We start from the raw sequence: 54,971 nt of genomic DNA on the forward strand, positions 1-54,971 counted from the left end.
GCCTCGATCAGCGGCAGGCCGTGCTCGCCGATGCGGCGGCAGGTTTCCACGTCGTCGTCGCAGATCGCGGCCGCCTCGGCATAGGCGCTGGCGACACGCTGCGCCGGCGGCAGGTTGTGCAGCGCCGCCCGCATCCGGGCCAGCGCCCAGCGCAGGTTGATGGCGGTGGGGCGTGTCTCGCCGAGTGCCGCCACCACCCGGTCCAGGTTCTCCGTCGAGGCATCCTGCCGCAGCGCCAGCGCCACGCCGTAGGCCGCGACCGCGCCGATCAGCGGCGCGCCGCGCACCTGCATGGACCGGATCGCCTCCGCCACCTGCGAAACCTCCGTCAGCCGCAGGATGTCCAGCGACCAGGGCAGCTTCGTCTGGTCGAAGATGCGGATGGACCAGCCATCCGAGGGCTCGACCCAGACGCTGCGATAGGGGATGCCGTCGATCTTCAAGCCCTCGCTCCCGCCCTGCCAAGCCCGCCATGTAGCGAGGCGAAACCGCTGCCGCCAGACGCATTGCGGTCTTGCCCCGCGGCCGCTTCCGTCGCAAAGTCCGGGTTCGTTACGTATACGAATCCAGGGACAGGAACATGGCCAGCGTCTGGGTCTACAACTGGAACCACAGCCGCGGCGGCACTGGTGTCGCCTGGGGGCACTCCTCGCTCTGGATCGAGGGCGGCGCCTATGTCTCCTGGTGGCCGGAGCAGGATGGGCGGCAATACATGGTGGACCAGGACACCCATCCACGCATGGCGGCGTTCCTCGGCAAGGTCATCGGCACGACGAACGTGTACAAGGTGAAGCATCGCTGCAACCCAAGCTACCAGCACGACGTGATCGACGAGGGCCGCGGCGCCGACCTGGTGGTCCGGATCGCCGATGGCGTCCTGGATACGAAGGCGATGCAGCTCTGGTGGGCCGGCTACGCCTACGAGTCCGCCTCCTACCACGTCATCAAGAAGAACTGCTCCACGACGGTGATCCGCGCGCTGCGGGCCGGCGGCTCGGACCAGCACACCAGCGGCTTCCAGGCGACCGACTTCCTGTCCAAGCGGAAGGGGTGGGAGCCCACGGATATCGTGGCCTATCTGCGCGACATGAACCGGAAGCTGGGCGACAAGAAGGTCGACCTCAGCCCCTCCATGAACACCCTGCCCAAGAACAACAAGCCGTTGGCCAACAATGGCGGCGTCGCGATGTGCGAGTACCACAATCAGCCGTTGCTGACCTGCAGCATGTGCTGAGCTGCCGGCGGTCAGATCCGCTGGTGCAGCGCGCAGACCAGGGTGAAGAGCCGGCGCGCGGTTTCGAAGTTGATCTCGACCTTGCCGGCGAGGCGCGCCGCCAGCAATTCCGCCCCTTCGTTGTGCAGGCCGCGGCGGCCCATGTCGATTGCCTGGATGCGCGCCTCGGACCCGCCTTCCGCCACCGCCTTCTCATGGCTCTCGACCACCATGTGGTAGTCCTTGATGAGCCGCCGGAACGGGCCCAGCGCCAGGACCAGCGCATGCAGCGGCGCGTCATCGGCGTCGCGGATCTCCAGCATCAGCCGGCCGTCGCGCACCGCGATGGCGAGGCCGAAAGGCCCCGGGCCGAGCCCCGCCGGCCGGAAACGGTTGCCGGCGAGCAGGTCCTCCACCGCCTGGCGGCGATCGGCCTCGGCATAGGGGCTGGGCAGCAGCGCGTGGCCGTCCGGCAGCTCGACGCGCACCAGGTCCCGCTCCGCCTTGGGCGCCGCGCTGTCAGGCATCCGGCGCCCGCGGCCTGGCTTCGGGTCTGGGCGGCGCCTCGGGGATGTCGTGCTCGCTGCCATCGAAGCCGAGGCGCACCATCCAGCCCACCGTCGCGCCCTTCACCGGCCGCAACAGCAGGATGCAGGCGATGGTGAACGCAGGAAGCCAGACCACCATGTGCAGCCAGATCGGCGGCATGTACGCCCGTTCGATCCACAGCACCGGCGGGATCAGCAGGTGGCCGGCGATGAAGATGACGAAGTAGGGCGGCGCATCATCCGCCCGCAGCCGGCCGAGCGGCGTGCCACAGGACTCGCAGGCATCCACGATCCGCAGGTAGCCCTGGAAGACCTTGCCCTCGCCGCAGACCGGGCAGCGGTTGCGCGCACCGCGCCAGATCGACGTCCAGGCGGAGGTCGGCGGCGTGGCCTGCGGGGCGGGTGCCGAGCGATCGGGCTCCCAGCGCGTCATGTGGCGTTCCTTCCGGCATGTCACCGGCCGGAGGTGTGTGCCCCTCCGCCGGTCCCGCCGTTGTGCGGTGCAATATGTCCTGCCAGGGGAGGGCGATCAAGGCTTGGATCAGGGCTTGCCCGGCACCGCCCGCCCGCCGATCCTGCCCCAACGCGGATGGCGGCGCGAGGGTTCTGCGCGGCGGGATGAGGGAGGTGGCGATGGTGGACCGGATCCTGGTGGTCAACCCCAACAGCAGCGCCAGCTGCACCAGCGGAATCGACGCGGCCCTGGCCGGCTTCCGCGCCCCCGGGCTGCCGCGCATCGAGGTGATGCAGATGGCAGGCGGCCCGCCCGCCGTCGTCACCTGGCGGGACTGGTTCGGCGTGGCGGAGCCGTTGTGCCGCCTGGTGGAGCGCGAGGCCGCCTCCGCCTACGTCATCGCCTGCGTCTCCGACCCGGGGGTCGATGCGATCCGGACGGTCACCCGCGCGCCCGTGTTCGGCCCGTTGCGCAGCGCCGTGGCCGCCGCCCTGGCGCGGGCGGACCGCTTCGGGCTGATCGCTTTCGGCGACCCGTCCCTGCCGCGCCAGCGCCGCGCCCTGCAGGCGATGGGGGTGGAGAGGCGGCTTGCGGGCCACATCCCCCTGAACCTGCCGATGGAGGTGCTGACCGACCCCGCCGCGCCACGCGCCGCGCTGATCTCGGCAGCGCAGGCCATGGTCGGGCAGGGGGCGGAGGCGGTGATCCTGGGCTGCGCCGGCATGGCATCGCACCGCGCGGCGGTGGAGGCGGCCTGCGGCGTGCCGGTCATCGAGCCCTGCCAGGCCGCGGCGGCGCTGGCGTTGCAGGCGGTGATCGCAGCCCGGCCGGCCCTGGCCCAGGCTGCGGAGTAGCCGACCCTACTTCAGCCTGGGTTACTTCAGCTTGGGGCCGGCCGGCTTGCCGTCCCAGCTTTCCACCATCCAGGTGAAGGCGGTGGTCCAGGCCCGGTCGCCGCCAGGGGGCAGACGGCCAGCGTTCAGCTCGGCCAGGTCGGCATCGGCCAGTTGCAGGTGCGGCGTCTCGCCGGGCTTGGAGACCAGGCCCTCGGCGGCGCCGACCTGGTGCAGCCGGTCCCACATATGCGCCTGGCCTTCCTCCGCATCCCAGGACCAGCGGCCCTCCAGCGCCAGCACGAAATCCGCCGCCAGGCCGTACTGGTGCAGGCTCTCGAAGGCGCGGACCGGGGTCAGGATGCGGCCGGGGCGGCTGCGGCCGGAGCCATACAGGTGATTCTGGCGCCAGGGGCCGCGCATGCCCTCATAGATGCCGAAGGGAATGCCTTCCTCGTTCAGCCGCGCCACGGTGCGCAGCGCGCGCTCGCGGAAGGCCGGGTGCAGCATCTTCGGCTCGCGGTTCACGCGGTCCACGTTGCGCCAGGGGAAGGTCTCGGTGACATGGCTCGGCGCCTTGGCGCCCGCCACCTGGCGGCGCAGCATGGCGGAGGGCGCGAAGCCCTTCTGGCCGGACGGCGCCTCCACCGGCACCCAGCCATCCGCGGCCTCCCCCACCAGCACCAGGACCTGGTCGATCGGCAGGGTGCGGATGGCCTTCTGGTCCTCGCCGGGTCCATCGCGCAGTTCCGTCGTCGCGACGACGCGGTACAGGACCGGGTAGGCGGAGGCTTCACTCATGCGGGGGGCAACCTTGCGAACGGGTGCGGAGATTACCGCGATGCAGCGTGAACCGCCAGACGGGGTACTCAGGCGCCCTTGGGTGTCCAGACCGCCGGCGGCTCGCTGCCGGTCTGCGCCGTGATGCGCGTGTAGTGTTCCGGGCGCCGGTGGCGGGCGAAGTTGAAGATCGTGTTGCGGCCGAGCTCGCACATGCCGAGGTCGCAGTCGGCCACGATCACCTCGTCGTCCCAGGAGGTCGCCTGGGCCATGATCTCGCCCTGCGGGTTGCAGATGATGGAATGGCCGAACAACTCGTGCCCGTCCTCCGTCCCCGCCTTGGCGACGCCGACGCCGAAGGTGGCGTTCTGGTAACAGCCGGCCTGGATCGACAGGTGGCTGTGCGCGACCCGCAGGTGATGCGCCTCGAAGCCCCGGTTCTCCATGTTCAGGCTCGGCGTGTTGTAGCCGAGCATGACCAGTTCCACCTGCTGCAGCCCGAGCACCCGCCAGGCTTCCGGCCAGCGGCGGTCGTTGCAGATCATCATGCCGACATTGACCGGCCCGGCGCCGCCGATCGGCGCGCGCACAACCGGGAAGCCGAGGTCACCCGGCTCGAAATAGCGCTTCTCCAGGTGCTGGACGCGGCGCACCGGGTCGTACTCGACATGCCCGGGCAGATGCACTTTCCGATACTTCAGCACGATCTCGCCGGAGGGATGCACGAAGACGGCGGTGTTGTAGCGGTGCCCGTCCGGCGTCATCTCGGCGTAGCCGAGGTGGAACGCCATCCCCATGCGCCGCGCCGCGTCGAACAGCGGGGCGGTTTCGTTGGAGGGCAGGGCATGCTCGTACCAGTGGTCCGCCTCGGCCAGGTCCTCGTGGTACCAGCGCGGGAAGAAGGTGGTCAGCGCGAGTTCCGGGTAGACCACCACCTCCGCCCCGCGGCGATGCGCCGTCTCCATCAGGCGCACCATGCGGTCAACGGCGACATCGCGGCCCTCCGCCTTCTGGATCGGCCCCATCTGGGCGGCGGCGACGGTGAGGCGGCGTGTCATGAGCGGGCTCTTCTGTTGAAGGAGTCGATAGCGCGATTGAGCCGTCGGATTGCCTCCTCCTGCTCCTCGTCAAGGCACGCGATGTACTGCCGCGTCTGGTCTCGGAAGCTCTCCATTTCGTGGCGGCATCGCTCGAACTCGTAGGTGTCGTCGAACTGGCCATAGCCTTCCTGGCAGTAGGGAGGTCTCGGCTCTTGGCAAAATAGAAGTGTGGATCCTGCCGAATGTGGCAGAGAGAGAACCGCTACGACCGAGAGCACAACCAGCTTCATGGAATAACCTCAGCGCCCACCTGCTCGACGATTCGACCATACCATTGCGGTCGCCGATGTGCGGCGAAGTTGAACATCTTCTCCTTGCCCTGCCGGCAGGCGTCGAAATCCACCTCGGCCACAATCACCTCATCCGCCGTGGTCTTGGCCTGCGCCACCACCACGCCGTTCGGGTCGACGATGCAGGACCCGCCGATCAGCCCGGCGCCGCCCTCCACGCCCGCCTTCGCCACCGCGATCGCCCAGGTGGCGTTCATGTAGGCGTTGGACTGCGCCGCCAGGATCGAGTGGAAGGTCCGCATTTCCGCGCTCTCACCCTCGCCGCCATTCGGGTCGTAGGCGGCGGAGTTGTAGCCGACCATCACCAGCTCCACCCCCTGCAGGCCGAGGCAGCGCCAGCCCTCCGGCCAGCGGCGGTCGTTGCAGACCAGCATGCCGAGCACCGGCCGGCCCCATTCCCCCGGCCCGCGCGCCACGGGAAAGCCCATGTCGCCATACTCGAAATACATCTTCTCGAGCTGCTGGTATGCCTGCCCCTCCTTCACGTGGTCCGAGCCGGGCAGGTGGATCTTGCGGTATTTGAACAGGATGCGGCCATCCGGCCCCACCGTGACGGCGCTGTTGAAGCGCTGCCCGTCCGGCGTCAGCTCCGCATAGCCGATATAGAATCCCACCCCGAGCGCGCGGGCCCGGTCGAACAACGGCTGCACCTGGGGGTTCGGCATCGCTTGCTCGAAGCTGCCGAGCAGTTCCGGCGCATCGCGCTCCATCGGCCAGCGCGGGAAGAAGGTGGTAAAGGCGAGTTCCGGAAACACCACCAGCTTCGCGCCGCGCGCGGCGGCCTGTTCCAGCAGCGCCACCAGCCGCGCCACGGTCTGCGCGCGGCTGTCGGCGCGCTGCGTCGGGCCCATCTGGGCGCCGGCAATGAGGAGGGTTCGGCTCATTTGAACAGGTTCCTGATGTCTTGCCGCGTGCCGCCGAAGCCGCGCCACAGCAGGATGAAGCCGAGGCAGAAGCCGAGCCCCGCGGCGAAGCCCGGCACGCCGGGCCCTGCGCCGGCCACCTGCGCCAGCACCACGCCGACGATGCCGGTGGCAAGCCCGGTGCCGGTCGCCATGAGCGCATGCTGCCAGCCCGGCCCGACCCGTGGCGGTGGGGCCGGCGCTTGACCGCGGGATGGCCGGGGTGGCCGCTTGATCCAGCGCTGGCCCTGCGGCCGGCGCGAGTGGGGTTGCTTCATGCCGGGACCCTGAACGTGCTTTCAGGCCCCGGCATTTAGCCGGATCACGGCGCCACGACCACCGGGCGCAACGTCAGGCATCCAGCTCCGGCCGGATCGCCTCGACGATCGGCCGGTAGCGCGCCTGTTCCGCGGCGATGTAGGTGGCCGCCGACTCGGGCGTGCCTGGTGCCGTAGGCTCGATTCCGGCCGCATTCAGCGCGGTGCGGAAGGTCGCATCCGCCAGTGCCGCATTCGTCGCCTGCGACAGCCGCGCCAGCACCGGCGCCGGCAGGCCGGGCGGGGCGAAGACCGCGTGCCACAGCACCGCGGTGAAGCCCGGCCGGCCGAGCGCCTCCGCCGCCGTCGGCACGTCGGGCGCCTGCGGCGCGCGGGCGGCAGACGCCACCGCCAGCATCCGCGCCCGCCCGCCCTGGTGCAGCGGCAGCCCGGCACCCAGCGTGTTCACCGCCAGCGCCAGCGTGCCCGCCACCAGGTCGTTCATGGCCGGCGCCGCCCCGCGATAGGGGATGTGGCTGAGGGACACGCCCGCCTCCCGCTTCAGGATCTCGGTCGCCAGGTGCATCAGCGTGCCGGTGCCGGGCGAGCCATAGGCCAGCGGCGGGTTCGCGCCACGCGCCGCCGCCAGGAAATCCGCCAGCGTCGCCGGCTGCGAGGGGTTGGCGAGCCAGCACAGCGGCCCGCCGCCCAGCGTCGCCACCGCCAGGAAGTCCTTCGCCGCATCATACTGCGGCTGCCGCGTCACCAAATTGTACAGCGCGTGGGTCGACGCCGTGCCGAACAGCAGCGTGTGCCCATCCGGCCGGGCGCGCGCCACTTCCAGCGCGCCGATCGCACCGCCGGCGCCGCCGCGATTCTCCGTCACCACGGATTGCCCCAACTCCCGCGTCATCCGCTCCGCGTAGAAGCGCGCATAGACGTCCGTGGGCCCGCCGGCCGGAAAGGGAATCACCAGCCGGATCGGCCGGTCCGGGTAGCCCTGCGCCACGGCAGGGGCGGCGAGCATCGCGCCACCGGCCGCCAGCAAGGCGCGTCGCGAAAGATCAAAGTCCGGCATCGCGCCAATTCTCCGCGGGGGTTTCGGGGTGGGGCAGCAATCCCGCGGCCCGCACCCCGGCGATGGCCGCGTATTCATCCCTGTCCGAGGCATCGCCGCTGACGCCCACGGCGCCGATCACGGCACAATCGGCACGGCAGATCAGTACCCCGCCCGGCACCGGAATGAAACGCCCGTCGCTGGCCGCGGCGATCGCGGATTGAAACGCCGGGCGGTCCCGCAGCCGGTCGCGGATCACCCGGCTGCCGATCCCCATGCCAAGCGCCCCGTAGGCCTTGCCGTGCGCGATCCCGGCGCGAAGGATGCCGGAGCCATCCTCCCGCTTCTGCACCACCACGTGACCCCCGCCATCCAGCACCACCACGGTCAGCGGCAGCAGCCCCGCATGGCGGCCGGCCGCGAGAGTCGCATCCGCGATATGCTCCGCCACCGCCAGCGTGAGCTCGACCGCCAGGTGCCGGAGGGAGTGGTCGCCGCCGCTCATCCGTCGAGGGCGCTGCGCGTGTGCTGGCGCGGCACGAACTGCCCGGTGCCGGGCTTCGCCTTCACCTCCGAGCCGTTCCAGATCTCGGACCCGCGCAGGATGGTCGCGGCGACGCGGGCCTTCATGGCGCGGCCGTGATAGGGCGACCAGCGGGCATCCTCCCGGTCGCGGATGATGCGCTCGTCGAAGACGAAGTCGCCGGTCTCCAGGATGCAGAAATCCGCGTCGGCGCCGATGCGGATGCCGCCCTTCTTCGGGTCGAGCCCGTGGAAGCGCGCCGGCTCCTCCGAGCACATGCGGGCCATGGCGGTGGGGGGCAGGCCGCGTTCCACCAGCAGCGTGTACATCAGCGGCGCGAAGGACTGCATGCCGGTCAGCCCGGCGCCGATGGCGAAGATATCGCCATTGTATTCTTTCTTCGCCTTCGGCCAGGGCGCGTGGTCGGTCGAGACATAGGCGACGGTGCCTGCCGCCATCGCGCCCCACATGCGCTCCACCTCCGCCGCGCTGCGGAAGGGCGGGTTGCACTTCCCGAAGCCCTGCAGCCGGACGATGTCGTCCTCCGTCATGCACAGATACTGGATGCAGGCCTCGCCCGAGGTCCGGGCCCCCATGCCGCGATACAGCTTCGCCAGTTCGAAGCCGCGCGCGATGGAGGAATGCGCGATGTGGACATGCGCCCCGGTCTCGAGCGCCATCTCGAAGATCTCGAGGTCCGCCATGCTCTCGGCCAGCGGCGGCCGCGTACGGCAGTGCCAGATCGGGCTGGTGTTGCCGGCGGCCTTGGCGGCCTCCGAAAGCTTGACGACCAGTTCCTGGTCTTCGTTGTGCACCGCGACCATCAGGTTGGTCTTCGCCATCTCCGCGAAGGCGGCCAGCATGGTCGGGTGGTCGATGCGCGGGAAGCGGTGCGCATCGTATTCATAGGTCGAGACCTTGAAGGACGAAGCCCCGGCCTCGGCCAGCGCCGCCACATCCTCGGTCGGCGCATCCTTCCGGATCGTGGCATACAATGCCATGTCGACATGCGCGAGCCGCCCGACCCAGCCCACCTTGTCGGCGAAGATTGCCGCCGAGGTCACCGGGTTCGGCACGTCGTAGGGCATGTCGCAGACGGTGGTGACGCCGCCGGCCGCGGCCGTCATCGTCGCCCCCTCGATCCCCGGCCAGCCGGTGCTGCTCGAGGTGTGCATGTGGCCATCGACCAGGCCCGGCAGGATCAGCTTGCCGCGATGGTCCGCCACGGCCCGCGACGGCGGCGGCACGCCTTCGCCGATGGCGGCGATGCGTTCGCCGCGGATGGCGACATGGCCATCGGCCAGCACGCGGTCGGACAGCACCACGGCGCCGCGCAGGATCAGGTCATAGGGCTCGGCGGTATCGGTCATGCCATGCGCTCACTGCTGTTCGGCCGGAGGCTAGGCCGGCTTGGCGCGCGCGCCAATCCGCCCCGCTGCCTTATCCCGGAGCAGGTCGGGCACGAAATGGCGCAGATCCATCCCCCGACAGCGGCGCAGGGTGGTCTTCGTTGCTGGCACGCGAATTGCTCACCTCCGCCGTGAACAGCGGCGCGCAGAGGCGTCGCCACGAAACCGGGAGACTTGGATGCAGCGTCGCAACATCCTCACCAGTGCCGCCGCCGGCACCGCCGGCGCGCTGGCCGCGCCCGCCGTCGCCACGGCGCAGACCACCTTCAACTGGCGCATGACCAGCTTCTACGGCCCCCAGGCCGCCTTCTATTCCACCGGCCCGGGGTCCGCGAAGGACCTGATCGACCGCATCCAGAAGATGTCGAACAACCGCATCCGCATCCAGTTCTTCGGCGCCGGAGAGCTGATTCCGGCCGGCGAGGGCTTCGATGCCGTCTCCTCCGGCATCGTCGAGATGAACTATGCCAACGCCTATTTCTGGACCGGCAAGACCTTCGCCGCGCAGTATTTCACCGCGGTGCCCTTCGGCCTGAACTACCAGGGCCTGAACGGCTGGATGTACGATGGCGGCGGCCTGGACCTGTGGCGCGAGGTCTATGATCGCTTCAACCTGGTGCCCTTCCTGTGCGGCAACACCGGCGTGCAGATGACCGGCTGGTTCCGCAAGCCGATCGAGACCGTCGAGGATTTTCGGGGCCTGAAGATGCGCATCCCGGGCCTTGCCGGGCGCGTCTACCAGCGCCTCGGCGTCGATGTGCGGCTGCTGCCGGGCGGCGAGATCTTCCCGGCGTTGGAGCGCGGCGTGATCGATGCGGCGGAATTCGTGGGCCCCTACCTCGACCGCCAGCTCGGCCTTCAGCGCGTCGCCAAGCACTACTACACCACCGGCTGGCACGAGACGGCGACGGCCTCGGAGCTCATCATCAACAAGGCCGCCTGGGCCCGCCTGCCGGCCGATTTGAAGGCGATCGTCGAGAACGCCGTCGCCGCCTGCAACGTCATCTCCGAAGCCTGGTGCCAGAAGAACAACGCCGAGGCGATGGAGGATCTGGTCAAGAACCAGGGCGTCGACGCGCGGCAGTTGCCGGATTCCGTCGTCGCCCGCCTGCGCACGGAAACCGACGCCGTGCTGGCCGAGGCCGTGGCGCGCGACGCGACGACGAAGCGCGTGCATGACAGCTACATGGCCTACAAGCAGAAGTTCGACGCCTGGTCGGCCTACAGCGAAGTGCCCTACCACACGAAGATCCGCCCGGCCGGATGACGCGCCTCGCCCGCACGGCCGATACGATCGACACGATCGTCGATCGCATCGGCCAGCTTTCCGCGCTCGCCGTCGCCGCCCTGGTGCTGGTGATGGCGAGCAACGTGCTGCTGCGCTACGGCTTCTCGCTCGGCAGCGTCTGGGCGCAGGAGCTGGAGTGGCACCTGATGTCGCCCATCGCCCTCATCGGTGCTGCCTATGCGCTGCGGCACGGGGAGCATGTGCGGGTCGACGTGCTGTATGCCGGCTTTTCCGAGCGCAACAAGGCGCTGGTGGATGTGCTGGCCGGCGTCGCCGGCATCACCGTCTCGGTGCTGGTGATCCAGCTGTCCTGGCGCTACGTGCTGCAATCCTGGGGCCAGGACGAGGGCTCCGCCAATCCGGGCGGCATTCCCGACCGCTATGTCCTGAAGGCCTTCATCCCGGCCGGCTTCGCCCTGCTGCTGCTGCAATTCACCGCGGAGACGCTGCGCGCGCTCGCGCGGCTGCGCTGAGGACCTGATGCCACTTTCGGAAATCTACGCCATCCTCATGCTGGTGGCGTTCTTCGGGCTGCTCATGCTCGGCATGCCGGTCGCGCTGACGCTTGCCGTCTCCGGCTTCGCCTTCGGCTGGCTCGGCTTCGGGCCGATGCTGTTCAACCTGCTGCCGGCGCGCATCTACGGCGTCGTCACCAGCTATTCGCTGCTGGCGATCCCGCTGTTCGTCTTCATGGGCGTGGCGCTGGAAAAATCCCGCCTGGCCGAGGACCTGATGGAGGTGGTGGGCCGCCTGTCCGGCGCGCTGCGCGGCGGCCTCGGCCTCGGCATCGTCTTCGTCGGCGTGCTGATGGGGGCGACCACGGGCATCGTCGGCGCCACCGTGGTCACGCTCGGGCTGCTGACGCTGCCGGCGCTGTTGCGGCGCGGCTACGACCCCGGCCTGTCCTGCGGCGTCATCTGCGCCTCCGGCACGCTGGGCCAGATCATCCCGCCGAGCCTGATCCTGATCCTGCTGTCGGATATCATGAACCTTTCGGTCGGCACGCTGTTCGCCGCCGCGGTGTTCCCCGGCATGATGCTGGCCGGCATCTACTGCACCTACATCCTGGTGCTCGGCATGGTCCGCCCGCACATGGTCCCTGCGGTGCCGGCGGAGGAACGCGCCTTGACCTCCGTGCGGCAGTTGCTGGTGAAGCTGGTGCGGGTCATCGCCCCGCCGCTCGGCCTGGTCTTCGCCGTGCTCGGCTCCATCGTCGCCGGCGTCGCCGCACCCACGGAAGCCGCGGCGATGGGTGCGCTCGGCGCCCTGATCGTCTGCGCGCTGGGGCGACGGCTGAGCTGGGGGCTGGTGGTGGAGACGCTGCGCTCCACCGCACGCATCACCGCCATGATGATGTTCATCCTGATCTGCGCCCAGGTCTTCGCATTGGCCTTCCGTGGCCTGCGCGGCGAACAACTGGTGGAGGATCTGTTCGCCTTCCTGCCGGGCGGCGTCGGCGCCGACATCTGGTTCATGCTGCTTCTGGTCTTCGTGCTGGGCTTCTTCCTGGAATGGATCGAGATCAGCTACATCGCCGTGCCGCTGTTCCTGCCGATCTTCGCGCAGGCGGGGGTGGACCCGGTGTGGCTGGCGACGCTGATCTGCGTGATGCTGCAGACCAGCTTCCTGACGCCGCCCTTCGGCTGGGCCTTGTTCTTCCTGCGCAGCGTGGCGCCGCCGGAGATCACCACCGGGCACATCTACCGCGGCGTGATCCCCTTCGTCGCCATGCAGTTCGCGGCCGTGGCCATCGTCTATTTCGCGCCGGGGCTGGCCACTTGGCTGCCCCGCGCCATCGGCTGGTGAAAAAGCCCTCTCCCCCCGTTTGGGAGAGAGGGTTGGGTGAGGGGGCCTGCCCCGCGCTACGCCGCCAGCGCCGGATAATCCGTGTAGCCGCGCGCGTCGCCGCCGTAGAACGTCGCCTGGTCCGGCGCGGCCAACGGCGCATCCCGGCGCAGCCGCTCCACCAGGTCCGGGTTCGAGATGTACTTCGACCCAAAGGCCACCAGGTCGCCGCGCCCGCTCGCCAGGTCCGCCTGCGCCCGCGCCCGGTCATAACCGGCATTCAGGATGATCTTGCCGTCGAAATGCTGCCGCGCCAGGCCGATCACGTCGAAGGCCGGCTTGGCATCCAGGAAGTGCAGGTAGGCCAGCCCCTTGCCGGACAGCCCGTGGATCACCGGCGTGTAGGTGCCCTCCACATCCGGATCGGCGATGTCGTTGAACGGGTTGCCGGGGCTCAGCCGCACGCCGACCCGCGCCGGCCCGATCGCCTTGGCGGCGGCATCCGTGATCGCCAACAGGAAGCGCGCGCGGTTCTCGGCCGACCCACCCCAGCGATCGATGCGCTGGTTGCTGTTCGGCGCCAGGAACTGCCCAGGCAGGTAGCCGTTGGCGGCGTGGATCTCGACCCCGTCCAGACCGGCCGCGATGGCGTTGCGAGCAGCCTGGCCATAGGCCTCGACCAGCGCCTCGATCTCCGCCTCCTCCAGCGCGCGCGGCTGGCCGAGCGGCTTCATGCCGGAGGGCGTGTACATCTGCCCGGGCGGCGTCACGGCGGAGGGTGCCACCGGCTCCGCACCGTCCTGGAATTCCGGCAGCGAGATGCGGCCGACATGCATCACCTGGGCAAAGATCCTGCCGCCCTTGGCATGCACGGCATCGGCCACGGCGCGCCAGCCGGCCACCTGGGCTTCGCTGTAGATGCCGGGAATGTCGATGTAGCCGCGGCCATTGGCGGCGGGGGCGGTGCCCTCCGTGATGATCAGGCCGGCGGAGGCGCGCTGCGCGTAGTATTCCGCCATCAGCGCGTTGGGCAGGTTGCCCGGCGCGCGGCTGCGGGTCATCGGCGCCATGACGATGCGGTTGGCAAGGGCGATGTCACCAAGCTGGACGGGGCCGAAAAGGTCGGGTGTTGCGGTCATCGAGGCATCCTCAAGGCTGGGCGCGGCACGGATGGCGCCGCTGCGTTGAGGCGTAAGGTGGGGGTCCTGGTTGCAATGCGCCATGCGCCGGGGGCGATGCCGAACATCAGCCCTGGTGATGGAACGTAGCGCAGGCTGGTCCATTCTCGGCCACTCAGCCGGAGGAGGCGCCCCATGCCCCAACAGATTTCGGTCGTCACCCACGGCGTCGCCGACCTCGCCGCCTCCCGCCGCATCTGTGCCGGGGGCCTCGGATGGGCGCCGGTCTTCGTGACTTCGGAGATCGTCTTCTACCAGATGAACGGTCTGATGCCGGGCACCTGGCTCCGCCGCCCGATGCAGGAGGACATGCAGCGGCGCGACGCCCCGGCTTCCCCTGGGGCCGTGGCCCTCGGCCACGATGTCGGCTCGCCGAGGAGGTGGAGGCGGTGACCCCTATGACCACGCCTGGGACATCGCCTGGAACCCGGCCTGGTCGATCGACGCCGAGGGTCGCGTCACCTTCGGCGTCTAACCGCCGCGGATCACCGTGCGGATGGCGAAGCTGGACTGGATGCGCGCCACCCCCGGCATGCGGGACAGCGCCTCCTTGTGCAGGCGCTCGTAATCCGCCGCGTCGCGCGCCTCCACCCGCAGCAGGTAGTCGGCGATGCCGGTCATCAGGTAGCACTCCCGCACTTCCGGGCAGCGGCGCACGGCGTCCTCGAATCTGCGCAGATGGTCGTCCGTCTGGCGTTCCAGGGTGATCTGCACGATCACTACCACCACGCCCTGCTGCGCCGTCTCCTCCACCAGCACGGTGTAGCCGCGGATGGTGCCGCGGCTTTCCAGCAACCGCAGCCGGCGCAGGCAGGCGGAGGGCGAAAGCCCCACCGCCTCGGCCAGCGCCGCATTCGGCATGCGGCCATCGGCGCGCAGGTGGCGGATGATGGCGCGGTCCGTCTCGTCCATGCGCAACTTTCTGCGAATCAGCTGAAGATTAGTGCATTTACTGGCCCACCGCGACCGATCCTGCGTGAATCGGGCAGGAAATTCGCCGCTTCCACCGGCTATCCTGCCGCTTCGGTGCGCATGGGGGATGATGATGCGGGTGGTCGTGCTCGGCAGCGGCGTGGTGGGCGTCGCCAGCGCCTGGTACCTGGCCCAGGCCGGGCATGAGGTGACGGTCCTCGACCGCCAGCCCGCCGCCGGCATGGAGACCAGCTTCGCCAATGCCGGCCAGGTCTCGCCGGGGTATTCCGCGCCCTGGGCCGGGCCGGGCATCCCGGTGAAGGCGCTGAAGTGGCTGATGATGCACCACCGCCCGCTGGTGGTCTGGCCACTGATGGACACCCGCCTGTATGGCTGGATGGCCCGCCTGCTCGCGAACTGCACCGAGGCCGCGTACAACATCAACAAGTCCCGCATGGTGCGCCTGGCCGAATACTCCCGGGATGCGCTGCGCGACCTGCGCGGCGCCACCGGCATCCAGTACGACCAGCGCACGCAGGGCACCTTGCAGCTGTTCCGCACCCAGAAGCAGCTCGACGCCGTGGGCGCCGATACCGCCGTTCTGCGCGAAACCGGCGTGCCGCACGAGGTTCTGGACGCCGCCGGCTGCGCCGTGGCCGAGCCGGCCCTGGCCCTGGTGCCCGGCAAGTATGTCGGCGGCCTGCGCCTGCCCGGCGACGAGACCGGCGACGCCTTCCTGTTCACCCAGCGCCTGGCCGCCCTGGCCGCGGCCGCCGGCGTCACTTTCCGCCACGGCATGACCATCCAGGCGATCGAGGCCGAGGGCGGCCAGGTCACGGGCATCGCCACCGACCAGGGCCGCATCACGGCGGACCGCTACGTGGTGGCACTCGGCAGCTATGCGCCGAAGCTGCTGCGTCCCTTGGGCGTGAACGTCCCAGTATATCCCGTAAAAGGCTATTCGCTGACGCTGAAGGTGACGGACCCGGAAGCCGCGCCGGTCTCCACCGTGATGGACGAGACCTTCAAGGTCGCCATCACCCGGCTCGGCGACCGCATCCGGGTCGGCGGCACGGCGGAGATCGCCGGCTTCTCCACCACCCTGCGCGGCCCGCGCCGGCGCACGCTGGAACACTCGGTGTCCGACCTGTTCCCGCGCGGCGGCGACCCCGCCACCGCCAGCTTCTGGACCGGCCTGCGCCCGATGACGCCGGATGGCACGCCGGTGGTGGGGCCGACACGCTACCCGAACCTGTTCCTCAACACCGGCCACGGCACGCTGGGCTGGACCATGGCCTGTGGCTCCGGCCGCGTGCTGGCGGACCTCATCAGCGGCAAGGCGCCGGAGATCGACGCCGCCGACCTGGCGCTGACCCGCTACGCCGCCTGAGCCAGCCGCCCGGCCACGAACTCCAGCCGGTCCTGGCCCCAGAAGATGTCCTCGCCGATCACGTAGGTCGGCGCGCCGAAGACGCCGCGGGCCAGCGCGGCCTCGCTGTCCGCCTGCCGCATCGCGGCCCAGCGCGGGTCCTCCGCCAGCGCCGTGACGGCGGCGGCGTCGAGCCCGGCCTCGCCGACCAGGCGCTCCAGCGTGGCGCGATCCGCCGGGTTCGCCTCCTCCTCCCACAGCGCCTTCAGGATGCGGTGCGCCAGGCGCAGGGCCGGGGCGTCGCCCTGGGTTTCGCGCACCGCGATGACGCAGGCGGCCGAGAACGCCTCGTCGCAGGGAAAGTGCTTCGGCTGCAGGTGGATCGGGATGCCCAGCGCCTCCCGCCACCGCCGCAATTCCTGCATGCGGTAGGCTTGGCGTTGCGGGCTGCGCTTGTGCAGCGGAAGCCCGCCGGAGGCGGGAAATACGGCCCCGCCGAAATCGCAGGGGATCGGGCGGATGGTGGCCCCGTGCCGGGCCGCCAGCGCCTCAATCCGCGCCGCGCCCAGATGAGTCCAGGGGCTGCCGAGGGACAGGTAGTAGTCGATGTGCATCGCCATCATCCTTTCACGTCGCGCAGCGGTATCACCCGGCCCATGGCGCAGGACACCGCATCGCCGATGCCGAAGGCGGGGCTGGCCGCCGGCGTCACCACGAACAGCATGCCCGCCGCCGTCTCCACCTCATACTCCCGCGTCTGGCCGAGGAAGGCGGCGCGCTGGATGCGGCCCGGCAGGCCGGGCGTGCCCTCCGGCTGCGGCAGGATGGATTCCGGCCGCACCGCGATCTGCGCCGGCCCGGCCGGATGCGCCCGCATCGCCACGTCCAGCGCGACGCCACCGAGCGCGATGCGCCCCGGCCCCAGCACCTCCCCGGCCACCACATTCGCCTCGCCCATGAAGTCGGCGATGAAGGCGTCCGCCGGGTCGTCGTACAGCTCGGTCGGCGTGCCCATCTGCGCGATGCGCCCGGCGCGCATGACGCAGACCAGGTCGGAGACGGCCAGCGCCTCCTGCTGGTCATGCGTCACATAGACGACCGAGAGGCCGAGCTTGCGTTGCAGGTCGCGGATATCCTCCCGCACCCGCCGCCGCAGCCGCGCATCGAGGTTGGACAACGGCTCGTCGAACAGCAGCACCTTCGGCCGCAGCACCAGCGCGCGTGCCACCGCGACGCGCTGCTGCTGGCCGCCCGAAAGCTCGGAGGGCAGGCGCTGGCCCAGCCCCTCCAGCCCCAGCGTCGTCAGCATCGCATTCGCCTCCGCCTCGGCGGAGGGCTTGCGGGCGCCGTTGACGAGCAGGCCGTAGGACACGTTCTCCAGCACGTTCATGTGCGGGAACAGCGCGTAGGACTGGAACACCATCGCGATGCGTCGTTCCGCGGCGGCAAGGCCGGTGACGTCGCGCCCCTCGATCTCGATCCGCCCGCCGGTCGGCAGCTCCAGCCCCGCGACCAGGCGCAGCGTCGTCGTCTTGCCGCAGCCCGAAGGCCCCAGCAGCGTCACCAGCGCGCCGCGCGGCAGTTGGAACGAAACCTCATCCACCGCGCGCACCAGGCCGAAGGCCTTGGTCACCCGATCGAAGTTGATGGAGATGTCGGACATCGGCTCAGGCTCCGGCGCGGATGGGTGGCGCCACCACGGCGACGGCGCGCCGCCCGGTCTGAACCCGCCCGACGAGTTTCTCGATGCCCAGCACCATCACCAGCATGATGAGGATCAGCACCGTGGAATAGGCGATGGCCAGCGCCATCTCCCCGGCCTCCACGCGCCCGACGATGTAGACGGTGGCGAGGTTGTGCCGCGCCGAGACCAGGAAGATCACGGCCGAGACCGCCGTCATCGCGGTGACGAAGGAATAGGCCAGTGCGGTGACGATGGCCGGCCGCAGCAGCGGCAGCACCACGCGGCGCAGCGTGTCGAAGGCGCCGCCGCCCATGGTGGCGGAAGCCTCGTCCAGCGACTTGTCGATCTGCGCCAGCGCCGCGATGCCGCCGCGCACGCCGACCGGCAGGTTGCGGAAGACGAAGCAGAGGATGAGGATCAGCGCCGTGCCGGTGAGTTCGACCGGCGGCACGTTGAAGGCCATGATGTAGGACACGCCGACCACGGTGCCGGGAATGGCGAAGGACAGCATGGTCATGAACTCCAGCCCGCGCCGGCCGGGGAACACCTGCCGCGCGATCAGCCAGGCGAGCAGGATGCCGAGCCCCGCCGTCAGCGGCGCGGCGATGGCCGCGACCTGGATGGTGGTGAACAGGCTGTCCCAGGCGCTGCCGATGAAGGCGGGCCCGTCGAACCAGCCGATCTCGAAGCCGGTGCCGAGGTGTCGCCAGGTGAAGGACAGATCGCCGCGGCCGATGTCGTGCACGAAGCCGCCGACCAGGATGATGCCGTAGACGGCGGCGGTGAAGATCATCCACGGCCACACCACCACGGAACACGCCAGCTTCAGCCCCTTCGGCAGCGGCGCCGGCAGCCCGCTGTCGCCCTTGCCCGTCACCGTGGTGTAGCGACGTTTGCCGAGCCACAGCGCCTGCAGCGCGAAGACGCCAAGGGTGATCGCCAGCAGCAGCAGCGCCAGCGCCGCAGCCCGCCCCGGATCATGCCGCGCGCCGGCGATGGCGAAGAAGATGCGCGTCGACAGGACGTCGAAATCGCCGCCGAGCACCAGCGGGTTGCCGAAATCCGCCAGGCTTTCGACAAACCCGAGCAGGAAGGCCGCCGCCAGCGCCGGCTTCAGCAGCGGCCAGGTGACCGTGCGGAACACCACCCGCCGCTTCGCGCCCATGGTGGAGGCGGCTTCCTCCAGGCTCGGCGCGATGGCGCGCAGCGCGCCGTCCAGCAGCAGGAAGGCGATCGGCGCCTGCGCCAGGATCTGCGCCAGCAGCACGCCGGGCAGGCCGTAGATCCAGCGCGAGCGCGGGATGTCGAACCAGTCCCACATCAGGCCGGTGACGATGCCGGTGCGGCCGAACAGCACGATCAGCGCCAGCGACACCACGAATGGCGGCGTGATCAGCGGCAGGATGGTCATGGCGCGGAAGGCGCCGGAGCCGAGCGGCCCGCGCCGCACCCCGCCGCGCACCGCCAGCAGCGCGAAGGCGAGGCCGAGCAGGGTGGAGATCACCGCCGTCAGCGTCGCCAGCAGCAGCGTGTTCCACACCACGCCGCAGCCCTGGGAGGTGGACAGGCAGGCGAGGCTCCAGGCCTCCGGGGCGGCCAGTCGCGCACCGAAGGCGGCGGGGGCGAAGCGGCCGTCCTCGTACAGCGCGGCGGACAGCATGGTGACCAGCGGCAGGAACACGAACAGCACCAGCAGGAAGCCGCAGCCGCAGACCAGGAAGGCCACGAAGGCATCCGCGCCGAAATTTCCACGCGCGGCCAGTCCCGCGGCAACCAGCCCGATGCCGCCCCCCAGCACCAGCAGCGCGCCCCAGCCCAACGAGGGTTGCGGCGGCGGCGCACCCAGCAGCGGCGCCAGCCAGGACCATTCCAGTCCGTTCAGCCCGATGGCGTAGCCGGTGCCGAGCACGGCCAGCACCAGCCCGGCACCGACCGCCAGCAGCAGCCCGCCGGACGCGCTTCGGCGCAGCGCGCCGGGCGCTGCCACCGCCAGCAGCAGCGCCACTGGCCACAGCCACCAGCGCGCGCCCGTCGCCAGCAGCACCGCGAGCGGCGCCGCCGTGCCGCCGGGCCAGGCGGGAAGTTCGGAAAACCCGTCCTGCAGGCCATGCCAGGGGGCGATGAAAAGCCCGAAGGCGGCGCAGGCCAGCGCCGCCCGGGCCAGGGTCGAAGCCCCCATGGCGTCAGAGCCTATCCAGGATGGTCATGCGCGGGCCGGGCCGGGTGTCAGCCCCGGCCCCATCCCACAAGGATCAGCGCGCGCCGGCGCGAACTTCGCGTTCCCAGCGGCTGATCACGCGCGTGCGCTCCGCCGCCGAACCCCATTTCGCAAAGTCGTAGTCGATCAGGCGGATATTCTCGAAGCGCGGCGCCTGCGGCGGGATCGGCGCGTTGCGGTTGGAGGGAAGCTGGAAGGAATTGGCCTGGCCGGCGATGGCCTGCGCCTCCGCGCTCAGCGCCCAGTCATAGAAGCGCTGCGCGTTTTCCATGTTCCGCGCGCCGCGGATGATGGACATGGAGCCGATCTCGTAGCCGGTGCCTTCGCAGGGGGCGACGATCTCGACCGGCGCGCCGTTGATCTTCTGGCTGACCGCATCGTGCAGGAAGGTGATGCCGACCAGCGTCTCGCCGGTTGCCGCCGCGCGCGCCGGGGCGGCGCCGCTGCGGGTGTACTGGTTCACGTTGCGATGCATCGCCTTGAGGAAGGTGAAGGCCGGCTCCTCTCCCATCACCTGCAGCAGCGTCGCCAGCATGGTGTAGGCGGTGCCGCTGGTGTTGGGGTCCGCCACCTGGATCTCGCCGCGGAATTCCGGGCGGGCCAGGTCCGCCCAGCAGGTCGGCGCGGCGATGCGGCGGCGCGCCAGTTCCGGCGCGTTGTAGGAATAGCCGAGCGCGCCGGCATAGATGCCGATGGTGCGGTGCCGCGCCTGTTCCGCCTGGCGCGTCGCCCAGGGGTGCAGTTCCGACATGCGGGGGGAGCGATATTCGGCGGTCAGGTTCTCCTCCGCCGCCTGCATGTGCGGGTCGCCGGTGCCGCCCCACCACACGTCGCCGCGCGGGTTCGCCGCCTCGGCGCGGATCTGCGTCATGGTCTCGCCGGAGGATTTGCGGGTCATGGCGACGCGCACGCCGGTGGCACGCTCGAAGGCCTGCATCATCGGCCGGCACCATTCCTCCTGCACCGAGCAATAGACGGTCAGGTTGCCTTGGGCACTGGCGGCGGCAGGCAGCAGGGTGGAGAAGGCGGCGGCAAGGCCGGTCGCCAGCAGATGGCGGGTCGTAATGGGCATGGACGGAGACCTCCGGGGTGGCGACCGGCCTTATCGGGCCGGTTCGCGATCTTGTTTGTGACGGTCAGGTTAAGCTGTTGCGACGGCGGCCCTCAAGCCTCCATCAACGCGGAAAGCTGTGCTGCGAGGCCCGGCGCGCCGATGCCGATGGGATTGCCCTCCCCGATCCAGTCGCCCTGGTCGAAGCCGTTGATCCAGCAGCCGGCCTCCCGCGCGATGGCGACCGCAGCGCAGGCGTCCCAGGAGTTGATGTGCCGCTCGATATAGCCATCGAGCCGCCCCACCGCAGATTCCACCAGGCCGAGCGTGCCGGAGCCACCGACGCGCAGGCCGGCGCCCGCAGCCATGGCGCGCTGCGACAGGTCGTGGAAGGCGGCCAGCGGCCGGCGCATGGACCAGCCGACCTCGATGATGGCGCGGCGCATGTCCGTGGTGGTGGCGGGGCGGATCGGCTGGCCGTTCAGCGTCGCGCCGCAACCTTCGGCGCCGACGAAGACCTCGGCCGGTGCATAGCGGGCGATGGCGCCCAGCACGGCGCGGCCACCCCGTGCCATGCCGATGGAGACGCACCACCGGTCGCTGCCGCGGGAGAAGTTGGAGGTGCCGTCGATCGGGTCGAGGATCCACACCGGCCCGTCGCCCACCGCGACGCCGCCCTGTTCCTCGCCGATGATCGCATCATCCGGAAAGTGCTGCGCCAGCCTGGCGCGGATGAAGGTCTCCGTCGCGCCATCGGCTTCGGTGAGGAAATCCTGCGCGCCCTTGAAGGTGGTCTCCGCCAGGCCGTTGGCGCGCATCTGCCAGGCCAGCGCGGCGGCGGCCTCCGCGATGGCGGCGGCAACCTGCATGCGGTGCTGCAACTCGGATTTCGTCACGTATAGGCTCCCATCACGTTCTGGTCGAAGTCGATCAGGGCGCCGGTCATCATCTCCGCAGCGTCCGACAGCAGGTAGGTGGCGAGGCCCGCGACGTCCGAGGGCCGGATCAGCCGGCCGAAGGGCTGCGCCGGTTCCGACGTCTCCAGCCAGTCCGGCGGCCGACCGTCGCGCGCCTGGATGGCGTGCTCGCCGGGCGTGTCGGCCCAGCCGATGTTCAGGCCGTTCACCCGGATGCGGTGCTCCCGCAGGCCGAGGGCGGTGTTCTTGGTCAGCGTCGCCAGCGCGCCCTTGGAGGCGGAATAGGCCGTCAGGAAGGGCTGCCCGCCATGGCTTGACATGGTGATGATGTTGACCACCGAACCCGGCCGCTTCGCCGCCACCAGGCGCCTGGCGAAGTCCTGCGTCAGCTGGAACGGCGCGCGGGCGTTCACCGCGAACAGCCGGTCCCACAGCGCCACATCGGTGTCGAGGATGGTGCCGCGGTCGGTCAGCCCTGCCGCATTCACCAGCCCATCCATCAGCCCCAGGGCCGCTTCGGCCTGTTCGACAATGCGGGCCGTGGCCGCGACATCCGCCAGGTCCGCCCGCACGAAATGTGCTGCCGTGCCCAGGCCGCGCAGCGCCTCCGCCACCTTCGCGCCACGGGTCGCGTCGCGCCCGGTGATGCAGATGGCCGCGGCGCCGGCCTTCGCGGCAGCTCGGGCGATGCCCTCTCCGATGCCCTGCGTGCCGCCGGTGACCAGGATGCGGCGGCCGGCCAGTGAAATCCTCATCCGAGCCGCACCGGCCGGCCGTCCTGCATCGACCGCAGCGCGGCATCCGCCAGCACCAGCGCCTGCCGCCCGTCCTCCGCGCCCACCGGCATCGGCGTGCCGTCCCGAATTGCGTCGAGAAACGCGGAAAGCTCGATCCGGTAGGCCTCGGCATAGCGTTCCAGGAAGAAGTGCAGCGGCTTGTCGTGGGTCACGGCCGTGGCATCCGCCTGTTCGACCGTGGTGCCGATTCGATTGCCGGCGATCAGCCGCCCGCCGCTGCCATGCACCTCCACCCGCTGGTCGTAGCCATAGGCGGCGCGGCGGCTGTTGTTGATATGCGCCATGCGGCCGGAGCCGGTCTTCATCACGATCATCGCGCTGTCGATATCGCCGGCCTCGGCGATGGCCGGGTCGACCAGGCAGGCGCCGGTGGCGAAGATCTCCACCGGCTCCTCGCCAAGCATCCAGCGCGCCATGTCGAAATCATGGATCGTCATGTCGCGGAACAGCCCGCCGGAGACCTTGATATAGGCGAGCGGCGGTAGGCCGGGATCGCGGCTCGTGATCACCACCTGCTCGACCCCCCCGATGGCGCCGGCCTGGATTCGCCGGTGCAACTCGGCAAAGTTCGGGTCGAAGCGGCGGTTGAAGCCGACCAGCATCGGCACGCCGGCCCTGGCCACCGCCTCCAGGCAGGCATCGACCCGCGCGAGCGACAGGTCGATCGGCTTCTCGCAGAAGATCGCCTTGCCGGCGCGGGCGGCGGCGATGACGAGGTCCGCATGGGTGTCGGTCGAACTGGCGATGATCACCGCGCCGACCTCGGGGTCCGCCAGCGCCGTGGCCGTGTCGCTGACCCGGGCACCATGCCGCGCCGCCAGGGCCTCCGCCGCCGGGGCGTGGACGTCGACCACATGGCGCAGGCTGGCCCGCCCGCTGGCCGCCAGGTTGGCCGCGTGGATGGCGCCGATGCGGCCGGCGCCGAACTGTGCGAAATGCAGCATGCTTGTTCCCGAGTGGCCGCTTGTGGGGCCTGTCATCAAACCGTAACACTGGCCCTTCCGTCGTTCCGGCGGAAGACCGCCGAGGACGTCCAGGACCGAAATCATGGGCACCATACGCCTGACTGCCGCCGAGGCCACCTGGCGCTTCCTCGCCGCCCAGATGACGGAGGTGGAGGGCCGCACCGTGCCGCTGTTCGGCGGGGTCTGGGCGATTTTCGGCCACGGCAACGTGGCGGGATTGGGCCCGGCGCTGCACGCCATGGGCAAGGCCTTGCCGGCCTTCCGGGCGCACAATGAACAGGCCATGGCGCATGCCGCCATCGCCTATGCCCGCACCCAGGCGCGGCGCCGGATGATGGCCTGCACCACCTCCATCGGGCCGGGCGCGACCAACATGGTCACGGCGGCGGCGCTGGCGCATGTGAACCGGCTGCCGGTGCTGCTGCTGCCCGGCGACGTCTTCGCCGGCCGCGGCCCCGACCCGGTGCTGCAGCAGGTGGAAAGCCTCAGTGACGGCACCGTCTCCGCCAATGACTGCTTCCGCCCGGTCTCCCGCTACTTCGACCGCATCATGCGGCCAGAGCAGCTTCTGGCGGCGCTGCCCGCAGCGCTGCGGGTGCTGACGGACCCGGCGGAGTGCGGCCCCGCCACCATCGCCTTCCCGCAGGACGTCCAGACCGAGGCCTTCGACTGGCCCACCGAGTTCTTCCGCAAGCGCCTGCACCGCCCCCGCGCGCCGGAACCGGACCAGCACGAACTGCGCGAGGCCGTGGCCCTGCTGCGGGAGGCAAAGCGGCCGCTGATCCTGGCGGGCGGCGGCGTGAAATATGCGGGCGCGGAGGCCGCGCTGGCCGATTTCGCGCATCGCCACGGCGTGCCGGTGGCGGAAACCCAGGCCGGCAAGGGCAGCCTGCCCTGGGATCATCCCCGCAATGCCGGCGCCATCGGCGTCACCGGCAGCACCGCCGCCAATGCGCTGGCGGAGAAGGCGGATGTGGTGCTGGCCATCGGCACCCGCCTCGCCGACTTCACCACCGGATCGCGCGCGCTGTTCCCGGCGGCGAGGCTGATCGGCCTGAACGTCGCGGGCTTCGATGCCGGCAAGCACGGCGCGCTGCCACTGGTGGCGGATGCCGCGCGCGGATTGGCGGCGCTGGATGCTGGCCTTGGTCGCTGGGACGCGCCGCGGCCCTGGCAGGAAAAGGCCGTGACGGCGACCGGCCGCTGGCACCGCAGCGTGGAGCGCATCACCGCCGCGCCGAAGCCACGCGATCCCGCGCTGCCCTCCGATGCGCAGGTGCTGGGCGCGGTGAACCGCGCGATGCCGGACGACGGCATCATGGTCTGCGCCGCCGGCGGCCTGCCGGGCGAGTTGCACAAGCTGTGGCGGGCGACGCATCCGGCCTCCTACCACGTCGAATACGGCTTCTCCTGCATGGGCTACGAGATCGCCGGCGGGCTGGGCGTGAAGCTGGCGGCGCCGAAGCGGGAGGTGGTGGTGCTGGTCGGCGATGGCAGCTACCTGATGATGAACAGCGAGATCGCGACAAGCGTCATGCTCGGCGCGAAGCTGACCATCGTGGTGCTGGACAATCGCGGCTTCGGCTGCATCAGTCGTCTGCAGCGCGCCTCGGGCGGCGAGCCGTTCCTGAACCTGCTGCCGGATGCCGCGCCGCGCGTGGATTTCGCTGCGCATGCGAAGGCGCTGGGCGCGCATTCTGTGAAGGTCGATGGCATCGCCGGGCTGGAGATCGCACTGCCGAAGGCGCTGTCCAGCAAGCGCACCAGCGTCGTGGTGATCGACACCGACCCGGCCGCCAGCACGGCGGAAGGCGGCGCCTGGTGGGACGTGCCGGTCAGCGCGGCGCCGCGTGGGCCGGCGCAGGTGGCGGCGCGGCAGGGCTATGAGGCGGCGCGGCGCAAGCAGGGGGTTCAGTGACGATGAAGGTGCGGCTCGGGATCAACCCGCTGACCTGGACGAATGACGACATGCCGGAACTCGGCGCGGAGACTCCGCTGGAGACCTGCCTGGCGGAGGCGAAGCTGGCGGGCTTCGCCGGTGTCGAACTCGGCAACAAGTTCCCCCGCATCGCCGCGCAGTTGCGCCCGATTCTGGACCAGCATGGCCTGGCGCTGGTCTCCGGCTGGTACGGCTCGCGCCTGCTGGAGCGCGACGTGGAGGCCGAGATGGCCGAGGCCGAGCCGCACATCGCATTGCTCTCGGCGCTGGGCTGCACCGCGATGGTGCATTGCGAGGTCACCGGCAGCGTGCACGGCGAAAAGCAGACCCCGCTGCACCACCGCCCGGTGCTGACGGCCGCGCAGTGGGATGTGCTGCTGCCGCGCCTGGACGAGATGGCGCGCCGCCTGCGCGACCGTGGCCTCGCCATGGCCTACCACCACCACATGGGCACGGTGATCGAGGCGGAGTCGGAGGTGGACCGGCTGATGGAGGGCACGCGCGACGTCGGCCTGCTGCTCGACACCGGCCACCTGACCTTCGCCGGCGGCGACCCGGTGCGCGCCGCGCAGCGCCATGCGGCGCGGGTGGTGCATGTGCATTGCAAGGACATCCGCGCCACCGTGATGCAGGACGTGCTGCGCAGGAACCTGTCCTTCCTGGACTCCGTGCTGGAAGGCGTCTTCACCGTCCCCGGCGATGGCTGCGTCGACTACCCCGCGGTCCTGCGGCACCTGCCGGACTACGAGGGCTGGCTGGTGGTGGAGGCCGAGCAGGACCCGGCGCGCGCGCATCCGCTGACCTACGCGCGGATGGGCCACGACTACCTGGCGCAATTCACCTGATGCCCGCCCGCATGAAGGACTGCACGAACTGACGCTGAAACAGCAGGAAGCCGAGCAATAGCGGTGCCGAAGTCATCAGCGTCGCCGCGCTGATGATCGCCCAGTCGATGCCCTGGTCCGTCGAGGCGAAGACCGAAAGCCCCACCGTCAGCGGCCGCGTCTCGACGCTGTTGGTGATGACCAGCGGCCAGAGGAAGTTGTTCCAGTGGTAGGACACGCTGGTCAGCCCGTAGGCCAGGTAGGTCGGCTTCGCCAGCGGCACATAGACCCGCAGCAGGATGCCAAGCGTGCCGCAGCCCTCCACCCGCGCGGCTTCCTCCAATTCCTTCGGCACCTGCTTGAAGGTCTGCCGCAGCAGGAAGATGCCGAAGGCGCTGGCCATGTAGGGCAGGCCGATCGCCAGGATGGTGTCCACCAGGCCTAGCGTCCGCATGCTGCGGTAGTTCTCGACCAGCAGGATGTCCGGCATGATCATCAACTGCACCAGCACCAGCGCGAACAGGATGCCGCTGCCGGGAAAGCTGCCGCGCGCGAAGGCGAAGGCGGCCAGCGTGCACAGCACGAACTGCGCCACCAGCACCATCGTCACCAGCGCGAAGGTATTGAGGAAGTAGCGCGCGAAGGGCGCCGCATCCCAGGCGGCCCTGAAGTTCTCCAGCGTCAGCGGCGCGAACAGCTCGAACCGCGTCGAATAGCCGGTGGGGTGGATCGCGGCCCAGATCGCGTAGAGCAGCGGCGCGACCCAGACCAGCGCCAGCAGCCAGGCCGCGGCGGTCTCCAGCAGGCGGGTCGCCTTCATCGGTAGTGCACCCGCTTCTCCGCGAAGATGAACTGCAGCGCCGCCGTCGCCGCCAGGATCACCAGCAGGATGACGGTGAGCGCGGAGGCCGTCGCCGTATCCCAGAAGCGGAAGCCGACCTCGTAGATGTAGGTCAGCAGCAGCGCCGTGGCGTTGTCCGGCCCGCCGCGCGTCATGACGATGATGTGGTCCACCAGCCGGAAGCCGTTGATCACGGCGTTCACCGCGATGAACAGCGTGGTCGGCCCGAGCAGCGGCAGCGTGACGCGGAAGAACACTCGGGCGCGGGAGGCACCCTCGATGGCGGCAGCCTCGTACAAATTGGGCGGAATGGCCTGCAACGCGGCGAGGTAGAAGATCATGAAGAAGCCGGCCTCCTTCCAGACCGCCACCACGATCATCGCGCCCAGCGCCGTCTCCCGCTGCCCGATCCAGTTGGTCGGCCCCCAGCCGAACAGGAAGCGCGTGACCTGGTCGAGCAGCCCATAATCCGGCGTGTAGAAGAACAGCCAGAGGTTCGCCACCGCGATCATCGGCAGCACGGTCGGCGTGAAGAAGGCGATGCGCAGCGCGGTGCGCCCCCGCATCTTGCCGTTCACCCACAGCGCCATCGCCAGCGCGATGCCGATCGACAGCGGAATCGTGGCGCCGGCGTAGATCAAATTGTTCCACAGCGCCTGCCAGAACACCGGGTCATCGGCGAGTGCCGTGTAGTTCTCCACGCCGATGAAGCGCGCGGGCCGGTTGGCCCGCGGCGTGGTGAACAGCGAATGCCAGAAGGTGGCGATCGCCGGGTAGTGCGTGAAGCCGACCAGCAGCACCAGCGCCGGGCTCAGCAGCAGCCAGGCGTGCAGCGTGGTGCGGGACGGCATCCGCCTCAGGCCCGCCGGAACGGTCGCAGCACGCGGGTCGCCTCGGCCTGCGTGTCCGCCATGGCCTGCTGCGCCGTCTTGGAGCCGGCCAGCAATGCCTGGAGGTTGTCGTTCAGCGCCTTGTAGACGCGCTGGTTCTCATAGGTCGAAAGCTCCCCGGTCGCGACCGGGATCTGGTCCTTGGCGACCAGCGCGGCCGGCACCTGCTCGGTATGCTTGCGCAGCGCCTCGGTCGCCCAGGCATCCTCGCGCACCGCCAGGTAGCCGGTGCGGATGCACCAATCCGCCGCCATCTCCGGCGCCGTCACATGGCGGATGAAGCGCAGCGCCGCCGCGCGTTCGGCCGGGCTGGCGTTCTTGAAGATGTAGAGGTTGCCGCCGCCGACCACGGTGCGCGGGCCTTCCTTGCCGGGCAGGCCGGCGACGCCGAAGTTGAAGCGCGCGTTGGTGCGCATGTTGGTCAGGTTGCCGGTGGTCGAATAGATCATCGCCGCCGTCTGGTTCAGGAAGTCCGGCGCCAGCACCGCCCAATCCGTCTGGCCCTGCGGCGTGATGCGGTGCGTGAAGGCCAGGTCGCGCCAGAAATTCGCGGCTTCCACGGCGCGCGGATCCGTGAAGTACACCTCCGTTCCCGCATCGTTCATCAGCTTGTGGCCGACCTGGTTCGCCAGCGCGCCAAAGGTCCACTGCCCGTTGCCGCTGCTGTTGGACAGCTTGACGCCCCAACGCCCGTCCTTCGTCAGCGCGCGGCCGGCCTCGACAAGCTGCGCCCAGGTGCGCGGCGGCGCCTCCGGGTTCAGCCCGGCCGCCTGGAACAGGTCCTTGTTGTAGAAATACACGCTGGTGGAGCGTTGGAACGGCACCGACCAGGTCTTCTGCTCGGCGCGGCTGTTCGCCATGAAGGCGGGGAAGAAGCCGCCGAGCCAGTCCTGCACGCCGGCGCTTGCATCCACCTCCTCGACCGGGGCCAGGATGTCCATGTCCCGCAGGCTGTGCAGTTCGGCGGCCAGCAGGACCGAGAAATGCGGGCCGCTGCCGCCGCGGATGGCGGTGACGGCCTTGGTCAGCGTCTCGCCATAGGACCCGGCATAGACCGGGTTCACCTTGATGCCGCTCTCGCGCTGGAAGCTCTCGCAGTAGCCGTCGATGATGCGCGGGATCGGCCCGCCCACCGCGATCGGGAAGTAGAAGGTCAGCTCGCGCACATTCTGCGCCGCGCCGATGCGCGGCGCCGCGAGCAGGCCGGCGCCGGCGACCAGCGCGGCGCGACGTGTGATGCGTGTCATGGCGATGTCTCCTTCGGGTTCAGCGGTAGCTGCGAAGAATGCGCTCGGCCTCGGCCTGCGCATCGGCCATGGCGGGGCCTGCCTGCTTGCGGCCGGTCAGCGCGGCCTGGAGGTTGTCGTTCAGCGCCTTCGTCACGCGCTGGTTCTCCTGCGTCGAAAGCTCCGCCACCGCGTGCGGCAGCTGGTCGCGCGCCACGGCGGCGGGCGGGAACTCCGCGACATAGGCGCGCATCGCCGGCGTCTCGAAGGCCGCGGGCGTCACGGCGACATAGCCGGTGTCGATGCCCCATTGCGCGGCGCGTTCCGGCGTCGTCAGGAAGCGCGCGAACTTCACCGCGCCTTCGCGCTGCGCCGCATTGGCCGATTTGAACAGGTACAAATTGCCGCCGCCGGTCGGGCTGCCGCGGCGCTTGCCGGCGGGCAGCATGCCGACGCCGAAGGGGAAGGGGGCGTTGCGGCGGACATTGGTCAGGTTGCCGGTGGTGGTCCACATCATCGCCACCTTGCGCTCGAAGAAGTCGCGCGGCGTGGTGCCCCACTCGACGATGCCGGGCGGATGCACGCGGTGCTTCATCGCCAGGTCCATCCAGTATTGCAGCGCCTCCGCCACCTTCGGGTCGGCGAAGTTGGTGCGCGTGCCCTCGGCGTTCATCAGCCGCACGTCGTTCTGCGTCGTCAGCCCCTGGAACAGCCAGTAGGGGAAGCCGGAGGACGGGATCTGCATGCCCCACTGGCTGGCGGCGTCACCCTGGCGCTTGGTCAGCTTCTGCGCGAAGTCCACCTGCTGCGCCCAGTCGGCCGGCGGCGTCTCCGGGTCGAGCCCGGCCTCCCGGAACGCCTCCTTGTTCCAGTACATCACCACGGTCGAGCGCTGGAACGGGACGCCCCAGGTCTTGCCCGCGGTGCGGCTGTTCTCCAGGAAGCTCGGATAGAAGCCGTCGAGCCAGGCGCGATCGACACCCGGCAGGTCGTCCCAGGCCAGCACCGCATCCTCGCCGATCAGCGTGAAGATATCGACGGCCAGCAGGCACGCCATCTGCGGCGCATCGCCACCACGCATCGCCGTCAGCGTCTTCGTCAGCGTGTCCTGGTAGGACCCCGCATAGATCGGCTTCACCCGGAAGCCCGGGTTCTCGCGGGCGAAATCCTCGCAATAGCCGTCGATGATGCGGGTGATCGGGCCACCGACCGCGATCGGGTAGTTGAACACGATCTCCACCGGCGCCTGCGCCCGCAATGCGGGTGCGGAGAGCAGCGGGGCGGCGGCAAGGCCGCCAAGGGCGAGGCGTCGCGTGATGGTCATGGCAAGATGTCTCCCAGGATCAGGCGAGGGCGGATTGGCGCACCGGTTCCGGCATCCGCCGTCCGGTCGCCGTGTCGAACAGGTGCAGCGCCGGCGGCAGGCGCAGCCGCAGCGTGGTGTTGGCGGGCATGGCGTGGTGGCCGGGGATGCGCGCCTGCATCACCTCCGCGCCGTCCCCCACGGCGCAGGCCAGCACCGTCTCCGCGCCGAGGAACTCGGCCGCCAGCACGCGCACCGGCAGGCCGGCGCCCTCGGTCGGCACCACTTCCTCCGGCCGGATGCCGAGCGTGGCCCCGGCCGCGTCCCGCGATGCCACCGCCACGCCCGGCGCGCCCGCCACCTCCGCGCCCTGCGCGCCGGGCACCAGCCGCAGCAGGGACATCGGCGGGGTGCCGATGAAGCTTGCGGCGAAGGTGGTGGCGGGGCGGGCGTAGAGTTCGGCCGGCGTCGCATCCTGCTCGACATGGCCGTCGCGCATCAGCACCACCTGGTCGGCCATGCTCATCGCCTCGGCCTGGTCGTGGGTGACGTAGACCATCGTGATGCCGAGGCGCTGTTGCAGCGCGCGGATCTCGCGCCGCATCTCGGCACGCAGCTTGGCGTCGAGGTTCGACAGCGGTTCGTCCATCAGGCAGATCGGCGCCTGCGCCACCACGGCGCGGGCCAGCGCCACGCGCTGCTGCTGGCCGCCGGAAAGCTGGCTCGGCCGGCGGTCGAGCAGCGACGCCAGCCCCATCATCTCGGCAGTCCGCTTCAAACGGGCCTGGCGTTCGGCGCTCGGGACGCTGCGCGCGCGCAGGCCGAAGACGATGTTCTCCGCCACCGACAGGTGCGGGAACAGCGCGTAGGACTGGAACACCATGGCGATGCCGCGCGCGGCCGGCGGCAGGGCGGAGGCCTCGCGGCCATTGATGAAAAGCTGCCCCGCCGTCGGCGCCTCCAGCCCCGCCACCACCCGCAGCAGGGTGGACTTGCCGCAGCCGGACGGCCCCAGCAGCACCACGAAAGTCCCGGGCCGGGCCGCCAGCGTCACCTGCTGCAAAGCCTGGGTCGCGCCGAAGGACTTGGCGATGCCCTGGAGGCGAATCTCGCCAGGCGAGGCGGGTGTATCTGGCATGCCGGGCGTTTAGCCTCTTGTCGTGACAGTGCGATGACAGTCCGAGGTTAGGCCGATGACAGCGCCGGAGGCGAGGGGGTTTCCATTGGCATCGCCGCGACTTCATCCAACAGCCAGTCCCAGAAGGCGTCGCCGCGGTCCCGGGCCGCACCGGGCGGCAGCAGCAACCAGTAGTGGTCGCCGGTCGCCGCCAGCACCGGCGACAGCCGCCTGAGGCGCCGCCGCCGCACATCCTCCTCGACGAAGCCCGGCGGGCTGATGACGGCGCCGAGACCCTCCAGCGCCGCCTGGATCGCCAGCGAGCTGCTCTCGAACAGCAGCGGCGGTGCGGCCGGGATGGGCAAGCCGGCGGCGGCGAACCAGCAGGCCCAGTCGCGCGGCCGCACCCGGCTGCCGAGCAGCGTCAACTGCCCGAGGCCCAGCCGCGCCGCGCCGGGGGCCGCATAGGGCGCGACATCGACTTGTTGCAGCCGCACCGCCCCGCGCGCCGGCGGCGCCCCGGCCGGGCCGCTGCGGATCGCCGCATCCAGCCCCTCCCGCGCGAAATCCACCACGGGCGTGGTGGAGGTGACCACCTCGACCTCGACCCCCGGATGCCGCGTCCGGAAGCGCGGCAGGCGCGGGATCAGCCAGCGCATTGCCCAGGTGGTGTAGGCCCGCACCCGCAGCGGCGGCGCGGCGGCGCCCTGCAGGGCCAGGGTCGCGGCGGCGATGGCGCCGAAGGCTTGTTGCAGCGCCGCGGCATAGCGCAGGCCGTCATCGGTCAGCCGCAGCGCATTGGCGCCGCGATGCACCAGCGTCACGCCGAGCGCCGCCTCCAATTCCCGGATCCGCCGGCTGACCGCGGGCTGGGTCAGGTTCAGCCGCGCGCCGGCCGCGGTCAGGCTGCCGGTCTCCGCCACCAGGGCGAAGGTACGCAGCGCGATCAGCGGCGGCAGGGCGTCCGGCATGGGGCGAGCATAAGCCACACTTGGGGTAGGGCAAGCATCCCGGGCTGGCCTTCGCCGTGGCGACGGGCGAAACACCACCCTGCGCGGACCCGCCTGAAGGCCCGCCACCAAACGGAGGAAATTCGCATGATGAACCGGCGCACAGCCCTGCTGGCCCTGGCCGCTCCCGCCCTCATCCCCCGCACCGCCGGCGCACAAAGCTTCCCGACGCGCCCGGTGCGCATGGTCATTCCCTTCACCGCCGGCGGCAGCAACGACGTGGTCGGGCGCATGCTCGGCGACGCCATGGCGCAGCGGCTCGGCCAGCCCGTGGTGGTGGAGAATCGCGGCGGCGCCGGCGGCGTTCTCGGCAATGACATGGTCGCCAAGGCCGAGCCGGATGGCCACACCATGCTGCTGGCCGGGTCCGGCAGCTTCGTCATCTCATCGCTCGTGCAGACGCGGCTGCCCTACGACCCCGTCAAGGATTTCGCCGCCATCTGCTGGCTCGGCGCCTCGCCCAATGTCATCACCGTGCATCCGAGCGTGCAGGCGACGAACCTTCGCGAACTCCAGGCCCTCGGCAAGGCGCGGCGGGAGCCGCTGCGCTTCGGCACGCCGGGCGTCGGCACCAATGGCCATGCGCTGGGCGCGATGATCGGCGTGGTGCTGGGCATCGAGATGGAGCCGATCCACTATCGCGGCACCGCCCCGGCCTTGAACGACCTGATCGCCGGGCGGCTGGACCTGCTGACCAATGCCTCCGCCCCGCTGCAGCCGCATATCGAGGCGGAGAAGATCCGCGCCATCGCCATCGCCGGCCAGTCGCGCAGCGTCGCCCTGCCGAACCTGTCCACCAGCGTGGAACAGGGCTTTCCCGAGCTGGACAGCTCCACCTGGTACGGCCTGCTGGCCCCCGCCGGCACCCCTGCGGACCGCATCGCGGTGCTGCACGCCGCCGCCGTCGCCGCGATGAACCAGGAGGATGTGAAGCGCCGCCTGATCGCCTCCGGCGTCGACGAGATCGCGCCGAGCCCGGAGCCGGCGCATTTCACCCGCCTGCTGGCCTCCGACCGCGAGCGTTGGGCCCGGGTGGTCGAGCGCGCCAACCTGCGCGTGCAGTAAAGGACCGCCCCCATGTCCGACGCCATCCTGCTGACCGTTCAATCCGGCATCGCCACGCTCACCCTGAACCGGCCGGAGGTGCGCAACGCCATCGACGACGCCATGCGCGGCGAGATGATCGAGGCGCTGGAGGCGGTGGCGGCGGATGCGGCCATCAAGGCGCTGGTGGTCACCGGCGCCGGGTCCGCCTTCTGCGCCGGCGGCGATGTCCGCGGCATGCAGGGCCGGCTCGCCGCGCCGCCGGAGGATGTGGCGATCAATGGCTGGCGGCGGCAGTCCCGCACGCACCGCGCCGTGACGCTGCTGCACCACATGCCGAAGCCGGTGATCGCCGCGGTCAACGGCGCTGCCGCCGGCCTCGGTGCCGATGTCGCGCTGGCCTGCGATTTCATCCTGTGTGGCGAGCGCGCCCAATTCACCATGAGCTTCCTGGCTCGCGGCCTGATCCCGGATGGCGGCGGCATGTACTTCCTGCCGCGCCGTGTCGGCCTGGCGCGCGCGAAGGAACTGGTCTTCAGCGCGCGTCGCGTCGGCGCGGCGGAGGCGCTGTCGATTGGCCTCGCCGACCGCGTGGTGCCGGACGCCGAACTGGCGGCCGCCGCGCAGGACTGGGCGGCGCAGATGGGCACGCATTCCGCCGCCGCCCTGTCGCTCGCCAAGGCGACGCTGGATCGCAGCCTGGAGAGCAGCTTCGAGCAAGTGCTCGCCATCGGCAGCCAGTCGCAGGCCATCTGCTACACCACCGCCGAACACCGTGCCTCCGTCGCCGCCTTCCTCGGGAAGTCGAAATCATGAGCGCCCTCGGCACGCTGCTGCGGCCGCGCAGCGTCGCGGTGGTCGGCGCTTCCGCCGATGCCACCAAGACCGGCGGCCGCCCGGTCGGCTACCTGCTGAAGCACGGCTTCGCCGGCGACGTCTGGCCGGTGAACCCGCGCGTGGCCGAGATCGCCGGCCTGCGCTGCTACCCCGATGTCGCCAGCCTGCCCCGCGCGCCGGATGTCGGCATCGTGCTGGTCGGGCCGGAACGCGCGGAGGCCGCGGTGCGCGACCTGGCCGCGCGCGGCTGCCAGGCCGCGATCGTCCTTGCCGGCGGCTATGGCGAGACCGGCGAGGCCGGCGCCGCAAGGCAATCCGCCCTGAAGCGCGCCGCCGGTGCCATGCGCCTGCTCGGCCCGAACACCATCGGCGTGGTCAACCTGACCGACCACATCGTGCTTAGCGCCTCCGGTGCGCTGGAAGTCGCAAATCTTCCGCCGGGAGGGCTTTCCGTCGTCTCGCAATCCGGCGGCATCCTGGGCGCGCTGCTGTCGCGCGGCGCGGCGGCCGGCATCGGCTTCGCCAAGCTGGTCGCCACCGGCAACGAGGGCGATATCGAGGTCGCCGAGATGCTCGACGCGCTGGTGGACGACCCCGCCACCACCGCCATCGCCCTGTACCTGGAGGGCCTGCGCAACCCGGAGGCGTTCCGCCGCGCCGCCCGCCGCGCCGCTGCCGCCGGCAAGCCCGTGGTCGCCTTCAAGGTCGGGCGGTCGGAGGCCGGGGCGCTCGCCGCCATCTCCCACACCGGCGCCATGGCCGGCGCGGACCGGATGTACGACGCCTTCTTCCAGAGCCTCGGCGTGCTCCGCGCCGAGCGGTTTTTCGATCTGCTGGAAGTCCCCTCCGCGCTGTCCCAGGGCCGCCGCGCCGCCGGCTTCCGCGTTGCGGTGCTGACCTCGACCGGTGGCGCGGGTGCGTTGGTGGCGGATGCGGTCGGTCTCGCCGGCGGCACCCTGCCGCCGCCCGATGCCGAGGCCACCGCGCGGATTGCGGCGCTGATCGGGGAGGCCGGCATCGGCAACCCGGTGGACGTGACGCTGGCCGGGCTGCGCCCGGACCTGTTCCGGGGCGCCATCGGCGCGCTGCTGGACAGCCCGGGCTATGACAGCCTGGTGGTCGTGGTCGGCAGTTCCGCCCTGGCGCAACCGGACCTCGTCGCCGATTCGATCCTGGAGGCACGCGGAACCTCGGCCAAGCCGGTCATCGCCTATGTCAGCCCGCACGCGCCGCACATCGCCGCCGGGTTGAACGCGCGCGGCGTGCCCGCCAGCACGACGCCGGAGGGAATCGCCGCCATCCTCGCCGCGCTGGCTCGCCCGTCCCCCGCGCCCGCCAAGGAAAGTCGGGCCGCTGCGCTGCCGGAGCTTCCCACGGGCCGGCTGAACGAGTCCGAAAGCAAGGCGCTGTTCGCCCATTTCGGCATTCCCGCCACCCGCGAGGCCACCGCCCGCACCCCCGCCGAGGCTGAGGCCGCCGCCGCCGGGCTTGGTGCCAGGCTGGTTGTGAAGCTGCTGGCGCGCGACCTGGCCCATAAATCCGACATCGGCGGCGTGGTGCTCAACGTGGCGCCCGACCAGGTCGCCGAGGTCGGCGCCCGGCTGCTGGCGAAGCTGCCGGAGGCGGAGGGCCTGCTGGTGCAGGAACAGGTCTCCGGCGGCATCGAGATGATCCTCGGCCTCGTCCGCGACCCGCATCTCGGGAGTGCGGTCTTGCTCGGCGCCGGTGGCACCGCGGCCGAGATCTTCGGCGACACCGTGCTGCGCATGCTGCCGCTGACCGGGCGGGACGCGCTGGACATGGTCGCAGGCCTGAAGGTCTCCCGCATCCTGGCCGGCTACCGCGGCGCGCCCGCCGCCGATGTGCCGGCCCTGGTCGCCGCCATCCTCGCCTTCTCCAGCATGGGGGAGGCGTTCGGCGAGCGACTGCTGGAAGCCGAGATCAACCCGCTTTTCGTGCTTCCGGCGGGGCAGGGGGTGCGGGCGGCGGATGGGCTGGCGGTGCTGGGGTAGGCCGGCGCCGCATCTGCTAGAAGAGCGGGATGGCCTCCCGCCCGATTCGCATCCTCGGCCTTGACCCCGGCCTCCAGCACACCGGCTGGGGGCTGGTGGAACATGACGGCTACCGCCTGCGCTTCTGCGCGGAGGGCGTGGTCTCCACCCATGCCGGCGACGACCTGCATCACCGCCTGCTGGTGCTCCACCAGGGGCTGGCGCGGATCATCGCGGAACAATCCCCGGACGAGGCCGCGGTGGAGCACACCTATGTCGCCCGCAACCCCGAATCCGCGCTGAAGCTCGGCCAGGCGCGCGGCGTGGTGCTGCTGGCGCCGGCCCTCGCCGGGTTGGTGGTGCGCGAATACGGCGCCATGGAGGTGAAGCGCGCCGTGGTCGGCAACGGCCACGCCGCCAAGGAACAGGTGCAGGCCATGGTCCGCCACCTGCTGCCCGGCGTCACCTTCAAGCGCGCCGATGCGGCCGATGCGCTCGCCATCGCGATCTGCCACGCCCACCACCGCAGCACCCGCAACGCCTTCTCCGCGGCGGTGGCGAGGGCGGCAGTATGAGCGGGCGGACCGTTCTCCCTCTCCCCCTTGGGGGAGAGAGTCGGGGTGAGGGGGTGCGGGTTGAATCGGCATTCCCATGCCCCCCTCACCCAACCCTCTCCCCCCTCGGGGGGGAGAGGGCTTTCGGCCCGCTTCCATGATCGGTTCCTTGCGCGGCCTGGTCGAATCGGTCGAGGAAGGCGCCTGCGTCCTCGAGGTGAACGGCGTCGGCTACCTGGTGCACTGCTCCCGCAAGACGCTGGACCGGCTGACGGCGCGGGAGGGTGTGCAGAAGCTGCTGGTGGAAACCCGCGTCAGCCAGGACGCCATCACCCTGTTCGGCTTCTTCGACGCCGCCGAGCGTGACGCCTTCCTCGCCCTGATCGAGGTGAAGACGGTCGGCCCGCAGAAGGCCCTGCTGGTGCTGTCCGGTCTCGCCCCCGGCGAACTCGCCCGCGCGATCGCGGCGAAGGAGAGGAAGCGGCTGGCCGATGTGAAGGGCCTCGGCGCCGCCACCGCCACCCGCATCGTCGATGAGCCGGCGATGCAGAAATGGGCGGTCGGCCGCGCCATGCCGGATGCCGATGGCGTCGGCGCCGCCGGGCCCGGCCTGGCGCTGGAGCCCGCCGGCCCACAGGCGGATGCCATCTCCGCCCTGGTCAACCTCGGCTGGAAGCGGCCGGAGGCGGCGGCGGCCGTCGCCCGCGGCGCCCGCCGCCTGGGTGACGACGCCACGCTGACCGCGTTGATCACCGAGGCGCTGAAGGATATGGCTCCCCGATGAGCGCGCCTGGGAGCGACGACCGCCTCACCGCCGGCCGCCGGCAGGAGGAGGACACGGCGGAGGGCAGCCTGCGCCCCCAGAACCTGTCCGAGTTCATCGGCCAGCGGCCGCTGCGCGAGAACCTCCAGGTCTTCATCGGCGCCGCCCGGCAGCGGGCGGAGGCGATGGACCATGTCCTGCTGTTCGGCCCGCCCGGCCTCGGCAAGACCACGCTGGCGCAGATCGTCTCCCGCGAGCTCGGCGTCGGTTTCCGCGCCACCTCCGGGCCGATCCTGCAACGGGCCGGGGACCTCGCCGCGATCCTGACCAACCTGCAACCGCGCGACGTGCTGTTCGTGGACGAGATCCACCGCCTGCAACCGGCGATCGAGGAGACCCTCTACCCCGCGATGGAGGATTTCTGCCTCGACCTCATCATCGGGGAGGGGCCGGCGGCGCGCACGGTGCGGATCGACCTGCCGCCCTTCACCCTGGTCGGCGCCACCACCCGCGCCGGGCTGCTGACCCAGCCGCTGCGCGACCGCTTCGGCATCCCGCTGCGGCTGCAATTCTACGAGGTGGACGAGTTGCTGCTGATCGTCCGCCGCGGCGCCGAGAAGCTCGGCTTTTCGCTGACCGAGGATGGCGCGCTGGAGATCGCGAAGCGCTCCCGCGGCACCCCCCGCGTCGCCGGCCGCCTGTTGCGCCGGATCCGGGACTTCGCGCTGGTCTCCGGCCGGGCCGCGGATCGCCCGATGGTGGACAACGCCCTGCTGCGGCTGGAGGTCGATGCGCTCGGCCTCGACGCCCAGGACCGCCGCTACCTCCGCCGCATCGCGGAGCATCACAATGGCGGCCCGGTGGGGGTCGAGACGCTGGCCGCCGCGCTGGCCGAAAGCCGCGACACGCTGGAGGAGGTGGTGGAGCCCTTCCTGATCCAGGAAGGCCTCGTGCTGCGCACCCCGCGCGGCCGGATGCTGGGCGAGCCGGGCTGGCGCCACCTCGGCCTGATGCCGCCCGCCACGCTTTCGGCCCAGCTCGACCTTCTGGCCGCCCTGCCGCCGGCGCCGGAAGTATCAGAGTGAACCATCTAGATGATGTGAACGACCTGCGGCCGCCTGAGGCGGCCGAGGCGCCAGCGGCGCCCGCCGCTTATGCGGCGAGCCAAGGGCGCGAAGCGCCCGCCCGGCGATTGAGGGTCTGATGACGCAAGATGGCTTCCCCATCCGGGTGTACTTCGACGACACCGATGCGGGCGGCGTGGCCTACCATGCCAACTACCTGAAATGGGCGGAACGGGCGCGCACCGAATCCTTGCGGGCCATGGGCTTGCCGCATTCGCTTATGATGGAAAGTTACAACGCGATGCTCGTGGTGCGGCGCATCGAAGTGGAGTATGTGGCGCCCGCGCGACTCGATGAGGCGCTGCTGGTCACGACTCGCCTGCGCGACCTTCGCGCCGCTTCCCTGGACCTGGCGCAGACGGTTCTGCGGGGGGAGGCGGTGCTGGCGCGGATGCGGGTCGGGCTGGTCTGCGTCGCCGCCGACAGCCTGCGCCCCACCCGCCTGCCGCAGCCGTGGCGGGCGGCGCTGGGGGATCTGGCCACCTGATGCGACGCCACCGGGCCGCTGCCCGGCGGCGGGGATGATGAGGAGTTACGCCCTTGGGCAATGTCACCACGCAGGCCCTGGCCCCCATGGCGCACGACCTTTCGCTGTGGGCGCTGTTCCTGCAGGCCGACTGGGTGGTGAAGGCCGTGATGGTCTCGCTGCTGCTCGCCTCCGTCTGGGTCTGGGCCGTGGTGTTCGAGAAGCTGACGCAGCTGCGCAAGGTCAACCGCGCCGCCGATGGCTTCGAGGACCGCTTCTGGTCCGGCGGCAGCCTGGAAGACCTGTTCACCGCCGAGGGCGAGGCGCCGACCCACCCCATCGCCGCCGTCTTCGGCGCCGCGATGCGCGAATGGCGCCGCTCCTCCGGCCGCGCCATGACCAGCGACCTGGCGGTGACCGGCCTCAAGGAACGTGTCGAGCGCGCCATGATGGTGTCGATCCAGCGGGAGATGGACCGGCTGGAGCGCTGGATGGTGTTCCTGGCCACCGTCGGCTCGGCGGCGCCCTTCATCGGCCTGTTCGGCACCGTCTGGGGCATCATGAACAGTTTTTCCGCGATTGCCGGCATGCAGAGCACGAACCTTGCCGTGGTGGCACCCGGCATCGCGGAGGCGCTGTTCGCCACCGCCATCGGCCTGATCGCGGCCATCCCCGCCACCATCGCCTACAACAAGTTGGCGACGGATCTCGCCCGCTTCGCCGGCCGGCTGGATGCGTTCTCGGCCGAATTCGGCGCCATCCTGTCGCGCCAGTCCGAGACCGCCGCGGCCGGCCCGGCGCGCGCGACGCCGGCGCGCCAGCCGGTGGAGGGCTGAGCCATGGCGGGCGGTGGCTTCGGAGGCCGTAAATCCGTGCGCGGCGGCCGCGCCAGCTACCGGCCGATGAGTGAGATCAACGTCACGCCGCTGGTCGACGTGATGCTGGTGCTGCTCATCATCTTCATGGTCGCCGCCCCGCTGATGACGGTGGGCGTGCCGGTGGACCTGCCGCAGACGCAGGCCGCCAACCTGAACCAGGAACAGGAACCGCTCACCATCTCCGTTACCGCCGATGGCCGGGTCTTCCTGCAGGAATCCGAAGTGGCGCTGGACGCGCTGGTGCCGCAGCTGCGCGCCATCCTGACCAGCCAGCAGCAGGCGCCGGGCACGCCGGAGCGCCGCATCTTCGTCCGCGGCGACCGCGCCATCAGCTACGGCCGCGTCATGGAGGTGATGGGCACCGTCAGCTCCGCCGGCTTCTCCCGCGTTGCCTTGCTGGCCGAAGCCCCCCAGGGCCGGGCGCCGAGGTAGCCACTTGGTCGCCCTCCTCCTCCAGCCCGAGCCCGAGGACCGCGCCCTGCGGCGCTGGGCCGCGGTATCGCTCGGCCTGCATGTGCTGCTGGGCGTCGCCGGGCTGCTCTACGGCTATGTCCGCCCGCTGCCGCCGCCGGTCGAGATGGCGATGACGGTGGAGTTCACGAACCAGGAGCCTCCGGCCGTGGCGCAGGGCGAACAGCCCGGCCCGGCCGCGCCGCAGGACCCCGTGCCGGCCCCGCCGGAGCCCTCGCCCTCGCCACCTTCGCCGGCGCCGCCGACCACGGCGCCGCCGCAACCCACTCCGCCGCCCCCGCCGCCACCCCCGGCGCCGGCCGCACCCGCCGTGCCTGGGCCCACCGCGCCGTCGCCGGTGCCGCCGCCGCCGGCACCCCCCGCCGCGCCGCGCGTCGTCGCGCCGGCTCCGGCCGCACCCGCGCCGGCCCCGCCGACGCCCGCAGCAGTGGCACCCGCACCGCGACCGGCTGCCGCGCCACCGCCGCCGCCGACCGAATCGCTGCCCGCCCCGCCGCCGCCACCGCCCGCGCCGGCACCCCCGGCCCCGACGCCGGCCGCCCCGGCACCGCCGCGTCCCGCGACACCGGCGCCGGCCGCGCCCGCCACGCCCGCACCGCCGGCAGATCGCCCGGTTCCGCTGCCGCCGCCAGCCGCGCCGCCCTCGACGCCGCAAGCCGCCGGCACCGGTACCACGCCCCCCGTGGCGCGGCCGGAGGAACGTTCGAACAGCGTGCTCAACACGCTGGAGCGCCTGCGCCAGCAGCAGGCCGCGAACCGCCCGCCGACCGCGCGCCCGACGCCGCAGCCCGGCCGTCCCGCGCCCGCAGGCGGCGCCCCCACCGGCACGGACCTGCTGAATGCCGGCGAACGGGCCGCGGTGGGCGAGCGCATCGCGGAATGCTGGCGCGTCGACCAGGGCATGCTCGGCCTGTCCGAGATGCGGGTCAGCCTGGTCGCCATCGTCGATCGCGCAGGCGTCATCCGGAATGTCGAGCCGGGGCCCGACGGGGTGCCAGGCGAACCGCGTGCGCGTGCGCTATATGAGCAGGCGCGCCGTGCGCTGCGTGACCCGGCCTGCAGCCCCCTGCCGGTGCCGCCGGGCCGCCTCCAGGCCGGTGAGAACCGGTTCCAGTTCAATTTCACTCCGAGGGGATTCCTCCGATGACACTGCCAGGCTTCGGCTTCACGCGCCGCACGGTGCTGACGGGTCTTGGCGGGGCCGTGGTGGCGAGCCTGCTGCCCGATTCGCTGATGGCCCAAGGCACGGCCCAGACCACGGTCATCGACGTCACCCGCGCCCGCACCGACCCGGTGCCGATCGCGGTGCCGGACATGGCCGGCGCAAGCCCCGACGCGCAGCGCACCGGGCGCGACATCGCCCGCGTCATCCAGGCCAACCTGCGCAATTCCGGGCTGTTCCGCCCGGTGGACCGGCAGGCCTACATCCAGACGCCGGAGACCGCCGCCGCCAATCCGCGCTTCCAGGATTGGCGCGTGATCGGCGCGCACGCCCTGACCACCGGCCGCGTCCAGGTCACCGGCGGCCAGGTGCGAGTGGAATTCCGGCTGTGGGATGTCCTCGCCGATACGCAGCTGCAGGGCACCGCCTTCACCGCCCCCGCCGCGCAGTGGCGCCGCATCGCGCATCTGATCAGCGACGTGATCTATGAGCGGCTGCTGGGCGAGAAGGGCTATTTCGACACGCAGATCGTCTACATCGCCGAATCCGGCCCGCGCGACCGCCGCACCCGCCGCATGGCGCTGATGGACCAGGACGGCGAGAACCATCGCTTCCTGACCGATGGCAGCTTCCAGGCGCTGACGCCGCGCTTCCACCCGACGGCGCGCCAGGTCGCCTTCATGTCCTATTTCCGCAACCAGCCGCGGGTGTATCTGTTCAACCTGGACAGCGGCCAGCAGCAGGTGCTGGGCAGCTTCGGCGGCATGACCTTCAGCCCGCGCTTCCATCCGGATGGCCGCAGCGTGATCCTCTCGGCCAGCCGCGGCGGCGATGCCAACATCTATGTCGTCGACATCGCCTCCCGCCGCGAACGCGCGCTGACCTCGGGCGGGTCGCTGGACGTCTCGCCCTGCTATTCGCCGGATGGCACGCAGATCGTCTTCAATTCGGACCGCGGCGGCGACCAGCAGTTGTATGTCATGTCGGCGGATGGCGGCGGGGCCCGGCGCATTTCCTTCGGCAATGGCCGCTACGCCACGCCGGTCTGGTCGCCGCGCGGCGACCTCATCGCCTTCACGCGCATCTCCGGCGGCCAGTTCGGCATCGGCGTGATGCGCCCGGATGGCTCTGGTGAGCGGATCCTCAGCGAGGGCTGGTCCATGGAAGGACCGAGCTTCGCGCCCAATGGCCGCGTGCTGGCCTTCTACCGGGAGACCCCCTCGCGCGATGCGCGCGGCGGCGGCTATTCCTCCCGCCTCGCGCAGATCGACATCGCCGGCTTCAACGAGCGGCAGATGGTGACGCCGACGGATGCCTCCGATCCCGCCTGGGGCCCTCTGCTTTCGTGATGACCCGATTGCCTTGTTGCCGCCACACGCAGTGTTGATAATGAGGCGTTGGGGCGTGTTCCGCATGGGCGCGCCCCAGACCCGACCTGAAGGATCCTGATCGCGATGAACACCAAGCTCCTCGGCGCGCTGGGCGCCGTGGCCCTGCTGGCTGCCTGCGGCAGCGGCACCGAGCAATCCTCCGCCGCAACCGGCGGCGGCGCCGAGACCACGGCCAGCGGCCCGCGCCCGGGCAGCCAGGAAGACCTGGTCGCCAATATCGGCGACCGCGTCTTCTTCGACACGGACCGCAGCAGCATCCGCGCCGACCAGCGCGTGGTGCTGGATCGCCAGGCCGGCTGGCTCCAGCGCTACCCGCAGGTCCAGGTCTCCGTCGAGGGCCATGCCGACGAGCGCGGCACCCGCGAATACAACCTGGCGCTCGGCCAGCGCCGCGCCAATTCGGCGCGCGACGTGCTGGTCGCCGGCGGCGTCGCACCGGCCCGCATCGAAGTGATCTCCTACGGCAAGGACCGGCCGGCCGCGCTCGGCTCGAACGACCAGGCCTGGGCGCAGAACCGCCGCGCCGTCACCGTCACCCGCTGACGCCACGAAGCCCTCTCCCCTTTTGGGGGAGAGGGTTGGGTGAGGGGGCCAGGCGCGCTACGAAGCCCGGGTCGGTTTGCCAGCCTCGGCACGACGCCCCAGGGACGACGACGAAGGAACCCATCATGCACCTGACCCGAGCCGTCCTGCTGTGGGCGCTGCTCCTGGCCGGCGCGCTGGCGCTGCCGGGGGCGGCCCACGCGCAGATGGAGACGCGGGAAGGCATCGCCCTGCAGAACCAGATCCTGCAACTGCGACAGGAAGTCGAAATCCTGCGCCGCGGCGGCGCCAACACCCTGCCGCCGCCCAGCCCCGGCGGCTCCTCGCTCGGTGGCCGCCCGCCGGCGGCGGGCGCGGCGCCGCAGGGCGAGTTGGTCGGCGCGCTGCTCGACCGCGTGGCGCGGCTCGAGGAAGACCTCCGCATCCTGCGCGGGCGGTCGGAGGAAGCCGAGTTCCGCCAGCGCAGCCTGCAGGAAAGGCTGGAGAAGCTGGAAGGCGACATCGACTTCCGCCTGCGCCAGATCGAGGGCCAGCGCCAGGGCAGCGCGGCACCCGCCGGCCCGGCCACGGCCGCCGCACCGGCCGCGCCCCCGGCCGCGGCCCGGCCTGCCACGCCGCCCGCCGCGACGCCCGCACCCGCCGCCGTCGCGCGTCCGCCGCAGCGCGCGCTGGCCGAGGGCCAGGCGGCGCTGGACCGCCGCAACTTCACCGCGGCCGAGGCGGCGGCGCGCGAAGTGCTCGCCAGCCGCGAAACGGCACGCCATGGCGATGCGCAGATCCTGCTCGGAGGCGCCCTGGCCGGTCGGCGCGATTTCGCCGGCGCCGCGGTGGCCTATGACGACGCCTTCCGCCGCGCCCCGCGCGGCAGCCGTGCGCCGGAGGCGATGCTCGGCGTCGCCAACGCGCTGATCGGCCTGAACAACAACCGCGACGCCTGTGCCCAGCTGGCCGACCTCCGCGGCCGGTTCCCGGACCTGCGCGGCCCCGTGGCCGAACGCGTGGCCGATGCCCGCCGCCGCGCCCAGTGCCGCTGAGGCCTGCTTTCAACCTCTGATCTCCGGCGCCCCGGCCGCCGCCTTCGTGGAGGCGATGTCGCGCCTCGGCCCCTTCGGCCCCACCCCCGCCCTGGTCGCCGGCGTCTCCGGTGGACCGCACAGCCTGGCGCTGGCGCTTCTGCTCGCCGACTGGGTTGCATCCTGCGGTGGCCGCCTGCTGGCCGGCATCGTCGACCATGGCCTGCGCCCGGACAGCGGTGCGGAGGCGGCTCAGGTGGCAGGATGGCTCGCGGCGCGGGGGATCCCGGCCAGGATCATGGCCCTCAACCTCCCCCCCGGCCTGGCCGTGCAGGCGCGGGCGCGGGAGGGACGGCTGCAGGCGCTGCTGCACCTGGCCCGTGATCACGGCGCCGGATGGGTCGCGCTGGGCCAGCATCGCGGCGACCAAGCGGAAACCGTGCTGCTCCGCGCCCTGGCCGGCAGCGGCAGGGACGGCCTGGCCGGCATGGCCCGCGGCCGCAGTGCCGGGGATGCTCTGCTGATCCGCCCGGTGCTCGACTGCAGCCCGGCGGCGCTGGAGGCGGTGGTGGCGGCAGCCGGCCTCGCGCCCGTCCGCGACCCGTCCAACAGTAATCCTCGCTTCACCCGCGCCCGGCTGCGCGTGGCATTGGCCGATCCGGATGGGGAGGGGCCGGCAACCGAGGCGCTGGCCGCCGCCGCCGCCGCCTTCGCACGGCGCCGCCTGCATCTGCGCCGGGCCGTCGCGGCACGGATCGCCGAGGCCGCCTGGGTTTCCGAGGCTGGCTTCGCGCGGCTCGACCTGCCGCGGTTCGGGCAGGATGTGGTGGCGCGCGCGGCGCTGGCTGCGCTGGTCCGCGCCATCGGCGGCGCGACCTATGCGCCTGCGCCAGCCGGCGTGGCGGGGCTGCTGGGACGCGGCGCCGGCAGCCTCGGCGGCGCGATCCTGGGGCGCGACGGCCTGCTGATGCGGGAGGAAGCGGCGCTGGCGCCGGCGTGCAGGGCGCGGGATGGCGTGACCTGGGACGGTCGCTTCCGCCTGTCCGGCCAGCCGCCGCCCGGCCTGCTGGTGGGCGCGCTCGGTTCCGCGGCCGCCGGCCTGCCGCGCCCGGGCTGGCTGCCGGCCGCCGTGGCGCCGACCCTGCCGGCTTTCTTCGCGGCGGATGACGGCGCGCTGGTCGCGGTGCCTTCCCTGTCCTATCCTTCGGCGGAATCCTGCCCCGGCGTCCGGCTGCGCTTCGCGCCGCGGGGCGGCGCGGTAGGGTAGCTGCCAGGAATCTGCCAATCCCTGCCGTCACGGCGGCCGAATGGGATGGAAGCATGGCGCCGGGCACCTATGTTCGAAGTCGGAGCGGCCCTCCGTTGCGGGCTGGGTAGTGGCTCAGTCCAGCGGGGAAGCCCCAAAGGGATGCAAACGTGAACAATTTTGGCCGGAACCTGGCGCTCTGGGTCATCGTCGCGCTGCTGCTGGTAGCGCTCTTCAACCTGTTCCAACCGTCCGGCACCGCCACCCGTACGGCGCAGCAGGTCGCCTACTCGGACTTCCTGAACGAGGTCAACGCCGGTCATGTCCGGGACGTGACCATCCAGGGCCGCACCGTCACCGGGCAGCTCAACGATGGCCGCAGCTTCTCCACCTTCACGCCGGAAGACCCGCAGCTGGTCAGCCGCCTGACGGAACGGGGCGTGCGCGTCGTCGCGCGGCCGGAGGAGAGCGACGTCAACCCGCTGTTCCAGATCCTGATTTCCTGGTTCCCGATGCTGCTGCTGATCGGCGTCTGGATCTTCTTCATGCGCCAGATGCAGGGTGGCGGTGGCCGCGCCATGGGCTTCGGCAAGTCCAAGGCCAAGCTGCTGACGGAAAAGCAGGGCCGCGTCACCTTCGACGACGTGGCGGGCATCGAGGAGGCCAAGTCGGAACTCGAGGAGATCGTGGAATTCCTGCGTGACCCGCAGAAGTTCCAGCGCCTCGGCGGCAAGATCCCGAAGGGCGTGCTGCTGGTGGGCCCGCCGGGTACCGGCAAGACGCTGCTGGCGCGGTCCATCGCCGGCGAGGCGAACGTGCCCTTCTTCACCATCTCCGGCTCCGACTTCGTCGAGATGTTCGTGGGCGTCGGCGCGTCCCGCGTGCGCGACATGTTCGAGCAGGGCAAGAAGAACGCCCCCTGCATCATCTTCATCGACGAAATCGATGCCGTGGGTCGCCATCGCGGCGCCGGCCTCGGCGGCGGCAATGATGAGCGTGAGCAGACGCTGAACCAGATGCTGGTGGAGATGGACGGCTTCGAATCCAACGAAGGCGTCATCATCATCGCGGCCACCAACCGGCCGGACGTGCTGGACCCGGCGCTGCTGCGCCCGGGCCGGTTCGACCGCCAGGTGGTGGTGCCGAACCCGGACGTGAACGGGCGGGAGAAGATCCTGCGGGTCCATATGCGGAAGGTGCCGCTGGCATCCGACGTGGAGCCGAAGGTGATCGCGCGTGGCACGCCGGGCTTCTCCGGCGCCGACCTCGCCAACCTGGTGAACGAGGCGGCGCTGCTGGCGGCCCGCACCGGCCGCCGCACGGTCGGCATGGCGGAGTTCGAGGCGGCCAAGGACAAGGTGATGATGGGTGCGGAGCGCCGCAGCCTGGTCATGTCCGAGGATGAGAAGCGCATGACCGCCTATCACGAGGCGGGCCACGCGCTGGTGGCGATGCACGAGCCGGAATGCGACCCCGTCCACAAGGCCACCATCATCCCGCGCGGCCGCGCGCTGGGCCTGGTGATGTCCCTGCCGGCCGGCGACCGGTACTCGAAGCACAAGTCCAAGATGAAGGCCGAACTCGCCATGGCGATGGGCGGCCGTGTCGCGGAGGAACTGATCTTCGGCCCGGACAAGGTCTCCAACGGCGCCTCCGGCGACATCAAGATGGCGACCGACCAGGCGCGCCGGATGGTGACGGAATGGGGCATGTCCGAGAACCTCGGCATGATCGCCTATGGCTCGAACGACCAGGAGGTGTTCCTGGGCCACAGCGTGACTCAGTCGAAGAACCTGTCGGAGGAAACCGCCCGGAAGATCGACGGCGAAATCCGCAGCATCATCGACGCCGCCTATGCCCGCGCCACCAAGGTGCTGTCCGAGAACGTCGACGAACTGCACCTGCTGGCCAAGGGCCTGCTGGAGCACGAGACGATCTCGGGCGACGAGATCAAGCTGATCATCAAGGGCGAGCCCATCGTCCGGGTCCGCCCGGATGAGCCGGTGAACCAGGGCCGTGGCAGCGTGCCGACCAGCGGCCGCCCGAACCCGCGGCCGAGCGCCGGCCCCGGCCCGGGTCTGGCACCCGCCCCCGGAACCTGAACTTCCGCCTGGAAAATGGGTCGGCCCGCGCTGCAAGGCGCGGGCCGTTCCTGTTTTTGCGGCTTTGCCCTCGGGCGTGGGCAGGGCATCGTCGCGGGCCATCGCAGCCGGGGGCCGCCGAGTCGTGACCGAAACCTGGGTCGAACCGCTCGGCCTGATGGGGGGCCAGGCCGCTGCCGCGGCGCTCGCCGCCGATCTCGCCCTGCCGCTGGCCGGCGGGCCGCTCGCCTTCTCCCTGGTCCGGCTGATCGGTCGCGACGCGCCGATCAGCCCCATTCCGCTGACCGAGGTGCCGGAGGCCTGGCAGTCCCAGGTGCTGGCCCTGACCCGCGCGCTGCCACGCTTCGCCGGGCTGGAGATGCCCTGCGAATCTGGTCGGCCATTGGTGATGGGCGTGGTCAACGTCACCCCCGACAGCTTCTCCGATGGCGGCCGCGGCATTGCGGACAGCATCGCCGCCGGCCATGCGATGCTGGAGGCCGGGGCCGACCTGCTCGACATCGGCGGCGAGAGCACCCGCCCCGGCGCCACGCCGGTGGCGCCGGAGGAGGAATGCCGGCGCGTGCTGCCGGTGATCCGCGAACTCGCCAAGGCGGCGACCATCAGCGTCGATACCCGCAATGCCGCGACCATGCTGGCGGCGCTGGAAGCCGGGGCCGAGATCGTCAACGACATCACCGCGCTGCGCCACGACCCCGCCGCCGCCCGCGTGCTGGCGCGGTCGGAGGCCAGCGTCATCCTGATGCACATGCTGGGCGAGGACCCCCGCACCATGCAGCAGGACCCGCGCTACGCCGATGTGGCGCTGGAGGTGGCGCAGTTCCTGGCCGACCGGGTGCAGGCGGCGGAGCGCATGGGCCTGAAGCGGGATCGCCTGGCGGTGGACCCCGGCATCGGCTTCGGCAAGCGCCTGCCGCACAACCTGGCGCTGATGGACCGGCTGCCGCTGCTGGCCGGCATCGGCTGCCCCATCGTCTTCGGCGCCAGCCGCAAGCGCTTCCTTGGCACGCTGGCGGGAATCGAGCAGGCATCGGCGCGAGTCCTGCCTTCCGTCGCGGCCGCGCTGGCGGCGGCGGGGCAGGGGGCGGCGATCATCCGCGTGCATGATGTTGCGGAGACCGTGCAGGCTCTCGCGATCTGGAACGCGCTGGCCTCGGGCTTCGAGGCATCCGACGAATCCTGAGGTCATCCTGGCGTGTGGAACCCATCTGACGCTTGACCTTGGCGCGCGCGGCGGCGGAGGCTTCGTGCAACCGCGGCCGTTCGTGCCGCCCGTCAGGGGAGAGAAACATGCACAACATGCTGTCGCGCCGGCTGCTTCTCGGCTCGGTCCTGGCCGCGCCCGCGCTGTCCGCCCGCGCCCAGGGGACTGCACCAGGCCGCGGCCCCGTCGTCGGCGTCTCCTGGTCCAACTTCCAGGAGGAACGCTGGAAGACGGATGAGGCGGCGATCCAGGCGGCGCTGCGGGCCGGCGGCGGCACGTATCTCTCGGCCGATGCGCAATCCTCCCCGGCCAAGCAGTTGACGGATGTGGAAAGCCTGCTGGCGCGCGGCGCCAAGGCGCTGATCATCCTGGCGCAGGACGCCGCCGCCATCCGCCCCGCGGTGCAGAAGGCGATCGACGAGGGCGTGCCGGTGCTGGCCTATGACCGCCTGATCGAGATGCCGGAGGTGTTCTACCTGACCTTCGACAATGTCGAGGTCGGCCGCATGATGGCGCGCAGCGTGCTGGCCCAGAAGGCCGAGGGCAACTACGCCTTCATCAAGGGCAGTTCTTCCGACCCCAACGCGGATTTCCTGTTCCGCGGCTCGATGGAAATCCTCAAGCCGCACATCGATGCCGGCCGCATCCGCAACGTCGGCGAGGCCTATACCGACGGCTGGCTGCCCGCCAACGCGCAGCGGAACATGGAGCAGATGCTGACCCGCAACAACAACCGCATCGATGCCGTGGTCTGCGCCAATGACGGCACGGCGGGCGGCGCGATCGCGGCGCTGGCGGCGCAGGGGCTGGCGGGCAGCGTGCCGGTCTCCGGCCAGGACGCCGACCGTGCCGCGCTGAACCGCATCGCGCTCGGCACGCAGACCGTGACGATCTGGAAGGATTCGCGGGACCTGGGGAAGAACGCGGCCGAGATCGCGCTGCGCCTGGCCGGCGGCGCGCGTCTGGCGGATGTGCCGGGCGCGACCCAGTGGAACGAGGGCCCGCAGAAGCGCGCCATGACCGCGCGGTTCCTGACGCCGGTGCCGATCACGCGCGACAACCTCGGCACCATCATCGAGGCGGGCTGGGCGCCGAAGGATGCGGTGTGCCAGGGCGTCGCCGCGGGGCGCGTTCCGGCCTGCACCTGAACGTCGTGAAGAGCCCTCTCCCCCAAGGGGGGAGAGGGTGGGGTGAGGGGGAATCGCAGGACCTTGAACACGCTCGTCATCTGGCGCGGCCCCCCTCACCCCACCCTCTCCCCCCTGCGGGTGGAGAGGGCTTTCCCGGTCGGCTGCTAGGGGATGCGGCATCTCGAGGTCGACCCCAGGCTGGTCGGCATGCTGGCGGCGCTGGCCGTCATCTGGGTGGGGTTCGACGTGCTGTCGGGCGGCGCCTTCCTGACACCGCGGAACCTGTGGAACCTGTCGGTGCAGACCGCCTCCATCGGCATCATGGCCTGCGGCATGGTGCTGGTGATCGTGACACGGAACATCGACCTCTCGGTCGGCGCCATCCTCGGCTTCGTCGGCATGGTGGTGGGCGTGGTGCAGGCGCGGCTGCTGCCGGAGTTGCTCGGGCTGGAACATCCGGCGACGGCCTTCATCGCGGTCGCCGTCGGCATCGGCCTCGGCGGCCTCATCGGGCTGCTGCAGGGCGGGCTGATCGCCTATCTCGGCATCCCCTCCTTCATCGTCACGCTGGGCGGGCTGCTGGTCTGGCGCGGCGGCGCCTGGTGGGTGACGCAGGGCCAGACGGTGGCGCCGATGGATGGCCGCTTCCGGATGCTCGGCGGCGGCATCGATGGCGCGATCGGCGCCACGGCCTCCTGGGTCCTGGCGGCGCTGGCCTGCACCGCCATCATCCTGGGCATGGTGATGCTGCGCCGCCGGCGCCTCGCCTTCGGCTTCCCGGTCCGTGCCGCCTGGGCGGAGGGCACGCTGATGGGCCTGTTCTGCCTGGCCGTCATCGGCGCCGTCGCGGTCGCCAACGCCTATCCCATCCCGGTCGGCGTGGCGCGCCGCATGGCGGAGGCGCAGGGCATCCCCTGGCCGGAGGGCGGGCTGTTCATCCCGCATGGCCTGGCGCTGCCGGTGATCGTGGCGCTGGCCGTGGGTATCGCCATGACGGTGCTGGCGACCCGCACCCGCTTCGGCCGCTATGTCTTCGCCATCGGTGGCAATCCGGAAGCGGCGGAACTGTCCGGCGTGAATACCAAGCGCACGCTGGCGATGGTGTTCGGCCTGATGGGCGCGCTCGCGGGCCTGTCCGCCTGCATCGCCACCGCCCGGCTGAACGCCGCGACCAATGCCGCGGGCACGCTGGATGAGCTGTATGTCATTGCCGCCGCCGTCATCGGTGGCACGTCCCTGGCCGGGGGCCTCGGTTCCATCGCCGGCGCGATGCTGGGCGCGCTGGTGATGCAGTCGCTGCAATCCGGCATGGTCCTGCTCGGCGTCGATACGCCGTTGCAGAACATCGTGGTCGGCCTGGTCCTGGTCTTCGCCGTCTGGCTCGACGGTGCCTGGCGGAGGCGGCTGAAGTGAACCAACCCCTCGTCGAGATGCGCGACATCTCCATCGCCTTCGGCGGCATCAAGGCGGTCGATGGCGTCTCCATCGACCTGATGCCGGGAGAGGTCGTGGCGCTGCTCGGCCACAACGGCGCCGGCAAGTCGACGTTGATCAAAATCCTGTCGGGGGCCTATCGGGCCGATGCCGGAGAGATCCTGGTGGATGGCAAGCCGGCCGAGATCCACACGCCGCGCGACGCCAAGACCTACGGCATCGAGACCATCTACCAGACCCTCGCCCTGGCCGACAACGTCGATGCCGCGGCCAACATCTTCCTGGGGCGGGAGATCACGACGCGCTGGGGCATGCTGGACGATGCGGCGATGGAGGCCGAGACGCGCAAGGTGATGGCGCGCCTCAACCCGCATTTCCGGCGCTTCAAGGAACCGGTGCGGGCGCTGTCCGGCGGCCAGCGGCAATCCGTCGCCATCGCGCGGGCCATCCACTTCAACGCCCGCATCCTGATCATGGATGAACCCACCGCGGCGCTCGGCCCGGCGGAGACGGCGCAGGTGGGCGAGTTGGTGAAGCAGTTGAAGGCCCAGGGGATCGGGATTTTCCTCATCAGCCACGACATCCACGACGTCTTCGACCTGGCGGACCGCGTCAGCGTCATGAAGAACGGCCGCCTGGTCGGCACGGCGGAAACCGGCGCGGTGACGAAGGACGAGGTGCTGGGCATGATCATCCTGGGCAAATGCCCGGCCGCCGCGGTGCGCGGCCCCGGCGCCATGGCGGATCAGGTCCCCGGGACGGACGCCGACACGGCCTGAGGCGTCCGGCCACGCTCCACCCAGGATCGAGGGCGCTTTCGCAAAACCTTGTTCGTGCAACGGGCGTCGCTGACGCAGGGTTGAGCGGCGCGACCGTGGACCCGATCGTTGCGCTGCGGTAGATCACGCCAACCGGCATCGGATTTGCCCGCCATGAGCACCTCTTCCCGCAAACTCTTCGGCACCGACGGCATCCGGGGCACGGCCAACAAGCCACCGATGGATGCCGGCACGGCGCTGCGCCTCGGCCAGGCCGCCGGCAAGTTCTTCAACCGCGGCAGCCATCGGCATCGTGTCGTCATCGGCAAGGACACCCGCATCTCCGGCTACATGCTGGAACCGGCGATGACGGCGGGCTTCGTCGGCGCCGGGATGGATGTGATGCTGGTCGGCCCGCTGCCGACCCCGGCCATCGCGATGCTGACCCGCAGCCTGCGCTGCGACCTCGGCGTGATGATCTCGGCCAGCCACAACCCGTTCGAGGACAACGGCATCAAGCTGTTCGGCCCGGATGGCCTGAAGCTGTCCGATGCGCAGGAGGCCGAGATCGAGGCGCTGATGGAAGCGCCGAACTTCGCGGCCTCCCTAGCCGCGCCGAAGAAGCTCGGCCGCGCCAGCCGGCTGGATGACGCGCCCGGCCGCTACATCGAGGCCGCGAAGGCCGCCTTCCCGAAGGGCCGCAGCCTGGAAGGCCTCCGCATCGGCATCGATTGCGCGCATGGCGCCGCCTACAAGGTGGCACCGACCGTGCTGTGGGAGCTGGGGGCGGAGGTGGTCTCCACCGGCGTTTCCCCCGATGGATTCAACATCAACCATGATTGCGGCGCGACGGCGCCGGGTCGCCTGGCGGAGCTGGTGCGGGAACGCCGCGCCGATCTTGGCATCGCCCTCGATGGCGATGCGGACCGGGTGGTGCTGTGCGACGAGCGCGGCCGGATCATCGACGGCGACCAGATCCTGGCCGCCATCGCCGGGGCCTGGAACCGCGAGGGGCGGCTGACCGGCGGCGGCGTGGTGGCCACGGTGATGTCGAACCTCGGGCTGGAGCGGCATCTGTCCGGCCTCGGCCTGGCGCTGCACCGCACCAAGGTCGGCGACCGCTATGTCGGCGAGAAGATGCGCGAGGCCGGCTGCAACCTCGGCGGCGAGCAGTCCGGCCACGTCATCCTCTCGGATTTCGCCACCACGGGCGATGGGCTGGTGGCGGCGTTGCAGGTGCTGGCGCTGCTGGTCGAGGAACGCCGCCCGGCCAGCGAGGTCTGCCGCCGCTTCGCGCCGCTGCCGCAGCTGCTGGAGAATATCCGCTTCACCGGCAGCTCGCCGCTCGCGGATGCCGAGGTGACCTGCGCCATCGACGCCGCCGGCACCCGGCTCGGCACCCGTGGCCGCGTGCTGGTCCGCGCCTCGGGCACGGAGCCGCTGATCCGCGTCATGGCGGAAGCCGAGGACGAGGCGGAGATGCGGGCGACGGTCGCGGACCTCTCCGCGCTGATCCGGGCGCGCGCCGCGGCGGGCGCGGTGAAGAAGGCGACCGCCGCCGAATGAGGCCGCAGGGCCGGGTCCTGGTCTGCGCCGGCTCCGATTCCGGGGGCGGCGCCGGCATCCAGGCGGATATCAAGACGATCACAGCGCTCGGCGGCTATGCCGCCACGGCCGTCACGGCGCTGACGGCGCAGGACACGCAGGGGGTCCAGGCGGTGATCGGCGTGCCGGCGGACTTCATCCGGCTGCAGATCCGCATGGTGCTGGCCGATATCGGCGCCGATGCGATCAAGACCGGCATGCTGGCCGATGTCGCCACCATCACGGCCGTCTGCGACGCGCTGGCGGAACATGGCGCCGGCATTCCCCTGGTCGCGGACCCGGTGATGGTCGCCAAGGGCGGCCACCGGCTGCTGGCGGAGGAGGCCGTCGCGACGCTGTCCGAACGCCTGCTGCCCATGGCCGCGCTCATCACCCCGAACCTGCCGGAGGCCGAGGCGCTGGTCGGGTTCCCGGTGACGGACATCGCCACGATGCACCGCGCGGCGGAAGCCCTGCTGCGCCGCGGCGTGCGCGCCGTGCTGCTGAAGGGCGGGCATCTGGATGGCATCGTCCTGACGGATATCCTGGCGACGCCGGAGGGCACGGAGGTCTTCGAGAGCCAGCGCATCGCCAGC

55 protein-coding genes (2 of these 55 only partly in view) are annotated in these 54,971 nt (G+C 71.0%); 30 read left to right on the forward strand and 25 right to left on the reverse strand.

Features of this window, described 5'->3' with window-relative positions; genetic code table 11:
* Window positions 1–443: the beginning of an S-methyl-5-thioribose-1-phosphate isomerase gene (gene mtnA / locus ACFHPP_RS01880; RefSeq protein WP_437161560.1), read on the reverse strand. 646 nt of this gene lie to the left of the window's left edge; only the first 443 of its 1,089 coding nucleotides appear in the window; the start codon lies at window positions 441–443; the stop codon falls past the left edge of the window.
* Window positions 444–580: 137 nt separating this feature from the next.
* Here mtnA and ACFHPP_RS01885 point away from each other — a divergent pair, with 137 nt between their 5' ends.
* A complete protein-coding gene (locus ACFHPP_RS01885; protein WP_437161561.1) occupies window positions 581–1,234 on the forward strand; it encodes a hypothetical protein in 654 nt (217 codons plus the stop codon).
* Between the two features lie 11 nt (window positions 1,235–1,245).
* Here the strand turns inward: ACFHPP_RS01885 and ACFHPP_RS01890 are convergent, their stop codons facing one another.
* Window positions 1,246–1,740: a UPF0262 family protein gene (locus ACFHPP_RS01890; protein WP_437161562.1), complete on the reverse strand. Its 495-nt coding sequence runs from the start codon at window positions 1,738–1,740 to the stop codon at window positions 1,246–1,248.
* A complete protein-coding gene (locus ACFHPP_RS01895) occupies window positions 1,733–2,194 on the reverse strand; it encodes a DUF983 domain-containing protein (RefSeq protein WP_437161563.1) in 462 nt (153 codons plus the stop codon). Before ACFHPP_RS01895 ends, ACFHPP_RS01890 begins: the two co-directional genes overlap by 8 nt.
* A 200-nt stretch (window positions 2,195–2,394) precedes the next feature.
* Here ACFHPP_RS01895 and ACFHPP_RS01900 point away from each other — a divergent pair, with 200 nt between their 5' ends.
* On the forward strand, window positions 2,395–3,069 hold the full coding sequence (locus ACFHPP_RS01900) for an aspartate/glutamate racemase family protein (protein ID WP_437161564.1): 675 nt from the start codon (window positions 2,395–2,397) through the stop codon (window positions 3,067–3,069).
* Between the two features lie 21 nt (window positions 3,070–3,090).
* Here the strand turns inward: ACFHPP_RS01900 and ACFHPP_RS01905 are convergent, their stop codons facing one another.
* From ACFHPP_RS01905 to ACFHPP_RS01935, 7 genes are all read right to left on the reverse strand, one after another.
* Window positions 3,091–3,849 carry a hypothetical protein gene (locus ACFHPP_RS01905; protein WP_437161565.1) on the reverse strand — a complete coding sequence of 253 codons (759 nt, stop codon included), beginning with the start codon at window positions 3,847–3,849 and terminating at the stop codon, window positions 3,091–3,093.
* A 68-nt stretch (window positions 3,850–3,917) separates the two neighbouring features.
* On the reverse strand, window positions 3,918–4,886 hold the full coding sequence (locus ACFHPP_RS01910; RefSeq protein ID WP_437161566.1) for an N-carbamoyl-D-amino-acid hydrolase: 969 nt from the start codon (window positions 4,884–4,886) through the stop codon (window positions 3,918–3,920).
* A gap of 268 nt (window positions 4,887–5,154) precedes the next feature.
* Entirely contained in the window at window positions 5,155–6,102 is a 948-nt protein-coding gene (locus ACFHPP_RS01915; RefSeq protein ID WP_437161567.1) for an N-carbamoyl-D-amino-acid hydrolase, read from the reverse strand.
* Window positions 6,099–6,275 (reverse strand): hypothetical protein, encoded by a 177-nt coding sequence (locus tag ACFHPP_RS01920; protein WP_437161568.1) that lies wholly within the window; start codon window positions 6,273–6,275, stop codon window positions 6,099–6,101. Before ACFHPP_RS01920 ends, ACFHPP_RS01915 begins: the two co-directional genes overlap by 4 nt.
* 196 nt (window positions 6,276–6,471) lie before the next feature.
* Window positions 6,472–7,455: a Bug family tripartite tricarboxylate transporter substrate binding protein gene (locus tag ACFHPP_RS01925; protein WP_437161569.1), complete on the reverse strand. Its 984-nt coding sequence runs from the start codon at window positions 7,453–7,455 to the stop codon at window positions 6,472–6,474.
* Window positions 7,442–7,939, reverse strand: coding sequence for a GlcG/HbpS family heme-binding protein (locus ACFHPP_RS01930; RefSeq protein WP_437161570.1), 498 nt, complete (start codon window positions 7,937–7,939; stop codon window positions 7,442–7,444). Before ACFHPP_RS01930 ends, ACFHPP_RS01925 begins: the two co-directional genes overlap by 14 nt.
* Window positions 7,936–9,327, reverse strand: a complete 1,392-nt coding sequence (locus ACFHPP_RS01935; RefSeq protein ID WP_437161571.1) for a dihydroorotase — start codon at window positions 9,325–9,327, stop codon at window positions 7,936–7,938. Before ACFHPP_RS01935 ends, ACFHPP_RS01930 begins: the two co-directional genes overlap by 4 nt.
* Window positions 9,328–9,544: 217 nt before the next feature.
* On the opposite strand from ACFHPP_RS01935, the gene ACFHPP_RS01940 reads away from it, so the two are divergent.
* From ACFHPP_RS01940 to ACFHPP_RS01950, 3 genes are read left to right on the forward strand one after another with little or no spacing between them, the layout of a single operon-like run.
* The gene (locus tag ACFHPP_RS01940; protein ID WP_437161572.1) at window positions 9,545–10,633 is read left to right on the forward strand and encodes a TRAP transporter substrate-binding protein; all 1,089 of its coding nucleotides are present in this window, start codon (window positions 9,545–9,547) and stop codon (window positions 10,631–10,633) included.
* Window positions 10,630–11,127, forward strand: a complete 498-nt coding sequence (locus tag ACFHPP_RS01945; protein ID WP_437161573.1) for a TRAP transporter small permease subunit — start codon at window positions 10,630–10,632, stop codon at window positions 11,125–11,127. The genes ACFHPP_RS01940 and ACFHPP_RS01945 overlap by 4 nt, the downstream gene beginning before the upstream one ends.
* Window positions 11,128–11,134: 7 nt before the next feature.
* Entirely contained in the window at window positions 11,135–12,460 is a 1,326-nt protein-coding gene (locus ACFHPP_RS01950; RefSeq protein WP_437161574.1) for a TRAP transporter large permease, read from the forward strand.
* A gap of 56 nt (window positions 12,461–12,516) precedes the next feature.
* On the opposite strand, the gene ACFHPP_RS01955 is transcribed toward ACFHPP_RS01950, so the two are convergent.
* On the reverse strand, window positions 12,517–13,578 hold the full coding sequence (locus tag ACFHPP_RS01955; protein WP_437161575.1) for an alkene reductase: 1,062 nt from the start codon (window positions 13,576–13,578) through the stop codon (window positions 12,517–12,519).
* A 174-nt stretch (window positions 13,579–13,752) separates the two neighbouring features.
* Between ACFHPP_RS01955 and ACFHPP_RS01960 the strand changes: the two genes are divergently transcribed.
* Window positions 13,753–14,010: a hypothetical protein gene (locus tag ACFHPP_RS01960; protein WP_437161576.1), complete on the forward strand. Its 258-nt coding sequence runs from the start codon at window positions 13,753–13,755 to the stop codon at window positions 14,008–14,010.
* Window positions 14,011–14,088: 78 nt separating this feature from the next.
* Here the strand turns inward: ACFHPP_RS01960 and ACFHPP_RS01965 are convergent, their stop codons facing one another.
* On the reverse strand, window positions 14,089–14,529 hold the full coding sequence (locus ACFHPP_RS01965; RefSeq protein ID WP_437161577.1) for an Lrp/AsnC family transcriptional regulator: 441 nt from the start codon (window positions 14,527–14,529) through the stop codon (window positions 14,089–14,091).
* 133 nt (window positions 14,530–14,662) lie between these two features.
* Between ACFHPP_RS01965 and ACFHPP_RS01970 the strand changes: the two genes are divergently transcribed.
* Window positions 14,663–15,919 (forward strand): D-amino acid dehydrogenase, encoded by a 1,257-nt coding sequence (locus tag ACFHPP_RS01970; RefSeq protein ID WP_437161688.1) that lies wholly within the window; start codon window positions 14,663–14,665, stop codon window positions 15,917–15,919.
* Here the strand turns inward: ACFHPP_RS01970 and ACFHPP_RS01975 are convergent.
* The 7 genes from ACFHPP_RS01975 to iolG form a co-directional block, all read right to left on the reverse strand.
* Complete coding sequence (locus ACFHPP_RS01975; RefSeq protein WP_437161578.1) at window positions 15,907–16,512, reverse strand: 2-hydroxychromene-2-carboxylate isomerase; 606 nt, start codon at window positions 16,510–16,512, stop codon at window positions 15,907–15,909. The genes ACFHPP_RS01970 and ACFHPP_RS01975 overlap by 13 nt on opposite strands.
* A gap of 5 nt (window positions 16,513–16,517) precedes the next feature.
* The gene (locus ACFHPP_RS01980; protein ID WP_437161579.1) at window positions 16,518–17,561 is read right to left on the reverse strand and encodes an ABC transporter ATP-binding protein; all 1,044 of its coding nucleotides are present in this window, start codon (window positions 17,559–17,561) and stop codon (window positions 16,518–16,520) included.
* Window positions 17,562–17,565: 4 nt separating this feature from the next.
* Window positions 17,566–19,761, reverse strand: coding sequence for an ABC transporter permease (locus ACFHPP_RS01985; protein ID WP_437161580.1), 2,196 nt, complete (start codon window positions 19,759–19,761; stop codon window positions 17,566–17,568).
* A gap of 73 nt (window positions 19,762–19,834) precedes the next feature.
* A complete protein-coding gene (locus tag ACFHPP_RS01990) occupies window positions 19,835–20,872 on the reverse strand; it encodes an ABC transporter substrate-binding protein (protein WP_437161581.1) in 1,038 nt (345 codons plus the stop codon).
* Window positions 20,873–20,964: 92 nt separating this feature from the next.
* On the reverse strand, window positions 20,965–21,747 hold the full coding sequence (locus tag ACFHPP_RS01995; RefSeq protein WP_437161582.1) for an inositol monophosphatase family protein: 783 nt from the start codon (window positions 21,745–21,747) through the stop codon (window positions 20,965–20,967).
* Window positions 21,744–22,523: an SDR family oxidoreductase gene (locus ACFHPP_RS02000; protein ID WP_437161583.1), complete on the reverse strand. Its 780-nt coding sequence runs from the start codon at window positions 22,521–22,523 to the stop codon at window positions 21,744–21,746. Before ACFHPP_RS02000 ends, ACFHPP_RS01995 begins: the two co-directional genes overlap by 4 nt.
* Window positions 22,520–23,509: an inositol 2-dehydrogenase gene (gene iolG, locus ACFHPP_RS02005; protein WP_437161584.1), complete on the reverse strand. Its 990-nt coding sequence runs from the start codon at window positions 23,507–23,509 to the stop codon at window positions 22,520–22,522. The genes ACFHPP_RS02000 and iolG overlap by 4 nt, the downstream gene beginning before the upstream one ends.
* A gap of 103 nt (window positions 23,510–23,612) precedes the next feature.
* On the opposite strand from iolG, the gene iolD reads away from it, so the two are divergent.
* Window positions 23,613–25,448: a 3D-(3,5/4)-trihydroxycyclohexane-1,2-dione acylhydrolase (decyclizing) gene (iolD, locus tag ACFHPP_RS02010; RefSeq protein WP_437161585.1), complete on the forward strand. Its 1,836-nt coding sequence runs from the start codon at window positions 23,613–23,615 to the stop codon at window positions 25,446–25,448.
* Between the two features lie 2 nt (window positions 25,449–25,450).
* Complete coding sequence (gene iolE / locus ACFHPP_RS02015; protein WP_437161689.1) at window positions 25,451–26,314, forward strand: myo-inosose-2 dehydratase; 864 nt, start codon at window positions 25,451–25,453, stop codon at window positions 26,312–26,314.
* On the opposite strand, the gene ACFHPP_RS02020 is transcribed toward iolE, so the two are convergent.
* From ACFHPP_RS02020 to ACFHPP_RS02045, 6 genes are read right to left on the reverse strand one after another with little or no spacing between them, the layout of a single operon-like run.
* Window positions 26,307–27,113, reverse strand: coding sequence for a carbohydrate ABC transporter permease (locus tag ACFHPP_RS02020; protein ID WP_437161586.1), 807 nt, complete (start codon window positions 27,111–27,113; stop codon window positions 26,307–26,309). The genes iolE and ACFHPP_RS02020 overlap by 8 nt on opposite strands.
* Window positions 27,110–27,985: a carbohydrate ABC transporter permease gene (locus ACFHPP_RS02025; RefSeq protein WP_437161587.1), complete on the reverse strand. Its 876-nt coding sequence runs from the start codon at window positions 27,983–27,985 to the stop codon at window positions 27,110–27,112. The genes ACFHPP_RS02020 and ACFHPP_RS02025 overlap by 4 nt, the downstream gene beginning before the upstream one ends.
* 5 nt (window positions 27,986–27,990) lie before the next feature.
* Window positions 27,991–29,271 carry an ABC transporter substrate-binding protein gene (locus ACFHPP_RS02030; RefSeq protein ID WP_437161588.1) on the reverse strand — a complete coding sequence of 427 codons (1,281 nt, stop codon included), beginning with the start codon at window positions 29,269–29,271 and terminating at the stop codon, window positions 27,991–27,993.
* 19 nt (window positions 29,272–29,290) lie between these two features.
* On the reverse strand, window positions 29,291–30,574 hold the full coding sequence (locus ACFHPP_RS02035) for an ABC transporter substrate-binding protein (protein WP_437161589.1): 1,284 nt from the start codon (window positions 30,572–30,574) through the stop codon (window positions 29,291–29,293).
* Window positions 30,575–30,593: 19 nt separating this feature from the next.
* Window positions 30,594–31,691 (reverse strand): ABC transporter ATP-binding protein, encoded by a 1,098-nt coding sequence (locus ACFHPP_RS02040; protein ID WP_437161590.1) that lies wholly within the window; start codon window positions 31,689–31,691, stop codon window positions 30,594–30,596.
* A gap of 47 nt (window positions 31,692–31,738) precedes the next feature.
* Complete coding sequence (locus tag ACFHPP_RS02045) at window positions 31,739–32,641, reverse strand: LysR family transcriptional regulator (RefSeq protein WP_437161591.1); 903 nt, start codon at window positions 32,639–32,641, stop codon at window positions 31,739–31,741.
* A gap of 126 nt (window positions 32,642–32,767) precedes the next feature.
* Here ACFHPP_RS02045 and ACFHPP_RS02050 point away from each other — a divergent pair, with 126 nt between their 5' ends.
* The 21 genes from ACFHPP_RS02050 to thiD all read left to right on the forward strand — a co-directional run.
* Window positions 32,768–33,745, forward strand: coding sequence for a Bug family tripartite tricarboxylate transporter substrate binding protein (locus tag ACFHPP_RS02050; protein ID WP_437161592.1), 978 nt, complete (start codon window positions 32,768–32,770; stop codon window positions 33,743–33,745).
* A 12-nt stretch (window positions 33,746–33,757) separates the two neighbouring features.
* Window positions 33,758–34,540, forward strand: a complete 783-nt coding sequence (locus tag ACFHPP_RS02055) for an enoyl-CoA hydratase/isomerase family protein (protein WP_437161593.1) — start codon at window positions 33,758–33,760, stop codon at window positions 34,538–34,540.
* On the forward strand, window positions 34,537–36,573 hold the full coding sequence (locus tag ACFHPP_RS02060; protein WP_437161594.1) for an acetate--CoA ligase family protein: 2,037 nt from the start codon (window positions 34,537–34,539) through the stop codon (window positions 36,571–36,573). Before ACFHPP_RS02055 ends, ACFHPP_RS02060 begins: the two co-directional genes overlap by 4 nt.
* Before the next feature lie 29 nt (window positions 36,574–36,602).
* Entirely contained in the window at window positions 36,603–37,127 is a 525-nt protein-coding gene (gene ruvC, locus ACFHPP_RS02065; protein ID WP_437161595.1) for a crossover junction endodeoxyribonuclease RuvC, read from the forward strand.
* A gap of 136 nt (window positions 37,128–37,263) precedes the next feature.
* On the forward strand, window positions 37,264–37,890 hold the full coding sequence (gene ruvA / locus ACFHPP_RS02070; protein WP_437161596.1) for a Holliday junction branch migration protein RuvA: 627 nt from the start codon (window positions 37,264–37,266) through the stop codon (window positions 37,888–37,890).
* A complete protein-coding gene (gene ruvB / locus ACFHPP_RS02075) occupies window positions 37,887–38,954 on the forward strand; it encodes a Holliday junction branch migration DNA helicase RuvB (protein WP_437161597.1) in 1,068 nt (355 codons plus the stop codon). The genes ruvA and ruvB overlap by 4 nt, the downstream gene beginning before the upstream one ends.
* Before the next feature lie 118 nt (window positions 38,955–39,072).
* Complete coding sequence (gene ybgC, locus ACFHPP_RS02080) at window positions 39,073–39,480, forward strand: tol-pal system-associated acyl-CoA thioesterase (protein WP_437161598.1); 408 nt, start codon at window positions 39,073–39,075, stop codon at window positions 39,478–39,480.
* Window positions 39,481–39,566: 86 nt separating this feature from the next.
* Window positions 39,567–40,295 carry a protein TolQ gene (gene tolQ / locus ACFHPP_RS02085; protein ID WP_430671097.1) on the forward strand — a complete coding sequence of 243 codons (729 nt, stop codon included), beginning with the start codon at window positions 39,567–39,569 and terminating at the stop codon, window positions 40,293–40,295.
* 3 nt (window positions 40,296–40,298) lie between these two features.
* A complete protein-coding gene (gene tolR / locus ACFHPP_RS02090) occupies window positions 40,299–40,769 on the forward strand; it encodes a protein TolR (RefSeq protein ID WP_437161599.1) in 471 nt (156 codons plus the stop codon).
* A gap of 4 nt (window positions 40,770–40,773) precedes the next feature.
* On the forward strand, window positions 40,774–41,955 hold the full coding sequence (locus ACFHPP_RS02095; protein ID WP_437161600.1) for a hypothetical protein: 1,182 nt from the start codon (window positions 40,774–40,776) through the stop codon (window positions 41,953–41,955).
* Window positions 41,952–43,319: a Tol-Pal system beta propeller repeat protein TolB gene (gene tolB, locus ACFHPP_RS02100; RefSeq protein WP_437161601.1), complete on the forward strand. Its 1,368-nt coding sequence runs from the start codon at window positions 41,952–41,954 to the stop codon at window positions 43,317–43,319. Before ACFHPP_RS02095 ends, tolB begins: the two co-directional genes overlap by 4 nt.
* A gap of 105 nt (window positions 43,320–43,424) precedes the next feature.
* Window positions 43,425–43,904: a peptidoglycan-associated lipoprotein Pal gene (pal, locus tag ACFHPP_RS02105; protein ID WP_437161602.1), complete on the forward strand. Its 480-nt coding sequence runs from the start codon at window positions 43,425–43,427 to the stop codon at window positions 43,902–43,904.
* A gap of 125 nt (window positions 43,905–44,029) precedes the next feature.
* Complete coding sequence (locus ACFHPP_RS02110; RefSeq protein ID WP_437161603.1) at window positions 44,030–44,938, forward strand: tetratricopeptide repeat protein; 909 nt, start codon at window positions 44,030–44,032, stop codon at window positions 44,936–44,938.
* Window positions 44,910–46,184 carry a tRNA lysidine(34) synthetase TilS gene (tilS, locus tag ACFHPP_RS02115; protein ID WP_437161604.1) on the forward strand — a complete coding sequence of 425 codons (1,275 nt, stop codon included), beginning with the start codon at window positions 44,910–44,912 and terminating at the stop codon, window positions 46,182–46,184. Before ACFHPP_RS02110 ends, tilS begins: the two co-directional genes overlap by 29 nt.
* Window positions 46,185–46,333: 149 nt before the next feature.
* Window positions 46,334–48,265 (forward strand): ATP-dependent zinc metalloprotease FtsH, encoded by a 1,932-nt coding sequence (ftsH, locus tag ACFHPP_RS02120; protein WP_437161605.1) that lies wholly within the window; start codon window positions 46,334–46,336, stop codon window positions 48,263–48,265.
* Between the two features lie 124 nt (window positions 48,266–48,389).
* A complete protein-coding gene (gene folP, locus ACFHPP_RS02125; RefSeq protein ID WP_437161606.1) occupies window positions 48,390–49,448 on the forward strand; it encodes a dihydropteroate synthase in 1,059 nt (352 codons plus the stop codon).
* Window positions 49,449–49,555: 107 nt separating this feature from the next.
* Window positions 49,556–50,617, forward strand: a complete 1,062-nt coding sequence (gene xylF / locus ACFHPP_RS02130; RefSeq protein ID WP_437161607.1) for a D-xylose ABC transporter substrate-binding protein — start codon at window positions 49,556–49,558, stop codon at window positions 50,615–50,617.
* 153 nt (window positions 50,618–50,770) lie between these two features.
* On the forward strand, window positions 50,771–52,012 hold the full coding sequence (locus ACFHPP_RS02135) for a sugar ABC transporter permease (RefSeq protein WP_437161608.1): 1,242 nt from the start codon (window positions 50,771–50,773) through the stop codon (window positions 52,010–52,012).
* Complete coding sequence (locus ACFHPP_RS02140; RefSeq protein ID WP_437161609.1) at window positions 52,009–52,812, forward strand: ATP-binding cassette domain-containing protein; 804 nt, start codon at window positions 52,009–52,011, stop codon at window positions 52,810–52,812. Before ACFHPP_RS02135 ends, ACFHPP_RS02140 begins: the two co-directional genes overlap by 4 nt.
* A 153-nt stretch (window positions 52,813–52,965) precedes the next feature.
* The gene (gene glmM / locus ACFHPP_RS02145; protein WP_437161610.1) at window positions 52,966–54,357 is read left to right on the forward strand and encodes a phosphoglucosamine mutase; all 1,392 of its coding nucleotides are present in this window, start codon (window positions 52,966–52,968) and stop codon (window positions 54,355–54,357) included.
* On the forward strand, window positions 54,354–54,971 hold the 5' portion of the coding sequence (gene thiD, locus ACFHPP_RS02150) for a bifunctional hydroxymethylpyrimidine kinase/phosphomethylpyrimidine kinase (protein ID WP_437161611.1). The gene runs 225 nt beyond the window's last position; 618 of the gene's 843 nt are visible here — the first part of the coding sequence; its start codon is at window positions 54,354–54,356; its stop codon lies off the right edge, out of view. The genes glmM and thiD overlap by 4 nt, the downstream gene beginning before the upstream one ends.

This window comes from Falsiroseomonas sp. E2-1-a20 (genome assembly GCF_051433195.1).
In the GTDB taxonomy this organism is placed as follows: Bacteria; Pseudomonadota; Alphaproteobacteria; order Acetobacterales; family Acetobacteraceae; genus Falsiroseomonas.

Excerpts from the sequence above, each read along its gene's own strand:
- ACFHPP_RS02040 (WP_437161590.1), bottom strand. The coding sequence starts at position 31,691 with ATGCCAGATACACCCGCCTCGCCTGGCGAGATTCGCCTCCAGGGCATC.
- ruvB (WP_437161597.1), top strand. The coding sequence starts at position 37,887 with ATGAGCGCGCCTGGGAGCGACGACCGCCTCACCGCCGGCCGCCGGCAG.
- ACFHPP_RS02050 (WP_437161592.1), top strand. The coding sequence starts at position 32,768 with ATGATGAACCGGCGCACAGCCCTGCTGGCCCTGGCCGCTCCCGCCCTC.
- ACFHPP_RS01910 (WP_437161566.1), bottom strand. The coding sequence starts at position 4,886 with ATGACACGCCGCCTCACCGTCGCCGCCGCCCAGATGGGGCCGATCCAG.
- ACFHPP_RS01925 (WP_437161569.1), bottom strand. The coding sequence starts at position 7,455 with ATGCCGGACTTTGATCTTTCGCGACGCGCCTTGCTGGCGGCCGGTGGC.
- ACFHPP_RS01970 (WP_437161688.1), top strand. The coding sequence starts at position 14,663 with ATGCGGGTGGTCGTGCTCGGCAGCGGCGTGGTGGGCGTCGCCAGCGCC.
- ACFHPP_RS01885 (WP_437161561.1), top strand. The coding sequence starts at position 581 with ATGGCCAGCGTCTGGGTCTACAACTGGAACCACAGCCGCGGCGGCACT.
- ACFHPP_RS02020 (WP_437161586.1), bottom strand. The coding sequence starts at position 27,113 with ATGAAGGCGACCCGCCTGCTGGAGACCGCCGCGGCCTGGCTGCTGGCG.
- ACFHPP_RS01975 (WP_437161578.1), bottom strand. The coding sequence starts at position 16,512 with ATGCACATCGACTACTACCTGTCCCTCGGCAGCCCCTGGACTCATCTG.
- ACFHPP_RS02045 (WP_437161591.1), bottom strand. The coding sequence starts at position 32,641 with ATGCCGGACGCCCTGCCGCCGCTGATCGCGCTGCGTACCTTCGCCCTG.
- ACFHPP_RS01920 (WP_437161568.1), bottom strand. The coding sequence starts at position 6,275 with ATGGCGACCGGCACCGGGCTTGCCACCGGCATCGTCGGCGTGGTGCTG.
- ACFHPP_RS01905 (WP_437161565.1), bottom strand. The coding sequence starts at position 3,849 with ATGAGTGAAGCCTCCGCCTACCCGGTCCTGTACCGCGTCGTCGCGACG.
- ACFHPP_RS02030 (WP_437161588.1), bottom strand. The coding sequence starts at position 29,271 with ATGACACGCATCACACGTCGCGCCGCGCTGGTCGCCGGCGCCGGCCTG.
- tolB (WP_437161601.1), top strand. The coding sequence starts at position 41,952 with ATGACACTGCCAGGCTTCGGCTTCACGCGCCGCACGGTGCTGACGGGT.
- ruvC (WP_437161595.1), top strand. The coding sequence starts at position 36,603 with ATGGCCTCCCGCCCGATTCGCATCCTCGGCCTTGACCCCGGCCTCCAG.
- iolG (WP_437161584.1), bottom strand. The coding sequence starts at position 23,509 with ATGCTGCATTTCGCACAGTTCGGCGCCGGCCGCATCGGCGCCATCCAC.
- tolQ (WP_430671097.1), top strand. The coding sequence starts at position 39,567 with ATGGCGCACGACCTTTCGCTGTGGGCGCTGTTCCTGCAGGCCGACTGG.
- ybgC (WP_437161598.1), top strand. The coding sequence starts at position 39,073 with ATGACGCAAGATGGCTTCCCCATCCGGGTGTACTTCGACGACACCGAT.
- ACFHPP_RS01985 (WP_437161580.1), bottom strand. The coding sequence starts at position 19,761 with ATGGGGGCTTCGACCCTGGCCCGGGCGGCGCTGGCCTGCGCCGCCTTC.
- ACFHPP_RS01900 (WP_437161564.1), top strand. The coding sequence starts at position 2,395 with ATGGTGGACCGGATCCTGGTGGTCAACCCCAACAGCAGCGCCAGCTGC.
- xylF (WP_437161607.1), top strand. The coding sequence starts at position 49,556 with ATGCACAACATGCTGTCGCGCCGGCTGCTTCTCGGCTCGGTCCTGGCC.
- ACFHPP_RS01915 (WP_437161567.1), bottom strand. The coding sequence starts at position 6,102 with ATGAGCCGAACCCTCCTCATTGCCGGCGCCCAGATGGGCCCGACGCAG.
- ACFHPP_RS01895 (WP_437161563.1), bottom strand. The coding sequence starts at position 2,194 with ATGACGCGCTGGGAGCCCGATCGCTCGGCACCCGCCCCGCAGGCCACG.
- ACFHPP_RS01980 (WP_437161579.1), bottom strand. The coding sequence starts at position 17,561 with ATGTCCGACATCTCCATCAACTTCGATCGGGTGACCAAGGCCTTCGGC.
- ACFHPP_RS01955 (WP_437161575.1), bottom strand. The coding sequence starts at position 13,578 with ATGACCGCAACACCCGACCTTTTCGGCCCCGTCCAGCTTGGTGACATC.
- glmM (WP_437161610.1), top strand. The coding sequence starts at position 52,966 with ATGAGCACCTCTTCCCGCAAACTCTTCGGCACCGACGGCATCCGGGGC.
- tilS (WP_437161604.1), top strand. The coding sequence starts at position 44,910 with ATGCCCGCCGCCGCGCCCAGTGCCGCTGAGGCCTGCTTTCAACCTCTG.
- ACFHPP_RS02135 (WP_437161608.1), top strand. The coding sequence starts at position 50,771 with ATGCGGCATCTCGAGGTCGACCCCAGGCTGGTCGGCATGCTGGCGGCG.
- tolR (WP_437161599.1), top strand. The coding sequence starts at position 40,299 with ATGGCGGGCGGTGGCTTCGGAGGCCGTAAATCCGTGCGCGGCGGCCGC.
- ACFHPP_RS02055 (WP_437161593.1), top strand. The coding sequence starts at position 33,758 with ATGTCCGACGCCATCCTGCTGACCGTTCAATCCGGCATCGCCACGCTC.
- ACFHPP_RS02060 (WP_437161594.1), top strand. The coding sequence starts at position 34,537 with ATGAGCGCCCTCGGCACGCTGCTGCGGCCGCGCAGCGTCGCGGTGGTC.
- ACFHPP_RS01960 (WP_437161576.1), top strand. The coding sequence starts at position 13,753 with ATGCCCCAACAGATTTCGGTCGTCACCCACGGCGTCGCCGACCTCGCC.
- iolD (WP_437161585.1), top strand. The coding sequence starts at position 23,613 with ATGGGCACCATACGCCTGACTGCCGCCGAGGCCACCTGGCGCTTCCTC.
- ACFHPP_RS02110 (WP_437161603.1), top strand. The coding sequence starts at position 44,030 with ATGCACCTGACCCGAGCCGTCCTGCTGTGGGCGCTGCTCCTGGCCGGC.
- pal (WP_437161602.1), top strand. The coding sequence starts at position 43,425 with ATGAACACCAAGCTCCTCGGCGCGCTGGGCGCCGTGGCCCTGCTGGCT.
- ACFHPP_RS01935 (WP_437161571.1), bottom strand. The coding sequence starts at position 9,327 with ATGACCGATACCGCCGAGCCCTATGACCTGATCCTGCGCGGCGCCGTG.
- ACFHPP_RS01930 (WP_437161570.1), bottom strand. The coding sequence starts at position 7,939 with ATGAGCGGCGGCGACCACTCCCTCCGGCACCTGGCGGTCGAGCTCACG.
- ACFHPP_RS01890 (WP_437161562.1), bottom strand. The coding sequence starts at position 1,740 with ATGCCTGACAGCGCGGCGCCCAAGGCGGAGCGGGACCTGGTGCGCGTC.
- ACFHPP_RS02025 (WP_437161587.1), bottom strand. The coding sequence starts at position 27,985 with ATGCCGTCCCGCACCACGCTGCACGCCTGGCTGCTGCTGAGCCCGGCG.
- ACFHPP_RS02035 (WP_437161589.1), bottom strand. The coding sequence starts at position 30,574 with ATGACCATCACGCGACGCCTCGCCCTTGGCGGCCTTGCCGCCGCCCCG.
- ACFHPP_RS01950 (WP_437161574.1), top strand. The coding sequence starts at position 11,135 with ATGCCACTTTCGGAAATCTACGCCATCCTCATGCTGGTGGCGTTCTTC.
- ACFHPP_RS02000 (WP_437161583.1), bottom strand. The coding sequence starts at position 22,523 with ATGAGGATTTCACTGGCCGGCCGCCGCATCCTGGTCACCGGCGGCACG.
- ACFHPP_RS01945 (WP_437161573.1), top strand. The coding sequence starts at position 10,630 with ATGACGCGCCTCGCCCGCACGGCCGATACGATCGACACGATCGTCGAT.
- ACFHPP_RS01990 (WP_437161581.1), bottom strand. The coding sequence starts at position 20,872 with ATGCCCATTACGACCCGCCATCTGCTGGCGACCGGCCTTGCCGCCGCC.
- ACFHPP_RS01965 (WP_437161577.1), bottom strand. The coding sequence starts at position 14,529 with ATGGACGAGACGGACCGCGCCATCATCCGCCACCTGCGCGCCGATGGC.
- iolE (WP_437161689.1), top strand. The coding sequence starts at position 25,451 with ATGAAGGTGCGGCTCGGGATCAACCCGCTGACCTGGACGAATGACGAC.
- ACFHPP_RS01940 (WP_437161572.1), top strand. The coding sequence starts at position 9,545 with ATGCAGCGTCGCAACATCCTCACCAGTGCCGCCGCCGGCACCGCCGGC.
- ruvA (WP_437161596.1), top strand. The coding sequence starts at position 37,264 with ATGATCGGTTCCTTGCGCGGCCTGGTCGAATCGGTCGAGGAAGGCGCC.